The sequence below is a fragment of the Homoserinimonas sp. A520 genome (assembly GCF_054489245.1).
In genome coordinates this window covers 111,046-157,615 of the sequence record NZ_JBTMWX010000006.1, presented here as the reverse complement: position 1 = coordinate 157,615, position 46,570 = coordinate 111,046, and the positions used below count along the sequence as shown (strand labels likewise).

Genomic DNA, 46,570 nt, shown 5'->3' with positions numbered 1-46,570 from the left:
GGGTTTCGACAAGCTCAACCAGCGAAAAACAAGCTCAACCAGCGAAGCCAGGCGCAACCAGCCGAACCAAGCGCAACCAGCGAAGCCGGGCCCCGCCAGCGAAACCCAGCTCAACCAGCCGAAGCAACCGTGAATACGCGGGCACGCTCAGGAGCCGGCACGCACGGAGCCGAAGCGCCGAGCGCGCCAAGCACCTGCCTTTCCTTTCACACCACACAGGTGTAGACCTTTCGCATGACTGACACAACGAATCGGGACACGCTCACCCGGTGGGTGGAGGCTTATCGGCGGGCCTGGGAGTCGAACGAGCCGGACGACATCCGCGCCTTGTTCACGGAGGACGCCGAGTACTTCACCGAACCGTGGGAGCAGCCGTGGCGCGGACACGACGACATCGTCGCCCAGTGGCTGAAGGCAAGGGACGAGCCGGGCGACACCACCTTCAGCTGGGAAGTCGTCGCGGTCGACGGCGACACCGGGGTGATTCGCGCCATCACTCCGTACACCGGCCGCGCGACTTACCACAACGTCTGGGTGATCCGTTTCGCGAACGATGGGCGGGCGACCAGCTTCACCGAGTGGTGGATGGCGCAGAATCCCACCAGCGAGGATCCGGCAGAGAATTGACGGATGCGTCTTCGCCGACCTCTGCTCGCCGTGGCGACCGCCTGCTATCTGGCGTGGGTCGGCTGGTTGACGCTGGGACCCCAACCGCTGGACGCCAACGGCCGGGGGCTGCTGCACCGCATCATCCGCTATCTGAGCGGTGAGAACACGCTCGACTGGATCACCTACGCCCTCGTCGAGTTCACCGCCAACGTGGTTCTGTTCGTGCCCGTCGGCGTGCTTTTCGTGCTGCTTCTCGGTTGGCGCCGCTGGTGGCTGGCAGCGTTGCTGGGCATCGCGTTGACGGCGTCCATCGAGTTCGTGCAGCTGTTCCTGCCGGACCGGGTGACCGACCCGCGCGATCTCACCTCCAACTCGATCGGAGCCGGTATCGGGGTGGTACTGGTGCTCACGGTCAATGCGCTGAGGTCCAGGGGTTCTGTTCGAGCGGATGCTGCGGAGCGCACGCTCGTCGGCTGACGGCCTGACCGGCGGCTGTCGACTAGTAGCTTGATGGCATGCGTGCTGTCATGTTCCGTGAGTTCGGTGGTGTGCCCGAATTGGTCGACGTTCCGAAGCCTGAGGCCCGGGCATCCGGTGCCGTCATCGCGGTGAAGGCAACCGGGCTGTGCCGCAGCGACTGGCACGGCTGGATGGGTCATGATGACGGCATCCGCCTGCCCCATGTTCCGGGTCATGAGCTGGCCGGCGTGGTGGAGGCGGTCGGCTCTGCCGTGACCCGCTGGAAGGTCGGCGACCGGGTGACCGTCCCCTTCATCTGCGCCTGCGGCCGGTGCGAGCAGTGCACCACCGGAAACCACCAGGTATGCGACCACCAGGAGCAGCCCGGTTTCACCCACTGGGGCTCTTTCGCCGAGTCGGTGGCCATCGCCGAGGCTGACGTCAACCTGATCGCACTGCCGGATGCCATCGATTTCGTCTCCGCCGCGGCTCTCGGCTGCCGGTTCGCGACCGCCTACCGCGCGGTGATGACGCAGGGCAGGGTGCAGCCGGGGGAGTGGGTGGCGGTGCACGGCTGCGGCGGTGTCGGCCTGTCAGCGATCATGATCGCCGTCGCTGCTGGCGCACGCGTTGTCGGCATCGACATCTCGACGGCGGCCCTGGAGCTGGCGGCGCGGCTGGGAGCCGAGACGATTGCCGGCGCCGGTGACGTGGCATCCGCTGTCCGGGAGTTGACGGATGGCGGTGCCCACCTTTCGCTGGACGCCTACGGGAGCACCGCGACGGCGGTGAACTCAGTCCGCAGCCTGCGCAAGCGCGGGCGCCATGTGCAGGTGGGGCTGATGCTTGGGGAGCACTCGACGCCGCCCGTGCCGATGGACCTGGTCGTGGCCAACGAACTCGAGATCCTCGGCAGCCACGGGATGGCGGCACACGAGTATCCGCAGATGCTGGACGCGATCGCCTCCGGCCGCATCGACCCCCAGCTGCTCGTCGGCCGCACGATCAGCCTGGACGAGGCACCGGCGGCGCTCGTCGGAATGGACGGCGCGCACCCCGGCATGACGGTCATCGAGCTGTCGTAGCCGCAGTCGGCGGATGCTATCCAGCGCGCACGTGGGCGATGGCCAGCCCGATCGGGATGCTGGCCAGGATGATGACCAGCAGGGCGCGGTAGGTGACCAGGGCCCAACGCGGTTTGGCGTTGCCCCGCACGGTCACGATCAGGAGAACGAGGGCGGTGATGAGCAGCAGGCCGCCGACGTGCACCAGTGCCAGCATGGTCAGGACGGTACCGAGGATGACGGCCGCGCATCCGCCGTTCCAGGTCGCCAGCTGAGCGACGACCACGCGCCGGGTCGGTTGCTTCGATGCCAGCGCGGCCTGCACCACGCCGATGGTGTACTGGGCGACGCCGGCAACGAGCACGCAGAACGCCGCTGCCCAGGATCCGTTCTCCAGCTGCAGCGGGCCGGTCACGGCGGCGACCAGGCCGCCGGCGATCACCCAGCCGGCACCGAGGATGCGGAAAAACTGTTCAGGGGAACGGACCATGTTCCTCAACATACTGTGTCGCGATTCCCGTGAATGTCATAAGAATCGGCCGCTGCGGTCGGGCAGCCGACCGCGGGTACCCCAGACTGGAAGCATCCCGTTTCTTTCTTTGTGAGGTCCCCCGTGCGCAAATCCGCCACACTTTTCGTCGTTCTCGGCCTGGTCGCCGGGCTGACCGCGTGCAGCGCACCGGAGGAGGCTCCCGAGAAGAAGGATGCCGCTGTTGGCGCATCCGATTGCCTGGCAGCCAGCGGCGCCAGCTCTGAAGCGGTGAAGGTCGACGGCGAGTTCGGTGCCAGCCCGACGGTCAAGTTCGACTTCCCGGTTCAGGTGAAGAAGACTGAGCGCACCGTTCTGCTGGAGGGCGACGGCGACATCGTTTCGGCCGGCGATGTGATCTCCACCGGTTTCGCCATGTACAACGCCACGACCGGCGAGGAGATCTCGAACAGCATCGCCGAGGGTCAGGCCGCCGAGTTGACGGTCAGCACCGACTCGATCCTCGAGGGCCTGGTCAGCACACTCCAATGCTCGACCGTCGGTTCGCGCGTCATTTCGGTCATCCCGCCGGCAGAGATGTGGGGCGAGCAGGGCTACGCCGACCTCGGCATCGAGGGCACCGACAGCGTGGTGATGGTGGCGGATGTCGTTAGCATCGTTCCGCCGCTGACGCCTGCCACCTGGGAGGACAACGTTCCCGAGGTCGAGTTGGGCGACGCACCGGTGGTGACGCTCCCCGCGGGCGAGGCCCCGGCGGAGCTGCTGCTGGCGGTGTTGGAGGAGGGCGACGGCGAGGTTGTCGAGGCCACAGACCCGGTCACGCTGGACTACCAGGGCACCAGCTGGGAAACCCGCGAGGTGTTCGACCAGAGCTACGGCAAGGAGCCGATCACCCTGCAGGCGAACGGGTTCGTGAAGGGCTTCACGGCCGCGCTGGTAGGCCAGAAGGTCGGCTCGACGCTGCTGGTGACGATCCCGGCCGAGTATGCCTACGGCCCGGATCCCGCCGCCCACGAGCTGGGCGGCCAGAGCCTGGTCTTCCTGATCGAGATCACTGGCGTCGGATAAGCGGATGCGGCGCTCACCCGTCAGCTGCGGACACACCCGACCGCGTTGCGGGTACAGGCGTGTCGCTAACTGACGGACGAGCCGATTGCGTTCTCGAATGCGCGGTACGCCTCGTCGCTGAAGAGTACGAAGGTGGCCACTTCGACCGCGGTGTCCGCGTCGCGAACCGTGCTGACCGCGATGCGGGCGGCATCCGCCATCGGCCAGCCGTAGACGCCGGCGCTGACGGCAGGGAAGGCGACGGTTCTCGCGCCCAACTCGTCGGCGACCGCCAGCGCTGAGGAGTAGCACGAGCTGAGTGTGGCGCTGCGGTCTTCGCTGCGGCTGTAGACCGGGCCGACCGTGTGGATCACCCAGCGTGCGGGCAGGTTTCCGGCACCGGTGGCGATCGCTTGCCCGGGCGGCAGCCCGTCGGGCAGGGACGTCTCCCGCAGCGCCCGGCAGTCGCGCAGGATGCTCGGCCCGCCGGCCCGGTGGATGGCGCCGTCGACGCCACCTCCGCCGAGTAGGGAACTGTTGGCTGCATTGACGATGGCGTTCGCCTCGAAGCGGGTGAGGTCACCGCGGTGCAAGCGGATGTCCACAGCCATGCGTTTGTTCCCGTTACTTCTCGTGCCTATTTCTCACCCGGACCGGGATCGCCGGCGAGCGGAGCTGGTGCGGGCATCCGGGTTTCGGCTTCCTGGATGGTGCTCGCCTCGGCGGTAGCTGGGCGGAACGCCTCATCGAGCGCGCCGAACGCACCAGCCAGCCCGCCACGCCGGCGCTTGCCCCTGGCGCGGGCTCGGCGCTCGCACACCACGGCGACGTACGCGATGGCGACCGCGGCCCCGATGACGATCACAAACTCCATGCGGTAAGGCTACGCCGTGGCCCGTTGAGATCCGGAAAGTGGTGGTTCCCTGGGCTGGGAAGAACCATTTTCCGGATCTCACGGGAAATCAAGGGGTCTCAGCGATATCTTGGCGGTAACGGAAGGACTGCTCATGGATTTCCTGTTGATGCTCCTGGTCGGCATACCGATTGCCGGAGTGATCGCCGCCGTCGTGGTGCAGCTCCGCCGTGAAGCGCGCGACCGCCACCTCGAGAACCATGTCGGTCCTGCTGGGCCGGCCGAGCACCTGGACGGCAACATCGAGGCCAGGGCGGCCGCCTACGCAGCATTCATCTCCCGCGGCGGCAACAGCCTGGGCTACTAGGGGAAAGGCAGCACAATGACCGAGTTCCTGTTCCTGGTCGGGTTCACGCTGATTCCGGTCGTCGTGATCACCCTGGTTCTCGCCTGGCAGGGTCTCCGTAATCGTCGCGCGGAGGCGCGAAGCGGGCACGCCTGGTCGTCCACTGAACAGGCCCGGCAGGAAGCGGCGGATGATTCCGCCCAGGTCATCGACAAGGTGCGCAAGGCCAGCTGGATGCACCTCGGCGCATAACATCAGCTTGCGAACACCGGCACCCGCGACTCGCTCACCGAGGTGATGTTGGTCACGGTGGCGTAGCCCTCCTGCAGCAGCGCGGCATCCGTTCCCACGTCCTGGTCGGTTGGTGTGTCTGAGACGGAGAGGCGCACATGCTGGTCGCCCGCCTGCGCCATCAGCGTCTGCACGATACCGAAGGATGCCAGCGGGCCCTCCCGCAGTTCGAGCGGCGTGGTGACATTGGGCACGTTGAGGTTGAAAACCGTGCCGGCCGGCTGGGTGAGGAGCGCCGGCACCAGTTGTTCGATGAACGGGGCTGCGACGTCCCAGTGGCACATGTCCGGGTCCATGCCGACATCCAGCGACACGGCCAGCCCGCGGGCTCCGTTGACGCCGGCAGTCAGTGCCGCGCCGACCGTACCGGAATGCAGGATGGCACGCCCCACGTTCGCGCCCCGGTTGACGCCGGAGAACACGATGTCTGGTGCCACGCCGAACGCCCGGTGGGCGGCAACCAGCGAGATGAGTGCCGGCGCCGCGTGGACCGCGAACACCGGGATGTCGAAGCCCTCCAGCTTCCGGTGCTCGAACGGGACTCGTCCGTTGGCCTCCGTGCCCAGGATCGACGCACTGCTGCCGCTCGACTGCGCAGCAGGAGCCGCAATGGTGACGTCCAGCCCGGCGGCGATGGCCATCCGCGCCAGGCTCAGCAAACCGGGTGACTCGATGCCGTCATCGTTGGTGATCAGCGCGGTGGTCATTCCTCCTCCGCCCTGGCCGCCAGCTCATCCGGAGTCAGGCTGGCGGATGCCTCCGACTCCCCATATCGGCGCACACTGACCAGCGCGCGAAGCTTCTCGATCGCCTCCGGGTCGCCGGTGCCGAGCCCGTGGCGGGTGACGTTGAGCGCGCCGGCCGCAGCGCCGAGCGTGATCGCATCCAGCATGATCGCGCCGTTCGCCAGTGCGGCCGAGACGCCGGCGGTCAGCGAGTCGCCGGCACCTTTCGTGTCAGCGACCTCCAGCGTTGGCGTGATCACTTCGCTCACCACACCGTCCGCCAGCATGAGGATCGGCTTGTCCGCGCGGGTGATGATCACCGACTCTGCCCCCTGCTCGGCAATGGCATGGATGGCGGCGAGGATACGCTCGGTGGTGTTCTCCTTGATCCGCCCGTCGGCCAGCAACTCCTCGTCGCTCACCTTGGCGACCGTCACCCCGCCGGCGAGTGCCGCTGTCAGCCGTTCTCCCGAGAGGTCGACAACCACTTGGGGTTTACCCGCCCGCAGGTCCGCTGCAAGCCGTCGGTAGACATCCGCCGGCACTGTGTCATCACCGGCCGGACCGCTCAGGATCACCAGCCCGGCATCGAGGCCCTCCCGAAGGGTCACACCGTAAAGCTCGTCGAAGTCGTGGCGCGAGATCGGGTCGCCGTCGATCTCAACGATGCTGACTCGCTCGCCGCCGCGGCGGTCGTGCACGTAGGCACCGCTGCGGGCGTCGCGCTCCACCGCGACCACGCGGATGCCCTCATCGGCGAGAAGGTGCCGCAGCACGCGCCCACTCTCGCCGGAGAGCACACAGCACATGGCGACGTCGACTCCCATCCGCAGCAGCATCCTGGCCTGCCAGACCCCCTGGCCGCCGGCGTGCAGGTGCAGGTCGGGGCCGTCGGCCTGGTCCTCGACGGTGACGGTCAGAACCGGTGATGGCGCGAAAATCACAACCTCGGTCATACGGAGAGGCTAGGTCGGGGCGGGCAGTGTTGCGGCGAAAATTCGGGCAACTCGCAAGTTCAGATCGTGGCCACTCGGCGTAAAATTCTGACTGGAGAACCGGATTGTGGACGCATTCCTCGCACTGATCATCGGCACCGCCGTGGTGGTGGTGCTGATCACCGCGCGCCTGGCCTGGCGAGAGCACCGTGACCGCCGACTCGGATCGCGACTGGGCTACTCCTGGGGTGCCAGCTTCAACGACAAGCAGCAGGCTGCACGCGCCGCGCAGCGTGAGGCCGACCCGGCGCGAATGGCCGGCTGGCTGCTGTAGACCTCAGGCCGAACTAGGCCTTGCTGAGCGAGTCGAGCATGGCGGCATCCGCCTTCTTCCGCCGCTTCGGGAGGAACAGGCCGATGAGCGCGCACACCACGGGGCCGGCGATGAGCGAAACGACCCAGATCCAGCCGCCGTCGAACGGCCACCCGAGCCAGGTGAGCCCGGCCCAGACGACGGCTGCGACGGCCGCACCGACCGCCGGGAACATCGCCTCGCCGAAGGTCTCACGCGCGCGGAAGATGTAGCGCACCGCGAGGGAGAGACTCGCCGCCAGGAGCACGACGAACAGCAGTTCCATGCTCACGCGACGAAGCCGACCTTGCGGGACATCTCCGAACCGACCTCCATGTAGGTGAAGGATTCGGTGGGGACGACGAAGACGCGACCCTTCGAATCGGTCAGCGTGAAGAACTTCGCGCCGGACTCCAGGGCGGTCGTGACGATCTTTTGAACCTCCGCAGCGGTCTGCTCCGTCTCGAAGCTGAGCTCACGCGGGCTGTTGGCGATACCGATGCTTATGTCCACGACCCCAGATTACGACAATCCGGCGGATGCCCGGCACACGTTCGCCCGCGGCGGAACGCCAACCGGGGATGTCGTAGCGAGGCGATAGCTTGGATGCCATGGCCACCCTTCCTGACGTCGCGCACGCCGCCCGGCAGGATGTGCCAACCCTCGACGCCAGCCAGCGTGCCGTCATCGACCTGCCGGATGCCGCATCCGCCACCGTCATCGGTGCACCAGGCACCGGCAAGACCACCACCCTCGTCGAGTTGGCTGCCGACCGCGTGCTGAACCGCGGCTGGGCGCCGAACGAACTGCTGGTGCTCACCACGGGCCGCCTGGCCGCCACGAGACTTCGCGACCGGGTCGCTCTGCGCCTGGCGCGGCCGAGCACCGGCCCGCTCGCCCGCACCGTCAACTCGTTCGCATTCGACCTGGTCGGGCACGCGGCCCGGGAGGCCGGGCGCACCCCTCCGCGGCTGATCACCGGCGGCGAGCAGGACAGTGACGTGGCCGAGCTGCTGGCCGGCCACCTGGAAGACGGCACCGGCCCGGCCTGGCCAGAGCACCTCGGTCCGGAGGTTCGCCGCCTGCGCGGGTTCCGCACCGAGCTGCGCGAGCTGATGATGCGTGCCACCGAGTTCGGTGTCACCCCGCACCGCCTGGCCGATCTCGGAAAGCAACTCGACCGCCCGGAGTGGGTCGCAGCAGGCAGCTTCATCGCCGAGTACCGGCAGGTGCTCGAGCGGCTGCGCCCTGACCAGCTTGACTCCACCGAGCTCGTGCAGCAGGCCATCGAGATCGTGGCCGACGGCGTTCTCAGCGAGACTGTATCGCGGCTGAAACTGGTCATGGTCGACGACCTGCAGGAGGTCACGCAGTCCACTCTGTCCCTGCTTCGGGCGCTGGCTGCCCGCGGTGTCTCCGTGATCGGGTTCGGCGACCCGGATATCGCCGCCAACGCGTTCCGCGGTGGTGAACCGGATGCGCCTGGCCGGCTCGCAACGCACCTGGGCATCCCGGTGCAGACTCTCACCCTGTCCACCGTCCACCGGCACAGCAGCCAGCTCCGCGCGCTGATCAGCCGGGTCACCGACCGCGTCGGCACGGCAGCCGCGGGCACGCAACGAAAGGCAACCGCATCCGCGACCGGCGACGGGTCGGTGACCATCGTGCAGGCGACGACGCAGGCCCGGGAGTGGGCGTCCGTTTCCAGCCTTCTGCGCGAGCGCCACCTGATCGACAACGTCGGCTGGAACGACATGGCCGTCGTGGTGCGCAGTGGGGCGCAGGTGCCGGCGATCGCCCGCGCTCTCGCGCTCGCCGAAGTGCCGACCCGAACCTCCGTCGGGGCACGCGCGTTGCGTGACGATCACGCTGCGCGCGCGTTGCTGACCATGGTCGATGTCGGGATGGGGCGCACGCCGCTGAACGCAGAACTGGCATCCGGCCTGCTGCTCGGGCCGTTCGGGGGGCTCGACCGCCTTGGCCTCCGCCGGTTGCGCCTCGCCCTGCGTGCCGAGGAACTCGCAGGCGACAACAACCGGCCGGCCGACGAACTGGTGGTCGAGGCGCTCTCCGCACCCGGGCGGTTCGCCACCATCGATCATCGCGTCGGGCGTCAGGCCGAGAAGCTGGCGGCGACGCTTGCGGCGCTGCGCGAGGCCGCCGACAGCGGGGCGACGATCGAAGAACTGCTCTGGCTGGTCTGGGAACGCAGCGGCCTGGCCCGCACCTGGTTCGACGCTTCCCTCACGGCAGGAATCGCCGCAGCCGAGGCGAACCGCAACCTCGACGGCGTGCTCGCCCTCTTCTCCGCGGCGAAGCGCTTCGTCGAGCGCACGCCGGGGGCGCCGGCCCGCAACTTCCTCGAAGCGGTGCTCGACGCCGAAGTGCCAGAAGACACGCTCTCGCCCCAGGCGCGTGGCGACGCCGTGCTGGTCACCACGCCGTCCGGGGTGGTCGGCCTCGAGTTCGACACCGTCGTCGTCTCCGCCCTCCAGGAGGGGGTCTGGCCGAACCTGCGCATCCGCGGTTCGCTGCTCGCACCCCAGCAGCTGGTGGATGCCGTAACCGGGCTGTCCGCTGACGTCGACGCCCGCGCCCAGGTGCGCGACGACGAATTGCGGATGTTCACGCTCGCCGTCTCCCGCGCGAGAAGCCGGGTCATTCTTTCCGCCGTCGCCAGCGATGACGAGGCACCCAGCGTGCTGTTCTCCCTGGTGCCGCCAGGCGCCACTCTTGCCGATACCGCGAGCCTGATGCCGCGCTCGCTGCGCGGGCTCACCGGCCGGTTGCGACGCGAGGCGACCAGGGCCAGGTCGCTGTACGAGCGGGAGGCGGCGGCATCCGCCCTCTCCCGACTCGCCTCCGAACGCGTGCCAGGGGCCAGCCCTGACGAGTGGCATGGGCTCATCGAACCGTCCACGACCGAACCCATTTTCGGGGAGGAAGACACAGTGCCGGTCTCCCCGTCGCGCCTGGAAGCGTTCGAGGATTCGCCGGTCGACTGGTTCATTGATTCGGTGTCCGGCACGCAGAGCAGCACCGCGATGGGTATCGGCACGATCGTTCACTGGGCGATGGAGCATGCCACCGACCCCAGCGTCGATACCGTCTGGCAGAACATCGAGAGCCGCTGGGACGAACTGCTCTTCGAGGCCCCCTGGGTGGGTGAGCAGCAGAGGCGGGCGGCGCGCATCCTGGCCGCCGGCGTCGCCGAATACCTGGGCGACTTCGAACGGGACGGCAAGGCGCTGGTCGGGGCGGAGAAGCGGTTCGAGCTGGAGATCGGAACAGCGAAGGTCAGCGGGTCGATCGACCGCGTCGAGCGTGCCGCCGACGGGTCCGTGGTCATCGTCGACCTGAAGACCGGGTCGGCAATCACCCGGCAGGATGCCATCAACGAGCATCCGCAGCTCGGCGCCTACCAGCTCGCCTACGCGGAGGGGGTGCTCGACCCGTTCCTCGACGAGCTCGGCGAACACCACAGCGGTGGGGCGAAATTGCTCTACGTGAAGAAAGGCATTCGCGGAAAGAATTACCGCGAAGGCGTGCAGGCCCGACTCGACGACGAGCACCTGGAGGGTTTCCGCCGTCGCATCCGGCAGGCGGCGATGGCGATGGCCGCCGCCGAGTTCACCGGCGTCGCCGACCTGGACGCCTGGGGCGGATTCAACACGGCAGCGCGGATGCTGCACCGAGTGGGGGCAGTAAGCAGTGATTGAGCACAGTGCAGTGATTGAGGCGGTGACCGAGCAGGCAGTGACTGAGCAGACAGTGTTGCCGGTCACGATCGGCGCGAACGAGATTGCGGATGCCCTCGGCATGTTCCGCCCGACCGAGCAGCAGCGGGCCGTCATCGAGGCCGACCTGTCACCTGCCCTCGTCGTCGCGGGTGCGGGCAGCGGCAAGACCGAGACGATGGCGGGGCGCGTGCTCTGGCTGCTAGCCAACGGGCATGTGAAGCCGGGTGAGATTCTCGGGCTCACCTTCACTCGCAAGGCGGCCGGTGAACTGGCGGAACGCATCCGTCAGCGTGTCGCCCAACTCGCACACAAGGGGCTGATTCCCGGCGGCTACGACGAGTTCGACCCGCCCGCTGTCGCCACCTACAACTCCTTCGCGAACACGATCTTCCGTGACCACGCCATCCTGCTCGGGCGGGAGAGCGACGGCGCGGTGCTGGGGGAAGCCTCCGCCTGGCAGCTCGCCCGCAAGATCGTGGTGGCCAGCAGTGACCCGCGCCTGCCCGAGCTCGGCAAGAGCGTCGACGTGGTCACCAGGGCGGTGCTGCAGCTGAGCCACGCCCTCAGCGAGAATGTGGCGGATGCTTCGGAGGTCGCCGCCATGGCCACCAGGTTTGCCCAGCTGGAGGACTTGCCGTCGGGCGATCGTCACGCCCGGGAGCAGGCGGTCGAACTCGCCCGCACCGTCGGCGCCCTCCCGCTGCTGCTCGAGTTGGCCGAGGAGTTCTCGGGCATGAAGGCCAGGCGCGGTTTCGTCGAGTACGCCGACCAGGTGGCGCTCGCCCTCCAGATCGTGCGGCGGGTGCCCCAGGTCGCGGAAGACTTTCGCAGCAAGTACATGGTGGTCCTGCTCGACGAGTACCAGGACACTTCAGTGGTGCAGACCTGGTTGCTCTCGGAGATGTTCGCCGGGCATCCGGTCATGGCGGTCGGCGACCCCAACCAGTCGATCTACGGGTGGCGCGGGGCCAGCGCAGCCAACCTGGAGGACTTCGCAACGCAATTCGGTGGGGGTTCGGTGCAGAACTTCACCCTCTCGACCAGTTGGCGCAACGGCCACCAGGTTCTCGCCGCCGCCAACACCCTGGTCGAACCGCTGATGGCCCAGACCCGGGTGCGCGTGGAGAAACTGGGGGCGGGGCCGAACGCATCGAACCTCCCGATCGACGTTGTCGTCGAGGAGACCCTTCCCGAGGAGGCGGAGGCTGCCGCCCTGTGGCTGAAGGCGAAGCTGGCCGGGCCGGCCGAGGCGAAGCTCTCCCAACAGGCACAGGCACAGGCCAAGCTGACGGCAGCCATGCTGTTCCGGGCGCGCAAGACCCAGACGGTGTTCATCGAAGCGCTGCGCAAGCACGACGTACCATTCCACGTTCTCGGCATCGGTGGGCTGATGAGCGAACCGGAGATCGCCGACCTGGTGAGCGCGCTCACCGTGCTGAACGACCCGGCCGCCGGCTCGGAACTGGTGCGTCTGCTCGCCGGTTCGCGGTGGCGCATCGGTGCGAAAGACCTGCGAGCGCTCAGCCGGCTCGCATCCGTTCTTCGCGACAGGGACTATGCCCACCGCCCACTCGAAGACGACCTGAAGAAGCGGATGCGCGAAACCGTCACCGACGGGGAGGGCGGCTCCGTCGTCGACGCACTCGACTTCATCGGCGGTATGCGCGAAGACCACAACCTATTCGGCTTGCGCCCCCTGTTCAGCGATGTGGGCCTCGAGCGGATGCGCGAAGCCGGCCAGACGCTGGCACGGTTGCGTTCCCGCGCAGGCCTCGACCTGCTCGACTTCGTGACCGTGGTCGAACAGGAGTTGCTGCTCGACATCGAGGTGGCCGCCAACGAGTCCCGGGTGCTCGGCATGGCGAACATCGAGGCCTTCTTCGACGCACTGACCGGCTACCTCGCGGTGGATGACAACGCGAGCCTGGGAGGGTTCCTCGGCTGGTTGAAGGAGGCGGAGTGGCGTGACGGGCTGTCGCCCCGGCCGGAAGACGCTGAACCGGGAACGGTTCAGCTGCTCACCATTCACGGCTCGAAGGGGCTCGAGTGGGACTTCGTCGTCGTGCCGCGGATGGTCGCCGACGAGCTGCCGAGCAAACCCAACGGGGGCACGAAGGCGTGGCTGACGCTCGGTGAACTGCCGTACCAGTTCCGCGGGGATGCGGCGGAGCTCCCCGAATTCGACTGGCAGAACGTGCAGACCCGCAAGGAGCTGCTGGACAACTTCGAGACCTTCAAGCTACAGGTTGGCGAGCACTTCGGGCGCGAGGAACGGCGGCTCGCCTATGTCGCCGTCACCAGGGCCAGGCACTCGCTGCTGCTGACCGGGTCATTCTGGGCCACGCAGACCAAGCCGCGGGTGCCGAGCCCGTTCCTGCGTGCTCTCTCCGAAGCGGGAGTCATTGGGCCGATGCCCGACTCCACTGAGCACGAAGCGAACCCGCTGGGGGAGGACGTGAACCTGTTCACCTGGCCGATGGACCCGCTCGGTCACCGCCGGGAGGCCGTCGAACGCTCAGCGGAACTGGTGCGCGCCGCCGTACCGGGGAACGCCGGGCGCTGGGAGCAGGATCTCGACCTGCTGCTCGAGGAACGGCGTCGCCGGCTGACGGAGAGCGACGAGGTGGAGGTGCCCAGCCGGGTGCCCGCCTCCCGCTTCAAGGACTACGTGACCGACCCGGCATCCGTTGCCGCCGCCCTTCGTCGCCCCATGCCGGAGCGACCTTACCGGGCCACCCGCCTCGGCACCCTGTTCCACGATTGGGTGGAGAACCGCTACGGCGTGCACGGCAGCATCGAGGCGCTCGACGCCTTCGATGGTGAACTCGACGCCGACGAGGTGCCGCTCGAGCAGGAACAGTTGCAACTGCTGCAGGCCACCTTCGAACGGTCACCCTGGGCGACGCTCAGCCCGGTCGACGTCGAACGTGAAATTCACCTGCCGCTGGATGACCGCATCATCATCTGCAAGCTCGACGCCGTGTATCGACTGGAGGACGGCCGGTACCAGGTGGTCGACTGGAAGACGGGCAAGGCTCCGAAGGATGCGCAGGACCTGCAGGACAAGCAGCTGCAGTTGGCGCTGTACCGCCAGGCGTACGCCGAGTGGAAGGGCATTGACCCGGAGCGCATCGACGCCGTCTTCTACTACGTGGCGGATGATGCGATCATCCGCCCGGAACGCATCTTCAGTCGCGCCGAGCTGGTGTCCCTCTGGCGCGCCTCCCGCCCGTAAGGGGGTCGAGCCCTTAAGTGGGTCGAGCTTGTCGAGCGCCGTATTGAGCCTGTCGAAGTGACCAGTCGAGCTTGTCGAGCGCCGTACTGAGCTTGTCGAAGTGACCGTTACGGAAGCAGCAACGCGACAAACGACACCAGAAACGCCAACACCCCGACTCCGAGCAGGATCAGCCCGAGCATCCGCAGCACCCCTTCAGCGTGGTCCACCGGCTGCAGGTCGACGGTGTCGGGGGAGTGGCGCCGATAGTAGACGAGCAGCTCGTCGGGGTCGCCGATCTCGGCGCGTTCAGCCTCGGTAAGCGGGCGACTGCGCAGTAGTCCGTCGTCGGCCAGCCAGCGGAGTTGCGTGCCGTCCTCCGACTCGGCGAGCACGCCCTCCGACGAAACCGACTTTCCCTGGAACGCCCGCACGAACAACAGGATCAGGAAGCAGAGCGCTGCGCCGCCCAGACCCAACCAGATGAACAACTCCGCAGCGATCCCGAGGACTTCCTGCGCGCTGGTCACGGAGTGATCTTATTCACTAAAGCTGGTCGAGCTTGGGCCCACGCCGCCGGTTCCGCACGATGCGCCAGCATCGGGCGGCCGTGCGGTGGGGAGCGAGACCCGCTGACCCTCGGAACGACTACTCCGCTGAACCGGCGGCGCGCTGACGCTCGTCGAGCATCGACTCGACCTCGTCCACCGTCATCACCGGCATGGTGTTGTGGCTGATCGTCTGGTCGAGGTTGCCGTCCACGCGGTCGACCAGGCCGTGCAGCATCCGAACCGCATCATCCACGATCTCGGTGTTGCGCTCCTGCGTTCCGTGCAGCAACCACTTGGCGATCTCCAGTTCGGCGTAGAGCCTGGCGCGCTTGCTGAGTTGCCGGTCGGTACCGCCGCGCACCTGGGTGTACGCGTCGATCGCCGTGTCGATCACGGCCTCGTCGGGGGAGCCGAGCAGCCAGCACAGGTCGCGGGCCGGGTCACCGACACTGAGCCCGTGCCAGCCGAGTACCCCGCTCACCTCACCGTCGGCGTGCAGGAACGAGTCGGCGGTCAGTTCGCCGTTCACGGTGGTCGGCGCGAATTGCCAGAGGGCGGAGTCGTCGGCAGCCTTCTCCCAGCGGCCGAGCAGGGTGGTGGGAACCAGGTTGGTGGCTGAGGCCCGATCCATGATGGTTACGGTGCTCCGCAGTATGTCGTGCGGGGCGAGAACCGGGAGTCCGGCATCCGCCACGAAGCTGGTCGGCAGCAGGTGGATTGCGGCGATCGCCCGCCCCACGGAGGCGGCGAGACCATCCGGACGCAGCGCTGCAAGGCTCAGCTTGGTGCCGTACACGAACTCGTAGACGACGGCTCGGGTGTTGTCGACCGGCGCCTGGCCGGCGTACGACGACACCGAGAACGGGAGGCGGGTGCGGATGCCCTGGCTGAGTGCACGCAGCGCCTGCAGGTCCGCAGACTGCTCGGCTTCCGTCCGCTCGGAGTTGGGCACGCGCACAATCCAGTGCCGGCCGTCAGTGCCGGTGACCAGCGCAGAATCGAAGTCGCTGTTCGCGCCGGAGCCGAACCGGCTGGCGCCCTGGGCGTCCAACCCGTCTACAGCGGAGGTGGCCAACGCGGCTAGAGTGAGATGGGATCTGGCCATACCTGACAGGGTAGGTCGACATCTGCCGCCCGGGGTCCAACGCCACGCTGTTCCCGCTCCCTTCACGAGATTGGCCGCCCATGGAAGACCGGTTCCCTCCGCGGCTTCACGCGCTGGCAACCTCGCAGCTTCCGCTCTCCCGCAACGAGCTCGACCGCGACTACCTGTCCCGCAGTCGCGCCGACCTGTTCGAGGTCCTGATGGCCCAGTCCGAAACCCGGGTGCTGCCGCTGTGGAAGCGCAAGGCGCTGATGGCCGGTGGTTCGCTGGCACTCTTGTCGGTCGGCGACCTGCCGCCGAAAACCACCCGCACCGCTGAGGTGCTCGTCTACCTCGGCCGCACGATCACCGATTCCGCCGACCTGCCGGAGGGCACGCCGATTGTTGCGGCGGTGGTGACGGATGCCGTCGCCGGCCTTCTCGATGACGGTCCGGAATCCTGGGGTGACCTCCGCACGATTGCTGGAAGCCTGGGCGACCGGGATGCCGGCCTTCTCACCCAGGCGGTGGCCATGGCGAATTGGCACGACTCACACCGCTTCTCCCCGCAGACCGGTGAGCCGCTTATCGTGGCGCAAGGCGGCTGGGCGCGAACCGACTCGCGCGGTGAGGTCTTCCCGCGCACCGACCCGGCTGTGATCGTGGCGGTCATCGACGATGACGACCGCATCCTGCTCGGCTCCAACTCGCAGTGGGAGGCGAACCGGTACTCGCTGCTGGCCGGCTTCGTCGAGGCGGGCGAGTCCCTGGAGGCTGCCGTCGCCCGCGAGGTGTTCGAGGAGTCGGGCATCCGCGTCGTCGACCCGGTGTACCTCGGATCGCAGCCCTGGCCGTTCCCGGCGTCGCTCATGCTGGGTTTCGCCGCCCGCGTCGACCCCGACCGGGAGTCGACGCTTGCCCCCGACGGCGACGAGATACTCGAGCTGCGCTGGTTCAGCCGGGACGAATTGCGTGCCGCCCTCGGCGAGATCACCCTCCCCGGCCACAGCTCGATTGCCCGCGCCATTCTTGAGCAGTGGTACGGCGGCCCGATCGAGGACGGTGAGCGGGCATGACGATTGCCGCAGGCGCCGAATCGCTGCTGGGCAGGCTGGACACCGACCAGCGGCTGGCCGCCGAAGCCACCCTCGGCCCGGTCTGCCTGCTCGCTGGAGCCGGCACCGGCAAGACGACGGCCATCACCCACCGCATCGCTTATGGCGTCGCCACCGGCGTCTACCCGCCCAGCCGGGTGATGGCACTGACCTTCACCGCCCGGGCGGCGGCGGAACTCCGCGGACGGTTGCGGATGCTCGGCACGACCGGTGTCGCAGCCCGCACCTTCCACGCATCCGCCCTCTCCCAGCTCGGCTACTTCTGGCCCCAGGTGGTCGGCGGAACCATGCCCAGCATCCTCGACAGCAAGGCGCGAATCATCGCCCAGGCGGCCGATTCGGTGAGCCTGAAACTCGACACCGCGACCCTGCGCGACCTCGCCGCCGAGATCGAGTGGCGCAAGGTGTCGATGCTCACCCTCGGCCAGTACGCCGCCGCCCTGCCCGGGCGCACCATTCCGGCGGCGCTGGATGCCGACAAGATGATCGCGCTGCACCAGGCCTATGAGGCGGCGAAGGATGCCAGGAGGCAGCTCGACTTCGAGGATGTGCTGCTGGCGACGGCGGGCATGATCGAGTCGGAGCCGTGGGTCGCGCAGCAGGTGCGCGAGCAGTACCGCTTCTTCGTGGTCGACGAGTACCAGGACGTCTCGCCCCTGCAACAGCACCTGCTCGACCTCTGGCTGGGAGATCGGCAGGACCTGTGCGTTGTCGGCGATGCCAGCCAGACCATCTACTCGTTCGCCGGTGCCTCGTCGTCGTTCCTGCTCGGGTTCGGCAGCCGCTACCAGAACGCGACAGTGGTGAGGCTGGAGTCCAACTACCGGTCGACGCCGGCGATCGTCGCGACAGCCAACCGCCTGATGCGCGACCGCCCCGGTGCGCTGGTGCTGAGCGCTGCCGAGTCAGCGCGAGGTGTCGAACCGGAGGTGCGCTCCTACCCGACCGACAGCGCGGAGGCACGCGCGGTAGCCGGCCGCATCACTGAGCAGATCGCGGCCGGGGTTCGGCCGCAGGACATCGCCGTGCTCTATCGCATCAACGTCCAGGGTGCAGCTCTCGAGACCGCGTTGAACGATGCCGGGGTGAGCTACCAGTTGCGAGGCGGCCGGCGCTTCTTCGAACTTCCCGAGGTGAAACAGGCGCTGATGATGCTGAAGGGTGCGGTCATCGCATCCGTCGGCGAGCCGCTGTTCAAGACGGTGAGCGACGTGCTGCGTTCACTCGGGTGGACCCAGGATGCACCAGAGACCCGGGGCGCGGTGCGCGATCGCTGGGAGTCGCTGAACGCGGTCATGGGCCTTGCCGAGTCGGCGCCGCGCGAGACCACGCTGCGCCAATTCGTCGAGGAACTGTATGAGCGGGCATCCGCACAACACGAGCCCACAATGGAGGCGGTCACCCTCGCCACGCTGCACTCGGCGAAAGGCCTCGAGTGGGACACGGTCTACCTGGTCGGCCTCAGCGAGGGGCTGGTGCCGATCACCTACGCCAAGTCGTTCGAGGCGATCGACGAGGAGCGCCGCCTGCTGTACGTCGGAATCACGCGGGCACGGAAAGAGCTGCACCTGTCGTGGTCGCAGGCCGGTCAGGGCCGTTCCGGCGACCGGGCGCCGAGCCGTTTTCTGGAAGAGCTGCGCAACCGCAGTCCGGGTGCTGCACCCACTCGCGGTGCGTGACCTGACCTGAGGCTGCGTCGAGGAAAGCGGATGTCGCCACGTCGACGGCTGTTCCGGTCAGCCGTTGCAGGATCATCCGCATGACCAGAGCAGCCACCTCGGAGACGACCAGCGCGCTCTCCACCGCACTGGTCCGGCCCCAGAGCTGGGCGGCGATCGCCGGCCAGGCCGGGTCGGCATCCGTTCGGTGGCGTTCCAGGCAGTACAGGCAGGGGCCGCTGCCCGGCTCGATGAGCGGTCCAACGTGCACGCCGGTGTCGGAGTAGACGATCGGCAGGTGCGGCACGTCGCGGCTCAGCCAGTAGCCGAACAGCTCCGGTTCCACCACGTAGTGGCTGACCAGGATCCCCAGGTCGGCGTGGGCATCCGGCGGCATCAGCGTCAACCCGAGCGAGGCGACGGAGGAGCGGAGGCGCGCAGCGGTCGCAGTGGTGCCGATCACCGAGACGTGCCCCTTCAGCGGCGGCGGAGTCTTGCCGAGCACCGGGTCGAGCAGCGTGAGCAATTCGGCCAGCTCGGCCTCTCCGAGTTGCGCTGTCGTGGCGATCAGGTCAAGGCCGGGGCGCGTGGCGCCGCTGACCAATGCGGCGATGAGCCGCTCCTGCGCGTTGGTGACCTGGTCGATGCGCACGGGCGGCGACTCGACCCCGAACTGCAGGCTGTTCGGGCTGCGCCAGACGAGGGGAAAACGGGGATTCAGTTGCAGGACCATGCCCCGAGGATGCCGGAACGACGGATGCCGCGAGCAAACCTTCCACAGCCAGCCCGCCTCCCTCAGCCGCGCGCCGTTTTCAGTGGAACGCGGCCACGGATGCGACGGCGTTCCACCGAAAGGGCAGCGCGGCGGCTACACGACGGGCGGCGGCGGATCCTCTGCCGCGCCGTTGCTGCCTTCGCGGGGGCGGTCGCCGCGGTCGTCGCCGAGGAGGTCCTCGATCGCGCGGTCGATGTCGTCCAGCTCGGGCTCCCCGGCGGTCAGCCTGACGATGAGCGCCTGCGGGTTGTCGATGTCCGCTTGCGTGGGAACCAGGTCGGGGTGGGACCACAGGGCATCGCGCTGTTCGGCGCCCACGGCATCCGTCACCGCCTGCCACATGGCAGCCGCCTCACGAAGGCGGCGCGGGCGAAGCTCCAGGCCCACCAGGGTCGCGAAGGCGGACTCGGCCGGCCCGCCGGCAGCACGGCGGCGGCGGACCGTCTCGGCGACGGCAACCGCCTTGGGAAGGCGTGAGGTCGCCTGGGCGGTCACGACGTCGACCCAGCCCTCGACCAGCGCGAGTGTGGTCTCCAGCCGCTCCAGCGCAGCCAGCTGCTCGTCGGACTTGGGGCGGATGAGGGCACCGCTCGCCATCGCCTGCTGCAGGTCGGCCGCGTTGCTCGGGTCGAAGTCGCTGGCCAACTCCTCCAGGCGGGCGGTATCGATGCCGATGCCGCTGGCCGACTTCGTGATCGAGGTCATGAACTGCAGCCGCAGCCACTTGGCGTGCCGGAACAGCCGCGCGTGAGCGAGCTCGCGTACAGCGATGTAAAGCTGCACCTGGTCGATGGGAATGTCGAGCCCGGCGCCGAAAACAGCCAGGTTCTGCGGCACGATCGCTGCCTGGGTGTCGGATGCCGCGCCCGCGTCGAGCAGCGGGATGCCGATGTCCCCGCCCGAGACCACCTCGGCGGCGAGCTGGCCGACCACCTGGCCGAGCTGCATCGCGAACAGCGTGCCGCCGACATTGCGCACGACACTGCTCGCGCCGGAGATCATGCTCGACATCTCCTCAGGCGCCTGCTCCTCGAGAACGTCGGTGATGGCATCCGCAATGCTGGATGCGACAGGCTCAGCCAACTGGATCCAGACCGGCATGGTCGCTTCGACCCACTGGGCGCGGCTCAACAGCTGGGGCGTCGCCGTGAGTTCCGAGATGGAGGTTGCTTCGCTCAGCCACAGGGCGGCCACGTTGAAAGCCTGTTCCAGCTGGCCGCTGTCGTCGGCGGCCGCAGCCGGCTCGATGGCGGCGCGAGCCTTCGCCTGTTCCAGGGCAAGGCCCCAATTGATGCCATCGCCGCTGTTCTGCAGGGCGCTCTGCAATTGCCCGATCAGTTGGGCGATCAGCTCAGGGTCGTTCGGCAGGCCGGCGGCGCTGGCGAGCTGTTGCGGGTCAAGCCCGGACTGGTTGGACAACATCTCCCGCAGCATGGCGAGAAAGTCCTCATCCGGCTCCTGCTTGTCATCGTCTGGCATGTCATCCACGCTAGCCGCTGTGAGGCTCGCTTTGCTGAGTTTGACCTAGGCTGTAGCGGCGAGAATGTGCGCCTGTGGCGAACAGCCCGACACGATAGTGCAAACCGCTCCGATCAACCTCGGGCTGCAGCGAAAGGACGGCGGTGGCTTTCTTCTTCGATGATGAGCCGCGCCCACGCCGGCGCAGCGTGCGGGTTGGCTGGACCCTGCTGCTGGTCGCCATCCTGGGCGCCACGACGCTGGCGTGGATGCCATCGTCGTACGTGATCCAGCAACCCGGTACGACCTTCGACACCCTCGGTTCGGTGACCATCGACGACGAAGAGGTCGAGCTGATCGAGGTCCCCGGCCAGACCGTCTACCCGACCGATGGCTCGCTGCGGTTACTGACGGTCGGCGTCGTCGGGAGCCGCCGGACACCGATTCCGTGGCTCGACATCGTGAGGGCGTGGTTCGACCCCAGCAAGGCGGTCATCCCAGTGGATGTCGCCTACCCGATGGGCCAGACCGTCGAGCAGTCGAACGAGGAGAACGAGCTGCTCATGAACGAGTCGCAGCAGGCGGCTGCTGCCGCCGCGCTGGTGGAACTCGGGCACGACATCCAGACGGTACTGACCGTGCGCTCCGTTGTGCCGGATTCACCAGCGGATGGCGCAGTTCTTGAGGGCGACCAGATCGTCAGCGCCAACGGTGTCGAGCTGATGGATGCCGCCACCCTGCAGGCGGAGGTCGCGGAGAGCGTGCCAGGTGAGGACATCGAACTCACGCTGATCCGCGACGGCCAGGAGCTGCAGCTCACACTCACCCCAGCCGAGGGTTTCGCCCCGCACCCGATCATCGGCGTCTCGGTGGAGACCAGCTACGACTTCCCCTTCGAGGTGAACATCCAGCTCGACGACGTTGGCGGGCCATCCGCCGGCATGATGTTCGCGCTCGGCATCGTCGACAAGTTGACGCCGGGTGCGCTGACCGGTGGCGAGGAGATTGCCGGAACCGGAACGCTCACTGCGAGCGGGCAGGTGGGGCCGATCGGCGGCATCCGCCAGAAACTGTACGGTGCAGTGAACGCCGGCTCCGGCTGGTTCCTGGCGCCAGAGCAGAACTGCGACGAGGTGATCGGCCACATTCCCGACGGACTGACGGTGTTCTCTGTCGCGACCCTCGAAGAGGCGATCACTGCGGTCGAGGCGATCAGTGAGGACGACACGAGTGCGCTGTCGACCTGCGCCGACGAGGGCCGATCAGCTTAGGGCGAAACCCACAGGCACTATTTACCAGCACGCCCCCCTTAAGATGGGTGAACCCCGTCCTCTCGTGCCAGGAGCATCCGCTTGTCGTCAACAGCATCACAGCAGCCAGCGCCCCGATCCCGGGGAACACTGGTCATCGCGGCCATCATCATCGCCGCGTTCGTCATCGCATTCTTCATCTTCGCCGGCCTCTACACCGACTGGCTCTGGTATGAGCAGCTCGGCTTCCAGAGCGTGCTCGCTATTGAGTGGATCGCCGGTGCGGTGATGTTCCTGGTCGGGTTCCTTGCCATGGCGATCCCGGTCTGGATCAGCATCGATGTGGCGTTCCGCTTCCGACCGGTCTACGCGAAGCTCAACTCGCAGCTTGACCGCTACCAGCAGGTCATCGAACCGCTTCGTCGCCTGGCGATGCTCGGCATCCCGGCCGTGCTCGGCTTCTTCGCCGGTGTCGCTTCGGCGTCGTCCTGGGAGCTGGCGCTGACCTGGCTGCACCGCACTCCATCGGGCAAGACCGATCCGCAGTTCGGGCTGGACATCTCGTTCTACCTGTTCGAGCTGCCCTTCTACCAGGCGGTACTCGCCTTCGCTTCGGCCGTTGTGCTGCTCTCCGCCATCGCGGCCGTCGCCACCAGCTACCTGTACGGTGCCCTCCGCTTCAACGGCCGTGAGGTTCGCATCTCGAAGACTGCGCGCATCCAGTTCGCCATCACCGGCGCGATCTACCTGCTTCTGCAGGGTGCCAGCATCTGGTTCGACCAGTACGCGACCCTCACGACGAGCAGCAGTGGCCTCCTGGTCGGAGCCTCTTACGCCGACGTCAACGCGACCATCCCCACCCGCGCCATCCTGGCCGGCGCCGCGGCGTTCGTCGCCATCCTTTTCATCGTCACGGCGATTGTCGGCCGCTGGCGCCTGCCGATCGTCGGCACCGCGCTGCTCATCGTTGTCGCCCTGCTGCTGGGTACGGCCTACCCCTGGATCGTGCAGCGCTTCCAGGTCGACCCGAGCGCGCGCTCGTACGAGGCCCCATTCCTGGAGCGCAACATCGAGGCCACCCGCGACGCCTATGGGATCGCCGACGTGGTCGAGACACCGTATGCGGCGACGACGGATGCCGAGCCCGGCCAACTGAGGGACGACGCCGAGACGACCACCAACATCCGCATCCTCGACCCGGCCCTGGTGTCTGACACCTTCGCCCAGCTCGAGCAGATCAAGCAGTACTACGACTTCGCAGACCACCTCGATGTCGACCGCTACGACATCGACGGGCGAATCCAGGACACCATCATCGCGGTGCGCGAACTGAACGTGAACAACACCGGTGCGGCCGCCACCTGGGACAACGACACCGTCGTGTACACGCACGGTTACGGCGTCGTGGCTGCCGCGGGCAACGAGCGCACGGCCGACGGCTTGCCATCGTTCCTCGAGTCGGGTATCCCAAGCACCGGTGTCCTCGGAGAATACGAACCGCGTATCTACTTCGGGGAGAACTCCCCGCCGTACTCGATAGTCGGCGCCCCGGCAGGCAGCACTCCCGTCGAGCTGGACTTCCCGTCAGGCGATGAGGAAGACAGCCAGAACGCCACCACGACGTACGAGGGCGATGGCGGGCCGAAGCTCGACAACTTCTTCAAGCAGCTGATCTTCGCCATCAAGTTCCAGTCCGAGCAGATCGTGCTGTCGAACTTCGTGAACGAGGAGTCGCAGATCCTCTTCGACCGCGACCCCCGTACCCGCGTACAGAAGGCCGCGCCGTACCTCCAGCTCGACAGTGACGCCTACCCGGCCATCGTCGATGAGCGGGTGGTCTGGATCGTGGACGGTTACACCACGAGTGCGAACTACCCGTACTCGGACATCCAGTCGCTGTCTTCGGCCATTGCCGACACGCACACCCAGGAGACTGGTCTCGCGCTCGACAACATCAACTACATCCGCAACTCTGTGAAGGCCACGGTCGACGCGTTCAGCGGTGAGGTGACGTTGTACGCCTGGGACAAGGAGGATCCGATCCTGCAGACCTGGCAGAAGATCTTCCCGACCACGCTGGAGCCGATGAGCGAGATGAGTGACGAGCTTCTCGACCACGTGCGCTACCCGGCCGACCTGTTCAAGGTGCAGCGCACCATCCTGGGCAAGTACCACGTCACCAACACGAACTCGTTCTACTCCGGTGACGACGCGTGGGTGGCACCGGTCGACCCGACCCAGCCGGCTGCTACTGCCAAGTCGCAGCCGCCGTACTACCTGACGATGAGGCTCCCCGGCCAGGAGCAGTCGGCGTTCCAGCTGTACTCCACCTACATCCCGCGTTCCCTCGGTGAGGGCACGCGTAACGTGCTCACCGGGTACCTGTCGGTGAATGCGGATCCGGGTGAGAACTACGGAAAGTTCACGCTGCTGGCGCTGCCGAAGCAGACGACCGTGCGTGGCCCGGGCCAGGTGCAGAACGACTTCAACGCCGACCCGGTGGTCTCCACCGAGCTGAACCTGCTCGACCAGGGCTCCACCACGGTGCGCAAGGGCAACCTGCTCACCCTGCCTGTCGGCGGCGGTCTGCTCTACGTGCAGCCGGTCTACGTGCAGTCGACGGGTGAGACGAGCTATCCGGTGCTGCAGAAGGTGCTCGTCTCGTTCGGTGATGAGATCGCCTTCGAGTCGACACTGGATGCCGCGCTCGACGTGATCTTCGGTGGCGACTCCGGTGCGAACGCCGGCGATGAGGATGTTCCGGCTACCCCGGTCGAGCCGGGCGAGGAGCTGCCTGAGGACCCGACGACACCCACCGAGCCGACCGAGCCGGGCGGCGAGACCACGCCGGAGTTCGACGCGGCATTGGCGGATGCGCAGAAGGCCCTCCAGGAGCGTGAGGCTGCGTATGCGGCCAACGACCGGGTAGCGGCGGCGCAAGCCGATGAGCGCCTGCAGGATGCCCTGGAGCGCCTGTTCGCAGCGTCCAGCTAGCCCCGACCTACTCGACCCGCAGGGTGCGCTCTGCGGGTTGAGTAGCTGGCGAGCGCAGCGAGCCGGCGTATCGAAACCTCGCCCGAAACCCTGTGCTAAGATTGATTCTTGTGCCGCGGGGTGGAGCAGTTCGGTAGCTCGCTGGGCTCATAACCCAGAGGTCGTAGGTTCAAATCCTGCCCCCGCAACCAAGGCTCATTCCGGAAATGATCGCGAGACTTTCCGGATATTGAGTGAAGAAGGACCGGGATGGTCGAAAAACTATCCCGGTCCTTTCTTGTTCTCCTCATGCGCGACTTCGGCCCGACGAAAATCTCATCAGCCCGCGATGCGGAACAGTTCGCTGTTCGTCACATGGAGGAGCTAGGTTTCCTCTCGGTCCAGATCCATTCGGAGACCGAGGAGAGGGCGGTCGACATCGAATCGCAAGGCGGATACGCCCTCGTTCGGCACGACGCGGCGCCGGTTACGCTACCCGTCGCACAACAAGTGCGAGGCATCGACGGAATCCACAGCGATGCGTTGCTGTATTCCTTAAATGGGTTTACCTCCAGCGCGTTGGCCTTTGGCGAGGAACGTGACGTCGCGCTCTTTCGCTATTCAGCAGACGGGACGCTCAAGGCGCAATCGTCCAGCGCCCGCCGGCTCCTTGAGTACGGCAGGCTGCCCATCGCGCCTGGCCTAAGCACCATGGCCCGCGACGATTTCGACCAAGCGCTCGTGCAATACGGAGGAACGGTCGTGGCCGTGGCGGAGGCGATCGGCCCCGTCATCCAATCCGCGGTGGACGACATCGTCGAATGGGAGGGCGGACTCGACGAGGAGGCGCAGGAACGCGCGAAGCAGACATCCCGGGATTCGCAGATTCTCGCAGGATTGTTAGCCGAGATGAACGGCGAGCATGAATATGACCAGACAACCCTCATTCGCAACTTGCAGCGCATCGAAGTCATCATGCATCGCATGACAGAGCGGTGGGGCATCGCATATGACGACCTTGAGCTCGACGTATCCGTTGTGGAGATCCTTGAGAAGCGGTCTGCTCGCGTTTCCAAGTCGGAGTCGTGAAGGGCGACCTCGGCATGTCCAACGGGGCCGAACAAGTAGGGTCATCTCATGGAACGTGATCTGAGCGACCTGCAGCTTTACGGTGCGGAGGACTTCGAGGAGTTGGACATGATTTTGGACGCACTCGAAAAAGCCAACGAAGTGGACCTGCGCGACGAAGTAGCAAAATAGGCGTCGCCGCATCGTCTTAGAACCATCACACGAACCCCTTCGTTACGAGTGGAGTGGGTCAAGCTGGGAGCCCTAATGAGCCAATCCATCGAGTCCGCGTCAAAGGAGTGGCGAAACGGGCTGATCGACGTTGGCGGAAACAACCGACTCCTCAACTACCGAAATGGCGCTTCAACCCTGATCCTTGACGGATCGCCGCACGGTGCCTTGAGAAAGCTGATGGCAGGCGCCCAAGTGCGGTTGTCCGAGCTGTTTCCTGATAGCGAGGCCCTGCAGAATGCGCAAAAGGCTTGCGTAGCGCTGGCCCGCAAACAACGTGAAGCCGTGGAAGAATACGGAGTTTCGGTGACGTACCTCGCGGCCGGGATGGCCTCGTGGGATCCCGAGGGCAACCCGGGGCTGGCTGCCGCGGAGGCGACCGAGCTCGACGACGCCGAGGCCCAGGAAGCCAAACCTCGGAAGCCCAAGTACACGCGACCGCGAGCACCGTTGCTTCTTAGGCCCATTGAGATCGAGCTCCGCAGGGGTGCGCAGCAATCATGGGACTTGAGGTTGCTTGACGACTTCCAGGTCAATGCTGTGCTTACCCACGTGCTCAATGCCGACAGGGTGCGCATCAAGGACGACGACGTGCTTGGTGAGTATGACGGCGATTACGACGACATCGAGAGCATGCAGTGGGCAGTCGAGGACGCATGCAAAGACATTGCAGAGTTCTCCATTGATCCGACGATCGTCATCGGCGCATTCAGTTACGCAAAACAGCCGATGGTTGACGACGTCAGCGATCTGGATGCGCTCGGAGAGTCCGACTTGGTCGCAGCCTTGTCAGGCGATGCTGCCGCGGCCGAGCGAGTTCGCGCGTTTGCCGATGACGTGACGGAGGCGACCCCGGACTACACGCCGGTTGACGCGGAGTACCTCGTGCTGGACGCTGATGCGAGCCAGAGTTATGTCATTAATGCTGCCCTCGCCGGTCGAAACCTCGTTGTCGAGGGTCCGCCAGGAACTGGCAAGAGCCAGACGATCGCGAACATCATTGCCACCTCAGCTGCCGCCGGCCGCAGCGTGCTCTTTGTTGCCCAGAAGCGTGCGGCCGTAGCCGCGGTTCTCGACCGACTGAACCGAGTCGATTTAGGCCATCTGGTGCTCGATGTGTTCGCGGCCGCGAGTTCGCGACGATTTGTAGCAGACCAGCTTCAGGAAGCACTGGATAAACAGCGCACGGCGGGACTCGCCCGCACCGACGAACTTCACTATTCCCTTGCCTCGGCACGCGAACGTCTCGTCAGGCACAACGCGGCGATCCACAACCCGTCTCGTGGGTGGGGCATCAGCATCGCGGAACTGATCGCGCTATCGTTCGCGATACCGTCAGACGTGCAGTCGGACCTGCGCATCCCGGTAGCCACCCTGGAAGGCTGGTCGGAGCTAGACCCAGTTCGTCACAAAGCAGCCCTGACGGAACTCAGCAATTTGGGCGTGCTTGAGTCGGGCTGGTCTACGACAGCTGGCTGGTCGCCGGCCAAGATCACAAGTGAAGACGAACTCCGGCATTCCAATCAGATCCTCACCGACGTGCAATCGCGCCATTCGCAGGTAACTGCGGGTCTGACGGCCATGGCAGGTTCCCTCGATCTGCCTGCACCAGCGACCTGGGACGAACTCGCCATAATCGCAACGCAATTCGAAGAACGTGACCGAGTGCTCTCGTCGGCTCCGGCAACGCTCGATCCCCAGTTGTCCAACGACGACATCCACAATTCTCTACTCGCTACGAGCCGACCGTATCGGAAACAAACTCAGCGGAAGATATCCGGGGCACCCCGACGAGATGCACTGCGAAGAGCCAAGTCGATGGTTGGACACCTCCCGCGCAATGCCAGGGCGAACTTGCTTGAGGCAGCGCTGAATCTCCGAACGTCGTGGGTGGGTCGCCTTGACTACGCTGCCGCGGTCGACTGGCGGCCCAGCGTGAACGATGCATACTCCTACCGAGACGCCGTCGCGAAACTCGACGATTCCTTGCAGGGAACCTCGCTACTCGAAGAGCGGATGACCGACCTTCCTGCCCTATTCGTGCGGCTGGCTCAGGATCCACGTCGACGCCTCATGCCAAGGTCATTCGCTCTCCGCACCACTCTCGCGGCGGCTGGGCTAGGGCCGCTGCTGAATCATCTTGAACAGCGGGAAGATGTCGGAGCCAATGCACCAAACCGCGCCGCACAAGTCTTGGACCGGGTCATCGCTACATCACTCCTCGACGAGGCTCTACTTTTCGACCCGGACCTGGCGTCCATCAGCGGTAGCGACCTAAACCGTGCAGCGGCGACCTTCCAGCGCAACGACCTGGGTCACCTTGAGGCAAACGCAGTTCGCATCCGGCGGCTCGCTGCAGAGCGCCTCAAAAATGAACTGGACGCCAACCCGGATCAGCACCTCATCCTAAAGAAAGAGGTGACCCGCAAGACGAGGTTCACGCCGGTTCGGCGACTCCTCCGTGAAGTGCCCGATGTCATCCTTGCCGCCAAGCCCATTTGGGCCATGAGTCCGCTCCAGGTTTCACGGTTGCTCCCACGAGAACAACTCTTCGATGTCGTCATCTTCGACGAGGCAAGTCAGGTCAAGCCCGCGGACGCAATCCCCGCCATCCTCCGAGGCGGTCAACTCATTGTTGCCGGTGACAGCAGGCAGCTTCCCCCAACCGAGTTCTTCGCAAAGACCCTCGAAGACCCGGATGACACCGAGGACATTGACGAGGACGCATCGCTCGCACTCGCATTAGACGAGACGCCCGCCCCACGTCGGCTTGGCTCACTCACCCGGGACGCGGAAAGCATCCTGTTCGCGATGGATCGGCTCTTGGCCGGTCAATCACGCCGGCTGCTGTGGCATTACCGTTCACGAGATGAGCGACTGATCGCTGTCTCGAACCGGCACGTGTACGACAGCTCGCTGACCACCTTCCCCGCCGCAGACACCCCGGACGCAATCAACCACATCGAAGTGCCCTTCAGCCCAGGAATCGGCGGGGGCACCAATAGCCCCGAAGCAGAAGTGGAGGCGGTGGTTCAGGCCGTGAAGTCTCATGCGCTCCTTCATCCGGACGAATCACTGGGCGTTATCGCTTTCGGTATCAAACACCAACACCGACTCGAAACGGCACTTGAACGGGCATTCGCAGACGACCCCGGCCTGTTCGAGACCCTCAACGCCAAGGAAGCATTCTTCGTTAAATCCATCGAGCGGGTTCAAGGCGATGAACGCGACGCGATCATTCTCACGGTCGGATACGGCAAGAGCAAGGATGGGCAACTTCGCCTGTTCTGGGGGCCGCTCCTGCAAAACGGCGGAGACCGAAGGCTGAATGTCGCCATCAGTCGGGCCCGTCTGCGACTGACTCTCGTCAGCAGCTTCTCAGCCGATGACCTGGCGGAAGACGGCCATGAGAGCCGCGGTTACAAGCTCATGTATCAGTTCATCCGGTTCGTGTCCTCCGGCGGAGCTGATCTAGGGGACGGCCCAAACCGAGGCATCCCTCTCAACGCATTCGAGATGGATATCCGAGACCGACTGGAAGCAGCTGGTCTAAAGCTGGACTCGCAAGTCGGTGTCGGCTCCTACCGTCTCGACTTCGCCGCCCGTCATCCTCAGAAACCGGGAAGACACGTGCTTGCGATCGAAGCCGATGGCGCTGCGTATCACTCAGGGCACACCGCTCGAGAACGTGACCGACTCCGACAACAGCTACTTGAGCGACGGGGATGGGTATTTCACCGCATATGGAGCACGGACTGGTTCAACGACGCCGACGCTGAGGTGGCAGCAGTGCTGTACGCTTTCACGGACGCGGTCGAACGCGCGGATTCCCAAGTGCCAACCCCCATTGCCGATATGGCAACCGCATGGGAACTTCCAGTCGGCCGAAGGACGGGAACGCGCCCAGCCGTGAGTCCGGGTTACCCGATCGACGAATACAGCACGTCGGCCCTCATCGACATCGTGCGTTGGATTCGCAGCGATAATGTAGTCCGAAGCTCGGATGATGAGGTTGCCGTCATCATGAGCGCACTCGGATTCGAAAGGCGAGGGACGAAGATTATGCGACGCATTAGTGACGCCCAGGCTCGTGTGGACGGGGTGTCATAGCGACCGGTGCCTCTGCACAGTCGGTCGATTGGTGGCAGCCATGGCGAGCTGACCAATCAGCGTTGCTCGCCGCGGCGCGAGGGCTTCTTTGGTCGCGACACTTTCGACGGGTTCAATTGCCAGCGATGAAGTGTCGGGCCGCCGCCATCACCTCGCGGACATCGCCGTCAGCGAGGGTCTCGGCGGGGGAGCGGTCGTCAAGACCTGGGTTCATTCCCACAAACCAAGCGCGAGCCACAGAGGTGGAATCTGCGTCGGCTATCATCCGGAACACCTGGAAGGTATCCCGCAGTTTGCGCTCGGCAGCCGCTGGCGGAGCGACTGTAGCGTTTGCCCAGCGGGCCAGCGTCCGTACATCACGGTTCACGAGGATAGCAAGGAGCCCTTGCCCCAATCCCGCTTGAAGCGTCCGGACGATGTCCTGGGTGCTGAGTCGTACAGAGTCCCCAAGCGATGTCGAGGCCGCCCGGCGTGGTTGAAGGTTCTCTCTCGTGCTGTCAGCCATCATGGTCCTCCGAAACATGCGCTACGTGCCTCCAATGTGTCAGGCAATACGTCGACAATGGGCGATCGGAGCTTCCGTCTCGCGCCGCTTGAGTTCAGCCTGCTGACCGCGCAAACGGTGCTGTCCGACGGCGCATGTCGCCAGCTCCCGATACGGTGCCGACATGCCTCTGGTAGCAATCGTCGACGGAGTCCGAATGGAGTCTGTCTTCCTCAGCGACGAGGAATGGCAGAAGATCCGCCTCCTCAAGGGCATGACGGTGATGAGCTGCGGATCATCTGGACACCCGCGGACATCGAACCTGGGCCTGAAATACTTCTCTCACAATCCGGGCTCACATTGCGATCTGCATCCGGGCGGCGAATCCGAATTGCACCTTCGCGCGAAGGGGATTGTCGCCCAGGTAGCCAAGGAGCTCGGCTACACCGCGACTATCGAGTATCCGGCTCCGGACCGATCCTGGATCGCAGACGTGCTCATCGAAAAGGACGGGGTACGTACGGCTGTCGAAGTGCAATGGTCCGGGCAGTCCTCCGACGACTTCCGCCACCGAACAGAGCGGTACCAGGCAGCAGGCATCAACACTATTTGGCTCGCCGGCCCCAAAAGTCTTGCGTTCGCCGGAGGAACAACTCACTTCGGTATCGACGCGCGCGGGGAGGAGATCGTCCTGACAGTGGACGAGCCGATCCGATCTGGTGGAGTCAGCTTGGAACTGAGAGCGGGCCTTCGGCACATTCTGACCGCGAAGATTAGTAGGAACGTTGATGTCGTCGCGAACTGGCTGATTGTCGACGCGGTGATGATCAAGTGTTGGCGGCCGGAGTGCGACAAGTGGATGAGCGCCTGGTTCGTGCGCGTCGCCGGATTCGAGACTCGCTGCGGCATCAAATCCTCCATTTCCACCTCGTACATCCCGCATCAGGCGGACCGGGTTGAGCGACTCATCGAAGATGAGATCCGTATCCTTGGGGCGAGGTCCCGGCTGCCGGCGTTCACCCGTTTCAACCGGCGGTATAGCAAGGTCGTGGAAATGGAGTACATGGCGCAAATCTGCCCACACTGCAACACCATGCAGGGTGACGGACCGCTCATCCTCGAGCGTGGTCACGCATTTGAATCGTGGCAGGCGACCGGCCAACGCCGCTTTCCGATCGACCTCAGCAGCATCGACCCGACCCACCACTGTGTCGACATTGGACGTGGGCACTGCCGGCCGCAAGAACGGTCACCGGTCGCGCTCCGGAGCAGTGACCCGTTTTCCCGATTCGGGCACACGACGGAGACCGAGCGAGAACTCGGCCGTGACCTCCACGTGCGGAGGCCGAGAGGCTAATTGTGCTGGTCGCAACGTCGCTACTGTTTCCACTGCTGGGCAGGTTCAGTCCGCGTGATCACCGGAAACCAAACTTAGACAAGGGTCGCTGTGTTGCACTACAATGCAACAAGGAGGTATGGAGATGTCGACCACGATCATGGACACGCGCCGCGCAGTCGGGTGGACCGTGCGCGAGCTGGCAGAGAACCTGGGTGTCGCTCCTAGCAGCGTCACTCGCATGGAACAGTCCGAGCGGGACGGCCGGATCCAACTCGGAACTCTCCAGCGCGCCCTGAACGTGATGGGACGCAGCCCTAAGATCGAGGTCGTCAACGACCGTCGAGAGGAGCGGGTTGCGATGGAGCTGCACCACGAGCTCGCTCGCAAACTCCGCAGCGACCCGGATAGCGTTCTCGAGGTCGTACCGAAGAACCTGGAACGTCTCAGCACGCGCCTAACCTCTCCGATCAGTCAATCGTGGGTGAACCGGTGGAGCGAGTTGATCGACAGTCCGGTCGACGTGCTCATCACCGGCATGCTCGCCGATACCCCTGAGGGACGCGAACTTCGACAGAACTCCCCGTTCTCCGGTGCTCTCACCCAGGATGAACGGCTCGCGGCGATAAAGCGGGCAAGCGGCAAGTGACACGCAAGGAGCTCGATGAGGCGATCCGCCACGCAACGCGGGTCACCCAGCAGCGCGACGTCCTGATCATCGGCAGTCAAGCCATCCTCGGCTCGTACAACGAAGGGGAGCTTCCTGAACGGGCGACCTTGTCGGAGGAAGTCGATATTGCCCCGATCACAGACGACGAGGACTACACGCTCGCCACTATCATCGATGCGGAACTGGGAGAGTGGTCCCAGTTCCACCAGGACCACGGCTTCTACGTCCAAGGTGTCAACGTCATGACATCGGTGCTCCCGAACGGTTGGGAGACCCGCACCGTCCTGGTTGCCCCGGATGGACCAGGTGGTGCTCTCGCCAGATGCCTGGACCCTCATGATCTGTGCGCCGCGAAACTCGTCCGCGGAGAGGCCAAGGACCTCGAGTTCGTCGACGCTCTAGTGGAAGCCGGCCTCATCGACCCCGTCTCACTAGTGCGGATATGCAAGAAGCTTCCAGTCAGCGAAATCCGCCGCGACATCACCATCAAACGGGCCCAGGCATTCCTGCCGAAGTAAGGCGACGCTGACTACGACACTCTGCGCCCGCTCGTTCGCACCTGCAGTTGTGGGCGGTGGTACCGGACGTAAGGACTCTTATCGGTCAAGCGTTTGGGTCGTGAGCTACCTCATTTACTCGACCGGGAAGTCGCGACAGCTAACTCCTACCTCGCGTGTGTGCAGGCAACATAAAGCTTCTACGGGTGATCAACCGATGCCTCATCCAGCGAACCCTCCACTTCGTCGGACGCGGTCTGGGCCGAACCATAGATCTCGACTGATCGGATGCTCGCTGAGACGGGAAGGAGTGTGGACGCCAAATCTCCGGTGAACTCCCTCGATCGGGAGTGCCAGAGGTTGACGTTGAACTGAAGGGGTTGGTTGGGAATCGGCGTTGGCTCCCACGTATTCCGTTGGTATACAACCTCGCCGTCAACCAGCCATCGGATCATGTTTGGTTGCCAGTCGATCTCATACGTATGAAAGCTGTCCGCGGCGTCGAACCCGAGATCGATCAGGGTGGGTGTTCCACGGTAGCCGTATTCAAGCTTGGTGCTGTTCGGTCCCGGGTTGTAGAAGACGTTGACAAGCATTTTGCTGGTGTCCTTGCCGAGGAATTCGATGTCTATCTCCTGTCGGGGCCCGTTCCGGTGAAGGAACATGCCTGTCACGAGTCCGGACACTCCTGGCGGACGGAGTTTGGCTTTGAACGTGCCGTAGCGGTAGGACGCTGTGGTGGCGATTGCTCCAGATGTGAGTTCGCGCACCGATGTCTTCTCGTGCCGGAGGGTGAGCAATGCGTGGCTCCCGGTCTGGGTGACGTTTGCTGGAGTGAACAACGCCATGTTGCTCGGGAACGTGTCGTCGCGGAGCTCCCAGTCAGCCCGATCGAGGGTTTCGCCAGAGGCCCAGTCGACGCTCGTTGTGAGGGTGTGGGGTAGAGGATCAGCGTCGATCGGAATGCCCCTCCACGCGCGGGTCGGCTTCACTATCCACGGTCCAGCGTCGTGCCTCAGATCAGTCGAGTGGCGAGCATTCGCCAACAGGGTCGTCTGTCCGAAGTTGCGCTGGCCAGTGTCGTGCTCGATCGGATAGGGAAGTGCGGGATAGTCGATGGCGAGGAACTCGGTCAGGGCTCCCCACTTGTCCCGGATATCAGGCGGGAGCATCAGGGTGCGGTCGTTCAGGGCCGGAGTCAACGCCTGGTGCGGCGATGTGGAGATGAAATGTGCGTTCGGATTCGTCCTGGCGAGTCGCCTGAGCGCTTCGGCGGAGAGAGAGCCGATGTTGACGTAGGCGTTGAATAGCCGACCTCGACTGCCGTGGAGGAGAGCGCGCTCTTCGGCCGCAGGTAAGTGTTCAACGTCGCTGGTGCACGTGAATCCGAGCATGGATAGGGCAGTCGCGAGAGCGGTCAAGCCGGTGCCAGGTTCGCCGACTGCAATGACAGGTCCCGGTAAGTGCTTAGTGGCGGGCACGAGGGGCTTCTCGCGTGTAATGACTCCAACTTGGGAAAGGACAGGGAGGACGGAATATGAATTCGTTGACGGCTCGTCGATGCGTTGTTCGATGAGTGGGCGTGCGGCGGTGAATGCTTGCAGTCTGCCGAATTGCATGTTCAGCCAGAGGTCGATGGGACCGTACGCGGGCAGTTGGTCGAGCAGTGCCCGGGCACCTTCACGGGTCAAGACATACCCGGAGGCTTCCCAGATGCCCGGTTTCTTTAGTCGGCGGGCGCCCGTACCGTTGCGGACGGGTGAGACGCCCCCAACGTCCCCGAAGGCAAGGTACAGGAGGTCGAAGTTTGGTGCATCGTTGCCTGGCCGGATAAGCGATAACCAGGTCGCTTCTAGGTCGCGAGCGAAGCCGTGGGTCATGAACACGTCGTCTTCAAGAACGAGCGCGCTCGGTACGTCGCCGTTGGCGATTAGCTTCCACACCTCGATGTGGGATTGTGCCACGGCGACTTCCTGCTTCGTCATCTTGATCTCAAGAGCGCGAGTCTCATCATCAATCTGAAGCAGGGGATTCGGGTCAACGGTGAGCTGATCGGCCAGTGTGTATCGCGGAATCAACTCGGCGGGGTTGGGTCTGGCGTCAATGTACCGTGCGTCGATGGCGGAGAAACGTCGCGCGATTCCTGAGAGCCGTTCACCATGCCTGTCTCGGAACCGGTCGAGTTCTCGCCGAACGCGCCGCCAGCGGTCGGGCCGACGATCGAGGTTGATCACATAAACGCGACGCAACGCGTCGGATTCGGGTCCGCGCGAAAAGACGGTTGCGCGCCGGCGCCAGTCGAGCACGCGGAGGCGAAGCCGCCCGTGATGGAGCAGGCTCTGACGAAAGTCCGCGATCGATCGCTTGTTCACGAGGGGTCTCCACCTGCGTCGCCGCGCACCCAGTTCCTCCAATTGCGTCCGTCGGCTCGGTAGGCGAGAGGCCACTTGCTGATCGCAACGGCATCCCAGGTCGGGAGTAGTTCGAAGTCACGCGGCTGACTGTCCGCGTCTTGCTGAGCGGCGTGAGCGACCAGGACAGCCGTGAGATTGCCAGGTCCGGTGATGGATTGGAGGTCTCGATTGGTCGCGTTCGCGGAGAGCAGGAGTGTCGTTGAGCGCTCTAATGCGCGGGCAATAACCGGATGCCCTGCTCCTGCGATGAGAGGATTATTGTTGACATAGAAGATCCGCTTCGCGCCAGTAGTGTCCGCGAGTGCGTCGGACACGTCGACCATCGAGTCAGACCCGATGTCGTAGCACAACGCCTGAATACGCAACCGACCACTGCCGACTAAGTGTTCGATCTCCCCGCCCTGATACTCGTCATCGGCGTCAATGTACATGCCCCCGATGCGAAGGATGAAGCACAAGCGAAAGTAGTCGGATCGCATTGCGGGATGGCTGCAGCGGTCAAAGGCCTCGAGATAACGCGCGCTGAACTGATCCTCAATGAAGCGTCGCGCGGACGTGTCATCAAATAGTGTCCGCGTGAATCCTGCCATCTCAAGCGGTGCCCAACTATCTAGGCAAGTTTGCACGTCGTCGGGGACAGCCGCAGCATCATCCCAAAACTGAACGAGTAGGCGGGGCGCACTGGCGGGCCCGGCGACGTGGCGTGCGTTGTTCTGCGTGGCGATGAGCTGCCGCATGAACTGCGACCGAAGACTATCGTCTTCGGCGATCTCGGCGGAACTGAGCGTAGGCGGCATTCGATTCGGGCTCACTGTCTGTTTGCGAATTGGAGAGCGTGCGGGGCATTGGTCAATCCATACCAGACGCCGCCGACTCGGTTGGCCTCCGCAAGGGCGACTTGGCGCGATCTTCAGGCGAGGATCATTCGCAAGAGCGCAGGATCTTGCGCACTCTCGTGGCGACGGAGCGCGATAGCGTGTCTAGCTACAGGGGCTCTGGGAATCCATTGGGCTAGCTTTGGCTGACCCGCACCCAGGGAATCGCTGCTCTGACAGAACCCGATGCGAACCCACGCCATCGGAGGGTGCCGATAGGTTTTAGGGACATCAACGGAATAGGCGGATCTGGAGGCCTCATGGACTGGATCCCAATTTCGTACGGGGCCACAGCAATTGGTGCCATCGTCGGGGTGGTCAATATCGCTGCAGTGCTTCGACAGCAGCGTGCGCGGCGGTTCTATGAGCGCTCGATCCGGCTCCTTGACCTACGTGAGCGCCTTGTTGAACTCGGGCCGATGAACGGTCCGTTTGCGTCTTCTTCGGCTCCCGTCGCGCATGACCAGCTCGTTCGAGAGTATGAAAGGGAGGCGCGCACGAACGCGGCACTCTTCGTGTCAGCCGACGCTTGGCTCAAGAAACCCGGGTCCTACGTGTGGGGGTTCGGTGCCCTGCTGTATTCACTGCTGACCGCTTCGATCACGGGAGTGACCGTCGCCCAGAACATGGAGCAGCATCCACTCGCGGTGGCTATTACCGCACTCCTCCCGGGCACGGTGTCCGTGGTGCTCGCATGGACGGGTGCGAGACAACTCCTCCGTCGCGATCGTGTTCGCACCGTGCGTCGTCAGATCGGCGAGGTGGACCCGGTATCGCGCGAGGGGATACTGCGATCCCAGGAGGTGAATGCTGTCAGACGCCTGTTGTCTTGGCTTGCTCGACGAGTCAATCGAAGTTCAGGAAAAGGGCAATCGCAGCCGGAGAACTCTGAAGGTGGCAGGGCGCCTGGCGAAAGATGATGAGCCGATCAGCGCACTGGTGCCACTCAGGCCTCAGGGGAGCGATTGAGTCAAATCTCCTGTCAGGCGAGATGGTGCTGCTGCTGGCTTAGGTGACTCCAGGCTCGTGATTCCAAGGGCCCTAATCGACTCGAATCCAAATCAAATCCGGTTCTCATTTTTGGGAGGGTGTCAATTGCCTAGTTGGCAAGCGCGATCGTTCCCCACCTCGGCGACGAACGGCGCGACGACGCGAGCGAGCCGCTATTCAGGGATCCCTCAGACCTCTCCAAAGCTCGACGGAAGCCCAATTAGATGTGCGATTCTCTCTCGTATGCGCCAGATCCCGGAATGTACGACTCATAACCTGGGTAAGCCCGAGAAGCACCAGCGGTGAGGCGAATTGCATCCAGATCCATGCAGTGAGCGTGCCCGGGTACTCAACTTTTTTCCCGCCCAATGCCACGATTTCCACCAAGTTGGCAACAGTTCCCATCCCCCACAAGACTGTACCGGCCGCCAAGATGACGGCCGCAACTACAAATTCGTATTGCAGTTTGGGTATCCGAAATTTCAATAACTGAATAATCGTTGGTATCCAAAGTAGAACTACAAGTTGAGCGATCAAGCCCGCCGTTTCTTCACTAATCAGCACTAGCTCACGATATCGACACTGCAGCACAGCTGAGCACTCGACGATTGCGTTCAGCCCGAATTCATTGGGCGGCCGGCGGGGATGCGGTTCCGGCGATGCCCGGACGATTTTTCGGGCACCCCCGCATTCCAGCAGGCTTGCCACTAGTAAAAGGAGCGGCATGGTTGACTGTGCCAATGGCCACTGAACCAGCCTCTGTCTCGCCGTGGAGTGATGATTCGCGCGCAAAGGCCGACATAACCGGCCGATCCGAGTTCGCCAGTGCCGTCGCTTCGCGGATTGACAGAAGCGTGGACGGTCAAAGCTCAACCGTATTCGGGGTTGTCGGACCGTGGGGAAGCGGCAAGACCACGCTGCTAAGAGACATCGCCAGTCAACTCGACAGCTGGAAAATCGTTTGGTTCAGCCCGTGGTCTGTCGCGGATACTGGATCGCTCACATCAGAGTTCGTGTCGGCATTGAGCGAAGCCTTTCCGCAATCGTCAACTGTGAAGAAGAATCTCGCCCTGTACTCGCGCTTCGGCTCCCCAGTACTGAAGCTGATCCCGGTTGTCGGGGACGCGGTATCATCGATCGCTACGGAAGCGATTACTGAGCTCACGAAGCGTCCCGCTTGGCACTCAGAATTTCGTAAGCTCAGCGCCGAGATTGCAGCTCAGCACACAAGAGTGCTTGTGATAGTCGACGATGTCGACCGCCTTGACGGCGACGAGTTGCGCTCGCTCTTGCGCTTGGTCCGACTTCTCGGGCGATTTGAGAACGTCCATTACCTGATGGCGTACGACCAAGCGACGATTGATCGAGCTCTGGGGACAGCTGGTGAGAGCTCTGACTTTATGGAGAAGATCGTCCAGTACCCTTTCGAGGTGCCGCCACCGCCCATGGTTGTTCGACGCCGCTGGAGTCGGGCAGTGTTGGACGCCGTCAGCCCGAGTGACAGCGGCACATCCGGAGTCGAACGCGCTGAACATCGTGAGCAGCTCGTCAGGATCCTTGCCTCTGGCCTCGAAACACCTCGAGCGGCAGAGCGCCTGCGCGAGCAGATGGTCAGCCTTGCAGGCCTTATCGCAGACGCGGAGGTCGACGTATTCGACTTCATCGCCCTGACTTGGCTGCGCATCGCACATCATGAGGTTTGGAATCACATCCGCTTGCATCCTGATGACTACCTCTCGTGGCGTGAGGACGATTCTGAAGCGACGCATGATGACCGGATGAAGGTCGTCGAGGCCCTCGTACGTAGTGGGCACGCGCTGCCGGTTCAAGACGCCGTCCGTTACATATTCGAACCGATGGGTTTGGCCGGAGCACTAGACGGTCGGCGAGGGCGGATGCAGAGAGCACGTTACTTCGATCGTTACTTCCAGGTCGGACTCGCCGACGATGACATAAGTGAACGAAGGACTGAAAGCGCCCTTAGAGACCTCGCAAGGGATGTTTCAACGGGCCCAAATGTTGCGGAATTGAAGAACATCCTCGTTGGCCTGGACGAAGAGAGGTCAGCTCTCGCCCTCGACGTAGTTCGAACCTCCAGAAATAACAGCTCCGAGACTTCGCTCGCCCTCCTCGACTACGTGGAGGGTGTCCGAGGGCAACTGAAATCAGCCCTTGGGCTACACGCTGTTCGTATTTCGTCCGCTGACCGATGGCTCGCTGATGAGCTTTTCCTGGCGCTTCAGACGAAACTTGTCTCGACGGCGGATTTGGTCGCGCGTTTCGGATATCAGCTTGTCGCTACTAGTGCGTACGCTGCCAAACGTTCCCATCGCGGCGACGAGAGTGGGATTAAGGAGCTGTACAGGGATTTCGCGCGGCGTTGGGTCGCTGAAGTACGCGAAGAGCCGCTACGTTCAACCCTTGATCGGCCCGAACTCATCCAAATGACGAGTTTTTGCGCTTGGATCGCCACCGCTGAGGACCATGGGGGCTTCCTGTCTGATCGAGTGAGTGGCGGAGAAGCACTCATCGCTGCGGCGACCAAATATGTGTTCTACAACGAATGGGTTGGGTCTGGTGTCAACTACGAGGTCGTGTTCCGTGAACACGACTTCAGGTTTGCGGTTGGGCGTTCCCTGACGGTGGCAGCGCTCGCAGAGGTTTCGACACCAGCCGGTGATCCCGACTATGACGTCGCGGATCGGGCTAGCCCAGACCTTTCAGACGCCCAATGCCGGGACTTTGCAATTCGCAGCCTGCGCGCACTGAGCGTCCGGTAGCAGGGTATGCAGTGCGGCAAGGTCCGTCCGACGTGGTTGTAGAGCGGGACCCTGGATGGACAGAATCCCGCTGGAACTTTTTGGGTCTTAGCTTGGAATCAGTCACCGCGCATTCGGAAACGCTCCTTGTAACGCGTGACTTCTGCGATATCCGGAATCACCCACCAAAACGCAGTACAGAGAAGGCCCGGAATCCCAGCGGTTCCGGGCCTTTTTCGTGCACCGAGCACGCCACCGTAGGCTGGTCCCATGCCTGACACCACGCACAAGCTTGCCGTCGCCGTTGCGCAATTCGCCCCCGGCGCAGACAAGGAAGCCAACCTCGTCGCGGTGAGGGACCTCGCGACCGAAGCCGCCCAGCTGGGGGCGAAGCTGGTGGTGTTCCCCGAGTACTCCTCCCACTTCATCCCTGCGCTGGGACCGGACTCAGTCACAGCCGCCGAGCCGATCGACGGTCCGTTCGCCACGGCACTGGGCGCCCTCGCCAAGGTGCTCGGCATTCACATCATCGCCGGCCTGCTCGAGGAGGCCTCATCCGCTGACCGCGTCTCGAACACTGTCATCGCCGTCAACCCGCAGGGGGAGCGGGTCGCCAAGTATCGCAAGATGCACCTCTACGACGCCTTCGGCCAGAAGGAGTCGGACTGGGTGGTGCCCGGCGAGATCGAGGCGCCCGAGACGTTCGACGTGGAAGGCGTGACCGTCGGAATGCAGACCTGCTACGACCTCCGCTTTCCGGAGGTGACCAGGCGGCTGGTCGACGCCGGGGCAGACGTGGTTGCCGTGCCGAGCGAGTGGGTGCGCGGGCCGCTCAAGGAGCACCACTGGCGAACACTGGTCATCGCGCGCGCGCTCGAGAACACCATCTACGTGCTGGCGGCCGACCACGCCCCACCGGTCGGCGTCGGAAACAGCATGGTGGTCGACCCGATGGGCGTCGAGTTGGTGACTATCGGCGACACCACGGATGTCGCAGTCACCAAGGTGTCAACCTCCCGATTGGCTGAGGTGCGGCGAGTCAACCCCGCCCTCAACCTAAGAAGGTTCAGAATTTCCGAACTGTAGACGACCTGCTGCCGATAGTCTCGGTAGAGGCACTCGAGGGGTGGCAGGGGGAGTTTGATCGTGGTTGAGCCTTATCGGGTCATCGTTGTCGAGGATGACCCCGACGTCGCGTTCTACATCAAGACCGTGTTGACGAAGAACGGATGCATCGTCCAGACGTTCGTAGACCCAGCGTTCGCCCAGCAGGCGATGAGGTTGTATGAACCGGATGTTGTCATCACCGACATCGAGATGCCCGGCATCAGCGGGCTGGAACTGATCAACCTGGTACGCCTGGTCCGGCCGGGAACCCCGGTCGTCGTCATGACCGCCCACGCATCAGCCGACTACGCCATCGAGGCGCTGCGCAACAACGCCGACGAATTCCTGACCAAGCCGATCGCATCCGCCGAGCTCATCGCCATCGTCTCCCGACTGGCCGAAGAGTTCCGCGCAGCCAAGGGCACCATGACCGAGCCCGAAACCGTACTGGCGATCGGCGCCCACCCGAGCGATATCGAGGTCGGTGTCGGCGGCATCCTGGCTGCACACAAGGCGGCCGGCGACAACATCAACCTGCTGATCATGTCCCGCGGCGGACGCAAGGGAAACGTGAGCTCCCGGCAGAACGAGGCGTTCATGTCGGCAGAGTTGCTCGGTGCCAGGCTCATTCTCGAAGACCTGGTCGACACCGAAATCAGTAGCGCCGAACCCACCGTCGGCCTGATCGACAAGGCCGTGCGAGAGGTCAACCCGACGATCGTCTACGTGCACAGCGACCGCGATCTGCACCAGGACCACCGTGCCGTGCACGCAGCAACACTGCTCGCCACGCGCGGAGTGCGGACGGTCTCCTGCTACCAGAGCGCGTCATCGACCGCCGACTTCCGCCCCAACCGGTTCATGAATGTCGACGGTTTCATCGAGGCTAAGGCCGAACTCGTCGGATGCCACAAGTCGCAGGTGGAGACCAGCCGCTACTACGCGCTCGACTTCGTCACGGCCACCGCCCGCTACTGGTCCCGTTTCGGCGACGGCGACTACTGCGAACCGCTCGAGATCGTGCGCGACTCGACGGATGTCTCGGCTGGCACCCAGGATGTCGCCCAGGCCCTGAAGCAGCACCGGCTTGCCCAGGGCCGGCTCCGTCAACTCCCGCAGTGACCGCACCTCGAATGAAATTCCGTCGGCTGGCGCAGGCGTTCACCCCGGAAGACGTCTCCCCGGTCATCAAGCAGGCTGCGACCACCCTCGCGTTCGCATTCGCGCTCTACATCGTGTTCACGGTGCCTGGGTATGAGATCACCGACTGGTTCAGCATCTGGGCGTCCATTGGCCTGATGGTGCTCGCCGTCGCGTTCTCGGTGGCCTTCTCGACCACCAAGTCGAAAACGCACTGGACGATCATCATCCCGGTGATCTCGCTGATGGCAATCGGCGTGCTGCGCGCTGGTGCAGGCGGACTGTTCTCCGTCGTCGCCATCCTCCCGCTAGTCTGGATCGCCTCCGAGGAGGGCCGTCGTTGGGTGGTGCTCGCCATCGTCGCCACCGCCGCGTCGCTTTCGCTGGAAACCACCTGGCATGGCGAGACCCCGACCGATAGCGACCTTGCCAGCACGATCTTCACGCCGTTGGTGTTCGGTCTCGCCGCGCTGGTCATCAACGAGATCGCCCGTCAGAGCCGCAAACGCATCAAGGCGAACCGAATACTGATGGAGCAGCGCGAAACGATGCTCGCCCAGGCGGTCGAGTACGTTCGCCGGCTTCGCGAGAACGAGCGGCGGCTGGAGGAGGCGGAACAGTTCACCCGCAGCATCCTGGACTCCGTCACGCTGCAGGCGGTCATCGCCACCAACCTGACCGGCCTGATCGATGCGTTCAACGACGGTGCAGAGTCGATGTTCGGACTTGAGGCTGCCGCTGTGAAGTTCAAGCGGCACATCTCCGACTTCCACGATCCGGATGAGCTGGAGGCGCGTGCGCGCGAACTGAACTACCCGGCTGGTGCGACGGTGCTGAACCCCGGGTTCTCTGCGCTGGTCGAGAAGGCAAGGCTGGGCGGCGCCGAACAGCACGAGTGGACCTGGATCAGGGCGGATGGCACACCTTTCCCGGTCGAGGTCGCTGTCACCCCGCGCTTGGACGAAGAAGGCAAGGTCGTCGGCTACATCTTCCTCGGCACCGACATCACTGAGCACAAGGAGGTCGCCAAGCTGCAGGACGACTTCGTCGGCCTGGTGTCGCACGAACTCCGAACGCCTCTCACGTCGATCCTCGGCTACCTCGAGTTGTTGCGCGATGACGCCACCGAGCCGCTGTCCGACGTGCAAAAGCAGTACCTGGCGGTGGCCGAGCGCAACGCGCAGCGGTTGCTGCACCTGGTCGGCGACCTGCTGTTCACGGCGCAGGTGGCATCCGACAAGTTCCCGATCGAGATCGCCGACGTCGACCTCTGTGCGGTGATCGGGGCATCCATCGACACCGCGCGCCCGTCGTCGCAGGCTTCGAACGTTCTTCTCCTCTATAAGGAGGCTCCGGAACCGATCATGATTCGCGGGGACGTGGTCAGGCTCGGCCAGGCCGTCGACAACCTGCTGTCGAATGCCATCAAGTTCACCCCCCGTGGGGGAACTGTGACCGTCAAGCTGGACCAGGCGGATGACACGGTCACCATCTCGGTGAAGGACACCGGCATGGGAATCCCGGCTGACGAGCTCTCGCTGCTCGCCTCACGTTTCTTCCGGGCGTCCACCGCGACCAGGAATGCAGTTCAGGGGGTGGGCCTCGGCATGTCGATCACCAAGGCGATCGTCACCTCGCATCGCGGGCAGCTCGACGTGGAGAGCGAGGTCGGCGTCGGCACGACGTTCCGGGTGGTGCTGCCGATTCGCATGGCCGACGAGGAGCACGCGGCATGACCCCGTGCAGCCTCTTAAAGCGCGGCCTACCCGTCAGCTACGGACACGCTCGTACAGGCGCCCGCGCCGGGTGTGTCCTCAGCTGACGGGTGGAAGCTCGGCGAGCTGGGCGGATGCGCGTTCCAGCAGTTCCCGCTTCTTGCAGAACGCGAACCGCAGGTGCGTGTTGAACGACTCCCGCGTTCCCGGTCGCACGAAGGCGGTGACCGGAATGCCGACCACGCCGGCGAGGCCAGGAAGTCTGCGGCTGAAGTCTGCAGCATCCGTCACGCCCAGCGGCGCGGCATCCGCAACGATGAAATAGCCGGCATCCGGGAGTGAGATGGTGAAGCCGGCCTGCCTCAGTCCGTCGGCGAGAATGTCGCGCTTGGCGCGCAGATCGTCGGCAACACCGTGGAAGTAGCTGTCTGGCAGGCCGAGTCCGACCGCCATCGCCGGCTGGAACGGCGCTCCGTTCACGAAGGTCAGGTACTGCTTCACGGCGAGAATCGGCTGCAGTAGTCCGGCCGGGGCGGTGAGCCAGCCGATCTTCCACCCGGTCGTGTTGAACGTCTTCCCGCCGCTGGAGATGGTGACGGTGCGCTCACGCGCTCCCGGTAGCGTTGCAATCGGGATGTGCGGAACGCCGAAGGTGAGGTGCTCGTACACCTCGTCGGTGACGATGATCGCGTCGTGCTTGTGGGCGAGCTCGACGACCAGCTCGAGCGTTTCGAGGGGGAGTACGGCGCCGGTCGGGTTGTGCGGACTGTTCAGAAGGATGAGCCGGGTGTTGTCATTCACGGCGGCCCGCAGGTCGTCGTGGTCGGGCTGGAAGTGCGGCGCCCGCAACTGCACGGTGCGGTGAACGGCCTTGTTGAGCGCGATCACGGCGGCGTAGGAGTCGTAGAACGGCTCGAGCGTAACCACTTCGTCGCCCTCATCGGTGAGGGCGAGGATCGTCGCTGCCAGCGCCTCCGTCGCGCCCGCGGTGACCAGCACATCGGTGTCGGGGTCGATCTCGAGGTTGTAGAAGCGTCGCTGGTGGTCGGAGATGGCGTGACGCAACACGGGGAGCCCGACGCCCGGCGGGTACTGGTTGACCCCGTCGCTGATCGCCTGGCGGGCAGCCTCGAGCACCTCGCTGGGTCCGTCCTCGTCGGGAAAACCCTGGCCGAGGTTGATGGCGCCCGTGGTGTGGGCCAGCGCCGACATCTCCGCGAAGATGGTCGGCTTCAACTCGCCGTCGTCACTGAGGAGCATCGCCCCGCGGGCCGTCCGTGCCCACGCCCCTGCAACCGTCACTGTCGCCCCTTCGCTGTCTGCCGTTGTTGTGCGTTGCTCGCCGACCTGTGTTGCGCTGGTCGAGCTTGTCTTCCGCTGGTCGAGCTTGTTTTCCGCTGGTCGAGCTTGTCGAGACCAACCTATCGCGGCCGCTGTTCGAGCCCGTTGCGTTTCGCTGGTTGAGCTTGTCGAAACCCCCCACGGGCAACCCGACCCCTTCTCTGCCCCTGTGGAAAATTCGCGCGCAGCCAACGCCGCACCCCCTACCCTCTTACTCATGCGCTCAGCCCTGCCACTCGCGGCCGTCACCATCGCGGTCGCGATGCTGCTGAGCGGATGCGTTCCGCAAGATCCCGAGATCACGCCACCACCCGAGCCCACCACCGAGCCGATCTTCGCCTCCGACGAGGAGGCGCTCGCCGCCGCGACGGATGCCTATGCGGCGTACCTGGCGATGTCAGACCTGATAGCGCAAGAGGGTGGGGCGAACCCGGAGCGCATTCAATCGGTCGCTGTGAGGGACGCGCTTGCCGACGCGGTTGAAGGCTACGCAGTCTTTCAGGAGAACGGCTATCGAAGCAGCGGAAACTCGCAAATCAGGTCTGTTGAATTTCAGTATTATTCGCAGGCGCAGTCCGAGATAACCGATATCGCTGCGGTGTACGCCTGTCTTGATGTCACGAATGTTGATGTCGTCGACAGCTCCGGTGTGTCAGTCGTAGAGTCGAGCCGTCCGGATGTTCAGCTATTTGAAGTGACCTTTGACGTGCTCACGCTTGAGCCACCAGAACTGATTGTGGCCTCAAGAGACCCTTGGTCGGGTGACAACTCTTGCGACCAATCGCGCTAGTTTCTTGTTGGATAGCTCTGACGCTCTTCCTATTCGGTGCCGGAAATGCACAGG

General features: G+C 64.6%; 39 protein-coding genes, 1 tRNA gene and 2 pseudogenes. 27 read left to right on the top strand and 15 right to left on the bottom strand.

Translation table 11 applies throughout. From position 1 onward, the window contains the following. Positions 1-234 precede the first annotated feature (234 nt). Genes ACX3PH_RS14190 through ACX3PH_RS14180 form a run of 3 tightly spaced genes read left to right on the top strand, consistent with a single transcriptional unit; the run spans position 235 to position 2,153 of the window. On the top strand, positions 235-627 hold the full coding sequence (locus ACX3PH_RS14190) for a nuclear transport factor 2 family protein (protein ID WP_459093331.1): 393 nt from the start codon (positions 235-237) through the stop codon (positions 625-627). Positions 628-630: 3 nt separating this feature from the next. Then, positions 631-1,086, top strand: coding sequence for a VanZ family protein (locus ACX3PH_RS14185; protein WP_459093330.1), 456 nt, complete (start codon positions 631-633; stop codon positions 1,084-1,086). Between the two features lie 38 nt (positions 1,087-1,124). Next, positions 1,125-2,153, top strand: coding sequence for a zinc-dependent alcohol dehydrogenase family protein (locus ACX3PH_RS14180; RefSeq protein ID WP_459093329.1), 1,029 nt, complete (start codon positions 1,125-1,127; stop codon positions 2,151-2,153). A gap of 16 nt (positions 2,154-2,169) precedes the next feature. On the opposite strand, the gene ACX3PH_RS14175 is transcribed toward ACX3PH_RS14180, so the two are convergent. Then, positions 2,170-2,622 carry a hypothetical protein gene (locus ACX3PH_RS14175; RefSeq protein ID WP_459093328.1) on the bottom strand — a complete coding sequence of 151 codons (453 nt, stop codon included), beginning with the start codon at positions 2,620-2,622 and terminating at the stop codon, positions 2,170-2,172. Between the two features lie 123 nt (positions 2,623-2,745). Here ACX3PH_RS14175 and ACX3PH_RS14170 point away from each other — a divergent pair, with 123 nt between their 5' ends. Beyond that, positions 2,746-3,690 carry an FKBP-type peptidyl-prolyl cis-trans isomerase gene (locus tag ACX3PH_RS14170; protein ID WP_459093327.1) on the top strand — a complete coding sequence of 315 codons (945 nt, stop codon included), beginning with the start codon at positions 2,746-2,748 and terminating at the stop codon, positions 3,688-3,690. A 65-nt stretch (positions 3,691-3,755) separates the two neighbouring features. Here ACX3PH_RS14170 and ACX3PH_RS14165 read toward each other — a convergent pair whose 3' ends face one another. Then, positions 3,756-4,274 carry an O-acetyl-ADP-ribose deacetylase gene (locus ACX3PH_RS14165; protein ID WP_459093340.1) on the bottom strand — a complete coding sequence of 173 codons (519 nt, stop codon included), beginning with the start codon at positions 4,272-4,274 and terminating at the stop codon, positions 3,756-3,758. A 32-nt stretch (positions 4,275-4,306) separates the two neighbouring features. Beyond that, on the bottom strand, positions 4,307-4,543 hold the full coding sequence (locus ACX3PH_RS14160) for a hypothetical protein (RefSeq protein ID WP_459093326.1): 237 nt from the start codon (positions 4,541-4,543) through the stop codon (positions 4,307-4,309). A gap of 133 nt (positions 4,544-4,676) precedes the next feature. Here ACX3PH_RS14160 and ACX3PH_RS14155 point away from each other — a divergent pair, with 133 nt between their 5' ends. Then, complete coding sequence (locus ACX3PH_RS14155; RefSeq protein ID WP_459093325.1) at positions 4,677-4,889, top strand: hypothetical protein; 213 nt, start codon at positions 4,677-4,679, stop codon at positions 4,887-4,889. A 15-nt stretch (positions 4,890-4,904) separates the two neighbouring features. After that, positions 4,905-5,120 carry a hypothetical protein gene (locus ACX3PH_RS14150; protein ID WP_459093324.1) on the top strand — a complete coding sequence of 72 codons (216 nt, stop codon included), beginning with the start codon at positions 4,905-4,907 and terminating at the stop codon, positions 5,118-5,120. A gap of 2 nt (positions 5,121-5,122) precedes the next feature. Here the strand turns inward: ACX3PH_RS14150 and surE are convergent, their stop codons facing one another. Continuing rightward, complete coding sequence (surE, locus tag ACX3PH_RS14145; RefSeq protein WP_459093323.1) at positions 5,123-5,866, bottom strand: 5'/3'-nucleotidase SurE; 744 nt, start codon at positions 5,864-5,866, stop codon at positions 5,123-5,125. Then, positions 5,863-6,840, bottom strand: a complete 978-nt coding sequence (locus ACX3PH_RS14140; RefSeq protein WP_459093322.1) for a 1-phosphofructokinase family hexose kinase — start codon at positions 6,838-6,840, stop codon at positions 5,863-5,865. Before ACX3PH_RS14140 ends, surE begins: the two co-directional genes overlap by 4 nt. Positions 6,841-6,946: 106 nt before the next feature. Between ACX3PH_RS14140 and ACX3PH_RS14135 the strand changes: the two genes are divergently transcribed. Further along, positions 6,947-7,153, top strand: a complete 207-nt coding sequence (locus tag ACX3PH_RS14135; RefSeq protein ID WP_459093321.1) for a hypothetical protein — start codon at positions 6,947-6,949, stop codon at positions 7,151-7,153. Between the two features lie 13 nt (positions 7,154-7,166). On the opposite strand, the gene ACX3PH_RS14130 is transcribed toward ACX3PH_RS14135, so the two are convergent. Both ACX3PH_RS14130 and ACX3PH_RS14125 read right to left on the bottom strand, forming a co-directional pair. After that, a complete protein-coding gene (locus ACX3PH_RS14130) occupies positions 7,167-7,463 on the bottom strand; it encodes a hypothetical protein (protein ID WP_459093320.1) in 297 nt (98 codons plus the stop codon). Continuing rightward, positions 7,460-7,684 carry a DUF3107 domain-containing protein gene (locus tag ACX3PH_RS14125; protein ID WP_459093319.1) on the bottom strand — a complete coding sequence of 75 codons (225 nt, stop codon included), beginning with the start codon at positions 7,682-7,684 and terminating at the stop codon, positions 7,460-7,462. Before ACX3PH_RS14125 ends, ACX3PH_RS14130 begins: the two co-directional genes overlap by 4 nt. Before the next feature lie 98 nt (positions 7,685-7,782). Between ACX3PH_RS14125 and ACX3PH_RS14120 the strand changes: the two genes are divergently transcribed. Beyond that, positions 7,783-10,890 (top strand): ATP-dependent helicase, encoded by a 3,108-nt coding sequence (locus tag ACX3PH_RS14120; protein ID WP_459093318.1) that lies wholly within the window; start codon positions 7,783-7,785, stop codon positions 10,888-10,890. Between the two features lie 37 nt (positions 10,891-10,927). After that, positions 10,928-14,146 (top strand): ATP-dependent helicase, encoded by a 3,219-nt coding sequence (locus tag ACX3PH_RS14115; RefSeq protein WP_459093317.1) that lies wholly within the window; start codon positions 10,928-10,930, stop codon positions 14,144-14,146. Positions 14,147-14,253: 107 nt separating this feature from the next. On the opposite strand, the gene ACX3PH_RS14110 is transcribed toward ACX3PH_RS14115, so the two are convergent. Both ACX3PH_RS14110 and ACX3PH_RS14105 read right to left on the bottom strand, forming a co-directional pair. Beyond that, entirely contained in the window at positions 14,254-14,655 is a 402-nt protein-coding gene (locus tag ACX3PH_RS14110) for a hypothetical protein (protein WP_459093316.1), read from the bottom strand. 118 nt (positions 14,656-14,773) lie between these two features. Beyond that, positions 14,774-15,781 (bottom strand): phosphotransferase, encoded by a 1,008-nt coding sequence (locus ACX3PH_RS14105; protein ID WP_459093315.1) that lies wholly within the window; start codon positions 15,779-15,781, stop codon positions 14,774-14,776. Between the two features lie 80 nt (positions 15,782-15,861). On the opposite strand from ACX3PH_RS14105, the gene nudC reads away from it, so the two are divergent. Continuing rightward, positions 15,862-16,836 (top strand): NAD(+) diphosphatase, encoded by a 975-nt coding sequence (gene nudC, locus ACX3PH_RS14100; RefSeq protein ID WP_459093314.1) that lies wholly within the window; start codon positions 15,862-15,864, stop codon positions 16,834-16,836. Beyond that, positions 16,833-18,554 (top strand): ATP-dependent helicase, encoded by a 1,722-nt coding sequence (locus ACX3PH_RS14095; protein ID WP_459093313.1) that lies wholly within the window; start codon positions 16,833-16,835, stop codon positions 18,552-18,554. Before nudC ends, ACX3PH_RS14095 begins: the two co-directional genes overlap by 4 nt. Here ACX3PH_RS14095 and ACX3PH_RS14090 read toward each other — a convergent pair. Both ACX3PH_RS14090 and ACX3PH_RS14085 read right to left on the bottom strand, forming a co-directional pair. Then, positions 18,502-18,930 (bottom strand): annotated as a pseudogene (locus ACX3PH_RS14090) (TOMM precursor leader peptide-binding protein); the annotation flags it as partial. The gene ACX3PH_RS14095 and the pseudogene ACX3PH_RS14090 sit on opposite strands and share 53 nt — an antisense overlap. A 471-nt stretch (positions 18,931-19,401) precedes the next feature. After that, positions 19,402-20,787 carry a zinc-dependent metalloprotease gene (locus ACX3PH_RS14085; protein WP_459093312.1) on the bottom strand — a complete coding sequence of 462 codons (1,386 nt, stop codon included), beginning with the start codon at positions 20,785-20,787 and terminating at the stop codon, positions 19,402-19,404. 143 nt (positions 20,788-20,930) lie between these two features. On the opposite strand from ACX3PH_RS14085, the gene ACX3PH_RS14080 reads away from it, so the two are divergent. The 10 genes and pseudogenes from ACX3PH_RS14080 to ACX3PH_RS14035 all read left to right on the top strand — a co-directional run bounded on the left by ACX3PH_RS14080 (position 20,931) and on the right by ACX3PH_RS14035 (position 33,406). After that, positions 20,931-22,037, top strand: coding sequence for a YlbL family protein (locus tag ACX3PH_RS14080; protein ID WP_459093311.1), 1,107 nt, complete (start codon positions 20,931-20,933; stop codon positions 22,035-22,037). 81 nt (positions 22,038-22,118) lie between these two features. Then, a complete protein-coding gene (locus tag ACX3PH_RS14075) occupies positions 22,119-25,010 on the top strand; it encodes a UPF0182 family membrane protein (RefSeq protein ID WP_459093310.1) in 2,892 nt (963 codons plus the stop codon). A 114-nt stretch (positions 25,011-25,124) separates the two neighbouring features. Then, a tRNA-Met gene (locus ACX3PH_RS14070) sits at positions 25,125-25,201 on the top strand. Between the two features lie 58 nt (positions 25,202-25,259). After that, positions 25,260-26,078 carry a hypothetical protein gene (locus ACX3PH_RS14065; RefSeq protein ID WP_459093309.1) on the top strand — a complete coding sequence of 273 codons (819 nt, stop codon included), beginning with the start codon at positions 25,260-25,262 and terminating at the stop codon, positions 26,076-26,078. A 48-nt stretch (positions 26,079-26,126) separates the two neighbouring features. Continuing rightward, positions 26,127-26,249, top strand: a complete 123-nt coding sequence (locus ACX3PH_RS14060; protein WP_459093308.1) for a hypothetical protein — start codon at positions 26,127-26,129, stop codon at positions 26,247-26,249. Between the two features lie 75 nt (positions 26,250-26,324). Further along, positions 26,325-26,624: pseudogene (locus ACX3PH_RS14055) on the top strand (DUF4011 domain-containing protein); the annotation flags it as partial. Between the two features lie 177 nt (positions 26,625-26,801). Continuing rightward, positions 26,802-30,398, top strand: a complete 3,597-nt coding sequence (locus tag ACX3PH_RS14050; RefSeq protein WP_459093339.1) for an AAA domain-containing protein — start codon at positions 26,802-26,804, stop codon at positions 30,396-30,398. Between the two features lie 668 nt (positions 30,399-31,066). Beyond that, a complete protein-coding gene (locus tag ACX3PH_RS14045) occupies positions 31,067-32,239 on the top strand; it encodes a competence protein CoiA (protein ID WP_459093307.1) in 1,173 nt (390 codons plus the stop codon). A 124-nt stretch (positions 32,240-32,363) separates the two neighbouring features. Beyond that, the gene (locus ACX3PH_RS14040; RefSeq protein ID WP_459093306.1) at positions 32,364-32,867 is read left to right on the top strand and encodes a helix-turn-helix domain-containing protein; all 504 of its coding nucleotides are present in this window, start codon (positions 32,364-32,366) and stop codon (positions 32,865-32,867) included. Continuing rightward, entirely contained in the window at positions 32,864-33,406 is a 543-nt protein-coding gene (locus ACX3PH_RS14035; RefSeq protein ID WP_459093305.1) for a DUF6036 family nucleotidyltransferase, read from the top strand. The genes ACX3PH_RS14040 and ACX3PH_RS14035 overlap by 4 nt, the downstream gene beginning before the upstream one ends. Before the next feature lie 179 nt (positions 33,407-33,585). Here the strand turns inward: ACX3PH_RS14035 and ACX3PH_RS14030 are convergent, their stop codons facing one another. Together ACX3PH_RS14030 and ACX3PH_RS14025 are read right to left on the bottom strand one after the other, a co-directional pair. Next, positions 33,586-35,757, bottom strand: coding sequence for a family 16 glycosylhydrolase (locus tag ACX3PH_RS14030; protein ID WP_459093304.1), 2,172 nt, complete (start codon positions 35,755-35,757; stop codon positions 33,586-33,588). Next, the gene (locus ACX3PH_RS14025) at positions 35,754-36,536 is read right to left on the bottom strand and encodes a glycosyltransferase family 32 protein (protein WP_459093303.1); all 783 of its coding nucleotides are present in this window, start codon (positions 36,534-36,536) and stop codon (positions 35,754-35,756) included. Before ACX3PH_RS14025 ends, ACX3PH_RS14030 begins: the two co-directional genes overlap by 4 nt. 398 nt (positions 36,537-36,934) lie before the next feature. Between ACX3PH_RS14025 and ACX3PH_RS14020 the strand changes: the two genes are divergently transcribed. Next, positions 36,935-37,594 (top strand): hypothetical protein, encoded by a 660-nt coding sequence (locus ACX3PH_RS14020; protein WP_459093302.1) that lies wholly within the window; start codon positions 36,935-36,937, stop codon positions 37,592-37,594. A gap of 247 nt (positions 37,595-37,841) precedes the next feature. Here the strand turns inward: ACX3PH_RS14020 and ACX3PH_RS14015 are convergent, their stop codons facing one another. After that, complete coding sequence (locus ACX3PH_RS14015) at positions 37,842-38,228, bottom strand: hypothetical protein (protein ID WP_459093301.1); 387 nt, start codon at positions 38,226-38,228, stop codon at positions 37,842-37,844. Positions 38,229-38,404: 176 nt separating this feature from the next. On the opposite strand from ACX3PH_RS14015, the gene ACX3PH_RS14010 reads away from it, so the two are divergent. From ACX3PH_RS14010 to ACX3PH_RS13995, 4 genes are all read left to right on the top strand, one after another. After that, positions 38,405-40,444, top strand: a complete 2,040-nt coding sequence (locus ACX3PH_RS14010) for a P-loop NTPase fold protein (RefSeq protein ID WP_459093300.1) — start codon at positions 38,405-38,407, stop codon at positions 40,442-40,444. 249 nt (positions 40,445-40,693) lie between these two features. After that, positions 40,694-41,509 carry a carbon-nitrogen hydrolase family protein gene (locus tag ACX3PH_RS14005; protein ID WP_459093299.1) on the top strand — a complete coding sequence of 272 codons (816 nt, stop codon included), beginning with the start codon at positions 40,694-40,696 and terminating at the stop codon, positions 41,507-41,509. Between the two features lie 60 nt (positions 41,510-41,569). After that, positions 41,570-42,652 (top strand): response regulator, encoded by a 1,083-nt coding sequence (locus ACX3PH_RS14000; RefSeq protein ID WP_459093298.1) that lies wholly within the window; start codon positions 41,570-41,572, stop codon positions 42,650-42,652. Next, positions 42,649-44,406 carry a sensor histidine kinase gene (locus tag ACX3PH_RS13995; protein WP_459093297.1) on the top strand — a complete coding sequence of 586 codons (1,758 nt, stop codon included), beginning with the start codon at positions 42,649-42,651 and terminating at the stop codon, positions 44,404-44,406. Before ACX3PH_RS14000 ends, ACX3PH_RS13995 begins: the two co-directional genes overlap by 4 nt. A 78-nt stretch (positions 44,407-44,484) precedes the next feature. On the opposite strand, the gene ACX3PH_RS13990 is transcribed toward ACX3PH_RS13995, so the two are convergent. Next, entirely contained in the window at positions 44,485-45,687 is a 1,203-nt protein-coding gene (locus ACX3PH_RS13990) for an aminotransferase class I/II-fold pyridoxal phosphate-dependent enzyme (RefSeq protein ID WP_459093296.1), read from the bottom strand. 256 nt (positions 45,688-45,943) lie between these two features. Between ACX3PH_RS13990 and ACX3PH_RS13985 the strand changes: the two genes are divergently transcribed. Then, positions 45,944-46,516 (top strand): hypothetical protein, encoded by a 573-nt coding sequence (locus ACX3PH_RS13985; protein ID WP_459093295.1) that lies wholly within the window; start codon positions 45,944-45,946, stop codon positions 46,514-46,516. Positions 46,517-46,570: the final 54 nt, after the last annotated feature.

Excerpts from the sequence above, each read along its gene's own strand:
- ACX3PH_RS14190 (WP_459093331.1), top strand. The coding sequence starts at position 235 with ATGACTGACACAACGAATCGGGACACGCTCACCCGGTGGGTGGAGGCT.
- ACX3PH_RS14185 (WP_459093330.1), top strand. The coding sequence starts at position 631 with ATGCGTCTTCGCCGACCTCTGCTCGCCGTGGCGACCGCCTGCTATCTG.
- ACX3PH_RS14180 (WP_459093329.1), top strand. The coding sequence starts at position 1,125 with ATGCGTGCTGTCATGTTCCGTGAGTTCGGTGGTGTGCCCGAATTGGTC.
- ACX3PH_RS14175 (WP_459093328.1), bottom strand. The coding sequence starts at position 2,622 with ATGGTCCGTTCCCCTGAACAGTTTTTCCGCATCCTCGGTGCCGGCTGG.
- ACX3PH_RS14160 (WP_459093326.1), bottom strand. The coding sequence starts at position 4,543 with ATGGAGTTTGTGATCGTCATCGGGGCCGCGGTCGCCATCGCGTACGTC.
- ACX3PH_RS14155 (WP_459093325.1), top strand. The coding sequence starts at position 4,677 with ATGGATTTCCTGTTGATGCTCCTGGTCGGCATACCGATTGCCGGAGTG.
- ACX3PH_RS14150 (WP_459093324.1), top strand. The coding sequence starts at position 4,905 with ATGACCGAGTTCCTGTTCCTGGTCGGGTTCACGCTGATTCCGGTCGTC.
- surE (WP_459093323.1), bottom strand. The coding sequence starts at position 5,866 with ATGACCACCGCGCTGATCACCAACGATGACGGCATCGAGTCACCCGGT.
- ACX3PH_RS14140 (WP_459093322.1), bottom strand. The coding sequence starts at position 6,840 with ATGACCGAGGTTGTGATTTTCGCGCCATCACCGGTTCTGACCGTCACC.
- ACX3PH_RS14120 (WP_459093318.1), top strand. The coding sequence starts at position 7,783 with ATGGCCACCCTTCCTGACGTCGCGCACGCCGCCCGGCAGGATGTGCCA.
- ACX3PH_RS14105 (WP_459093315.1), bottom strand. The coding sequence starts at position 15,781 with ATGGCCAGATCCCATCTCACTCTAGCCGCGTTGGCCACCTCCGCTGTA.
- nudC (WP_459093314.1), top strand. The coding sequence starts at position 15,862 with ATGGAAGACCGGTTCCCTCCGCGGCTTCACGCGCTGGCAACCTCGCAG.
- ACX3PH_RS14095 (WP_459093313.1), top strand. The coding sequence starts at position 16,833 with ATGACGATTGCCGCAGGCGCCGAATCGCTGCTGGGCAGGCTGGACACC.
- ACX3PH_RS14085 (WP_459093312.1), bottom strand. The coding sequence starts at position 20,787 with ATGCCAGACGATGACAAGCAGGAGCCGGATGAGGACTTTCTCGCCATG.
- ACX3PH_RS14065 (WP_459093309.1), top strand. The coding sequence starts at position 25,260 with ATGGTCGAAAAACTATCCCGGTCCTTTCTTGTTCTCCTCATGCGCGAC.
- ACX3PH_RS14060 (WP_459093308.1), top strand. The coding sequence starts at position 26,127 with ATGGAACGTGATCTGAGCGACCTGCAGCTTTACGGTGCGGAGGACTTC.
- ACX3PH_RS14045 (WP_459093307.1), top strand. The coding sequence starts at position 31,067 with ATGCCTCTGGTAGCAATCGTCGACGGAGTCCGAATGGAGTCTGTCTTC.
- ACX3PH_RS14040 (WP_459093306.1), top strand. The coding sequence starts at position 32,364 with ATGTCGACCACGATCATGGACACGCGCCGCGCAGTCGGGTGGACCGTG.
- ACX3PH_RS14025 (WP_459093303.1), bottom strand. The coding sequence starts at position 36,536 with ATGCGGCAGCTCATCGCCACGCAGAACAACGCACGCCACGTCGCCGGG.
- ACX3PH_RS14020 (WP_459093302.1), top strand. The coding sequence starts at position 36,935 with ATGGACTGGATCCCAATTTCGTACGGGGCCACAGCAATTGGTGCCATC.
- ACX3PH_RS14010 (WP_459093300.1), top strand. The coding sequence starts at position 38,405 with ATGGCCACTGAACCAGCCTCTGTCTCGCCGTGGAGTGATGATTCGCGC.
- ACX3PH_RS14005 (WP_459093299.1), top strand. The coding sequence starts at position 40,694 with ATGCCTGACACCACGCACAAGCTTGCCGTCGCCGTTGCGCAATTCGCC.
- ACX3PH_RS13985 (WP_459093295.1), top strand. The coding sequence starts at position 45,944 with ATGCGCTCAGCCCTGCCACTCGCGGCCGTCACCATCGCGGTCGCGATG.